General features: G+C 47.3%; 53 protein-coding genes, 5 tRNA genes and 1 rRNA gene. 36 read left to right on the top strand and 23 right to left on the bottom strand.

Translation table 11 applies throughout. The annotated features are described in order from the left end of the window. Positions 1–162 precede the first annotated feature (162 nt). Complete coding sequence (gene sodB / locus M2404_RS00295) at positions 163–747, bottom strand: superoxide dismutase [Fe] (RefSeq protein WP_068232260.1); 585 nt, start codon at positions 745–747, stop codon at positions 163–165. Positions 748–986: 239 nt separating this feature from the next. Between sodB and M2404_RS00290 the strand changes: the two genes are divergently transcribed. Further along, a complete protein-coding gene (locus M2404_RS00290) occupies positions 987–1,328 on the top strand; it encodes a Grx4 family monothiol glutaredoxin (RefSeq protein ID WP_215396409.1) in 342 nt (113 codons plus the stop codon). 85 nt (positions 1,329–1,413) lie between these two features. On the opposite strand, the gene rnt is transcribed toward M2404_RS00290, so the two are convergent. Next, positions 1,414–2,082: a ribonuclease T gene (rnt, locus tag M2404_RS00285; protein WP_259237442.1), complete on the bottom strand. Its 669-nt coding sequence runs from the start codon at positions 2,080–2,082 to the stop codon at positions 1,414–1,416. A gap of 133 nt (positions 2,083–2,215) precedes the next feature. Here rnt and M2404_RS00280 point away from each other — a divergent pair, with 133 nt between their 5' ends. After that, positions 2,216–3,085 carry a flagellar protein MotY gene (locus M2404_RS00280; protein WP_259237440.1) on the top strand — a complete coding sequence of 290 codons (870 nt, stop codon included), beginning with the start codon at positions 2,216–2,218 and terminating at the stop codon, positions 3,083–3,085. 19 nt (positions 3,086–3,104) lie between these two features. On the opposite strand, the gene M2404_RS00275 is transcribed toward M2404_RS00280, so the two are convergent. Both M2404_RS00275 and mnmC read right to left on the bottom strand, forming a co-directional pair. Next, positions 3,105–3,431, bottom strand: coding sequence for a hypothetical protein (locus M2404_RS00275; protein WP_259237439.1), 327 nt, complete (start codon positions 3,429–3,431; stop codon positions 3,105–3,107). Positions 3,432–3,535: 104 nt separating this feature from the next. Then, positions 3,536–5,419 carry a bifunctional tRNA (5-methylaminomethyl-2-thiouridine)(34)-methyltransferase MnmC2/FAD-dependent 5-carboxymethylaminomethyl-2-thiouridine(34) oxidoreductase MnmC1 gene (mnmC, locus tag M2404_RS00270; RefSeq protein ID WP_259237437.1) on the bottom strand — a complete coding sequence of 628 codons (1,884 nt, stop codon included), beginning with the start codon at positions 5,417–5,419 and terminating at the stop codon, positions 3,536–3,538. Positions 5,420–5,594: 175 nt separating this feature from the next. Here mnmC and fabB point away from each other — a divergent pair, with 175 nt between their 5' ends. Further along, on the top strand, positions 5,595–6,809 hold the full coding sequence (gene fabB / locus M2404_RS00265) for a beta-ketoacyl-ACP synthase I (protein WP_259237435.1): 1,215 nt from the start codon (positions 5,595–5,597) through the stop codon (positions 6,807–6,809). Between the two features lie 53 nt (positions 6,810–6,862). On the opposite strand, the gene M2404_RS00260 is transcribed toward fabB, so the two are convergent. Then, positions 6,863–7,057: a PA3496 family putative envelope integrity protein gene (locus M2404_RS00260; protein ID WP_259237434.1), complete on the bottom strand. Its 195-nt coding sequence runs from the start codon at positions 7,055–7,057 to the stop codon at positions 6,863–6,865. A gap of 87 nt (positions 7,058–7,144) precedes the next feature. After that, positions 7,145–8,185, bottom strand: coding sequence for a glutathione synthetase (locus M2404_RS00255; protein ID WP_259237433.1), 1,041 nt, complete (start codon positions 8,183–8,185; stop codon positions 7,145–7,147). Between the two features lie 181 nt (positions 8,186–8,366). Here M2404_RS00255 and M2404_RS00250 point away from each other — a divergent pair, with 181 nt between their 5' ends. Continuing rightward, positions 8,367–8,951 carry a glutathione peroxidase gene (locus M2404_RS00250; protein ID WP_259237431.1) on the top strand — a complete coding sequence of 195 codons (585 nt, stop codon included), beginning with the start codon at positions 8,367–8,369 and terminating at the stop codon, positions 8,949–8,951. 254 nt (positions 8,952–9,205) lie between these two features. On the opposite strand, the gene rnhA is transcribed toward M2404_RS00250, so the two are convergent. Beyond that, positions 9,206–9,682, bottom strand: a complete 477-nt coding sequence (gene rnhA / locus M2404_RS00245; protein ID WP_259237430.1) for a ribonuclease HI — start codon at positions 9,680–9,682, stop codon at positions 9,206–9,208. Positions 9,683–9,747: 65 nt separating this feature from the next. Between rnhA and dnaQ the strand changes: the two genes are divergently transcribed. The 8 genes from dnaQ (at position 9,748) to M2404_RS00205 (ending at position 13,906) form a co-directional block, all read left to right on the top strand. Continuing rightward, positions 9,748–10,449 (top strand): DNA polymerase III subunit epsilon, encoded by a 702-nt coding sequence (gene dnaQ / locus M2404_RS00240; protein ID WP_259237429.1) that lies wholly within the window; start codon positions 9,748–9,750, stop codon positions 10,447–10,449. Further along, a complete protein-coding gene (locus tag M2404_RS00235) occupies positions 10,437–11,897 on the top strand; it encodes a TIGR03503 family protein (RefSeq protein ID WP_259237428.1) in 1,461 nt (486 codons plus the stop codon). Before dnaQ ends, M2404_RS00235 begins: the two co-directional genes overlap by 13 nt. 108 nt (positions 11,898–12,005) lie before the next feature. After that, a tRNA-Asp gene (locus M2404_RS00230) sits at positions 12,006–12,082 on the top strand. A 19-nt stretch (positions 12,083–12,101) separates the two neighbouring features. Next, positions 12,102–12,178: transfer RNA gene (locus tag M2404_RS00225), tRNA-Asp, on the top strand. Positions 12,179–12,206: 28 nt separating this feature from the next. Then, positions 12,207–12,283, top strand: a tRNA-Asp gene (locus M2404_RS00220). A gap of 54 nt (positions 12,284–12,337) precedes the next feature. After that, positions 12,338–12,414: transfer RNA gene (locus M2404_RS00215), tRNA-Asp, on the top strand. Positions 12,415–12,745: 331 nt separating this feature from the next. Next, positions 12,746–13,276: a hypothetical protein gene (locus M2404_RS00210; protein WP_259237427.1), complete on the top strand. Its 531-nt coding sequence runs from the start codon at positions 12,746–12,748 to the stop codon at positions 13,274–13,276. A gap of 51 nt (positions 13,277–13,327) precedes the next feature. Then, the gene (locus M2404_RS00205) at positions 13,328–13,906 is read left to right on the top strand and encodes a dienelactone hydrolase family protein (protein WP_259237426.1); all 579 of its coding nucleotides are present in this window, start codon (positions 13,328–13,330) and stop codon (positions 13,904–13,906) included. A 73-nt stretch (positions 13,907–13,979) separates the two neighbouring features. Here the strand turns inward: M2404_RS00205 and acuI are convergent, their stop codons facing one another. The 4 genes from acuI to M2404_RS00185 form a co-directional block, all read right to left on the bottom strand. After that, the gene (gene acuI / locus M2404_RS00200) at positions 13,980–14,966 is read right to left on the bottom strand and encodes an acrylyl-CoA reductase (NADPH) (RefSeq protein ID WP_259237424.1); all 987 of its coding nucleotides are present in this window, start codon (positions 14,964–14,966) and stop codon (positions 13,980–13,982) included. Between the two features lie 43 nt (positions 14,967–15,009). Beyond that, positions 15,010–15,642: an acrylate utilization transcriptional regulator AcuR gene (gene acuR, locus M2404_RS00195; RefSeq protein ID WP_473091804.1), complete on the bottom strand. Its 633-nt coding sequence runs from the start codon at positions 15,640–15,642 to the stop codon at positions 15,010–15,012. Positions 15,643–15,853: 211 nt separating this feature from the next. Continuing rightward, entirely contained in the window at positions 15,854–16,105 is a 252-nt protein-coding gene (locus M2404_RS00190) for a hypothetical protein (protein ID WP_259237420.1), read from the bottom strand. After that, positions 16,102–16,497, bottom strand: coding sequence for a hypothetical protein (locus M2404_RS00185; protein WP_259237419.1), 396 nt, complete (start codon positions 16,495–16,497; stop codon positions 16,102–16,104). Before M2404_RS00185 ends, M2404_RS00190 begins: the two co-directional genes overlap by 4 nt. Before the next feature lie 399 nt (positions 16,498–16,896). On the opposite strand from M2404_RS00185, the gene M2404_RS00180 reads away from it, so the two are divergent. From M2404_RS00180 to M2404_RS00165, 4 genes are all read left to right on the top strand, one after another. Continuing rightward, on the top strand, positions 16,897–17,055 hold the full coding sequence (locus M2404_RS00180) for a hypothetical protein (RefSeq protein WP_259237417.1): 159 nt from the start codon (positions 16,897–16,899) through the stop codon (positions 17,053–17,055). A gap of 43 nt (positions 17,056–17,098) precedes the next feature. Beyond that, a complete protein-coding gene (locus M2404_RS00175) occupies positions 17,099–18,178 on the top strand; it encodes a nucleoid-associated protein (RefSeq protein WP_259237415.1) in 1,080 nt (359 codons plus the stop codon). After that, positions 18,175–19,140, top strand: coding sequence for a GTP pyrophosphokinase (locus M2404_RS00170; protein ID WP_259237413.1), 966 nt, complete (start codon positions 18,175–18,177; stop codon positions 19,138–19,140). Before M2404_RS00175 ends, M2404_RS00170 begins: the two co-directional genes overlap by 4 nt. Before the next feature lie 236 nt (positions 19,141–19,376). Further along, a complete protein-coding gene (locus M2404_RS00165; protein WP_259237411.1) occupies positions 19,377–19,760 on the top strand; it encodes a nuclear transport factor 2 family protein in 384 nt (127 codons plus the stop codon). A gap of 19 nt (positions 19,761–19,779) precedes the next feature. Here the strand turns inward: M2404_RS00165 and M2404_RS00160 are convergent, their stop codons facing one another. From M2404_RS00160 to M2404_RS00150, 3 genes are all read right to left on the bottom strand, one after another. Continuing rightward, positions 19,780–20,094 carry a helix-turn-helix domain-containing protein gene (locus tag M2404_RS00160; protein ID WP_259237409.1) on the bottom strand — a complete coding sequence of 105 codons (315 nt, stop codon included), beginning with the start codon at positions 20,092–20,094 and terminating at the stop codon, positions 19,780–19,782. Further along, entirely contained in the window at positions 20,081–20,437 is a 357-nt protein-coding gene (locus M2404_RS00155) for a transcriptional regulator (protein WP_259237407.1), read from the bottom strand. Before M2404_RS00155 ends, M2404_RS00160 begins: the two co-directional genes overlap by 14 nt. 171 nt (positions 20,438–20,608) lie before the next feature. Beyond that, entirely contained in the window at positions 20,609–21,508 is a 900-nt protein-coding gene (locus M2404_RS00150) for a TlpA family protein disulfide reductase (protein ID WP_259237405.1), read from the bottom strand. Between the two features lie 162 nt (positions 21,509–21,670). Between M2404_RS00150 and M2404_RS00145 the strand changes: the two genes are divergently transcribed. The 4 genes from M2404_RS00145 to M2404_RS00130 all read left to right on the top strand — a co-directional run bounded on the left by M2404_RS00145 (position 21,671) and on the right by M2404_RS00130 (position 25,999). Continuing rightward, a complete protein-coding gene (locus tag M2404_RS00145; RefSeq protein WP_259237404.1) occupies positions 21,671–23,956 on the top strand; it encodes a S9 family peptidase in 2,286 nt (761 codons plus the stop codon). A 156-nt stretch (positions 23,957–24,112) separates the two neighbouring features. Then, positions 24,113–24,703 (top strand): YiiX family permuted papain-like enzyme, encoded by a 591-nt coding sequence (locus tag M2404_RS00140; RefSeq protein WP_259237403.1) that lies wholly within the window; start codon positions 24,113–24,115, stop codon positions 24,701–24,703. A gap of 202 nt (positions 24,704–24,905) precedes the next feature. Continuing rightward, complete coding sequence (locus M2404_RS00135; protein ID WP_259237402.1) at positions 24,906–25,409, top strand: hypothetical protein; 504 nt, start codon at positions 24,906–24,908, stop codon at positions 25,407–25,409. Next, entirely contained in the window at positions 25,403–25,999 is a 597-nt protein-coding gene (locus M2404_RS00130) for a hypothetical protein (protein ID WP_259237400.1), read from the top strand. The genes M2404_RS00135 and M2404_RS00130 overlap by 7 nt, the downstream gene beginning before the upstream one ends. A gap of 51 nt (positions 26,000–26,050) precedes the next feature. Here the strand turns inward: M2404_RS00130 and M2404_RS00125 are convergent, their stop codons facing one another. Then, a complete protein-coding gene (locus M2404_RS00125) occupies positions 26,051–27,463 on the bottom strand; it encodes an FAD-dependent oxidoreductase (protein ID WP_259237398.1) in 1,413 nt (470 codons plus the stop codon). Between the two features lie 9 nt (positions 27,464–27,472). Beyond that, positions 27,473–31,933, bottom strand: coding sequence for a glutamate synthase large subunit (gene gltB / locus M2404_RS00120; protein WP_259237397.1), 4,461 nt, complete (start codon positions 31,931–31,933; stop codon positions 27,473–27,475). A 581-nt stretch (positions 31,934–32,514) separates the two neighbouring features. On the opposite strand from gltB, the gene M2404_RS00115 reads away from it, so the two are divergent. Both M2404_RS00115 and M2404_RS00110 read left to right on the top strand, forming a co-directional pair. Then, positions 32,515–34,365, top strand: a complete 1,851-nt coding sequence (locus M2404_RS00115) for a cyanophycinase (RefSeq protein ID WP_259237396.1) — start codon at positions 32,515–32,517, stop codon at positions 34,363–34,365. Positions 34,366–34,389: 24 nt separating this feature from the next. Beyond that, positions 34,390–36,681: an ATP-binding protein gene (locus M2404_RS00110; RefSeq protein WP_259237395.1), complete on the top strand. Its 2,292-nt coding sequence runs from the start codon at positions 34,390–34,392 to the stop codon at positions 36,679–36,681. Between the two features lie 4 nt (positions 36,682–36,685). On the opposite strand, the gene arcA is transcribed toward M2404_RS00110, so the two are convergent. Both arcA and M2404_RS00100 read right to left on the bottom strand, forming a co-directional pair. Beyond that, positions 36,686–37,393, bottom strand: a complete 708-nt coding sequence (gene arcA / locus M2404_RS00105) for a two-component system response regulator ArcA (protein WP_259237394.1) — start codon at positions 37,391–37,393, stop codon at positions 36,686–36,688. A gap of 186 nt (positions 37,394–37,579) precedes the next feature. After that, a complete protein-coding gene (locus M2404_RS00100) occupies positions 37,580–39,211 on the bottom strand; it encodes an ATP-binding protein (protein WP_259237393.1) in 1,632 nt (543 codons plus the stop codon). Positions 39,212–39,355: 144 nt separating this feature from the next. On the opposite strand from M2404_RS00100, the gene M2404_RS00095 reads away from it, so the two are divergent. Continuing rightward, positions 39,356–39,754 carry a DUF3293 domain-containing protein gene (locus M2404_RS00095; RefSeq protein ID WP_259237392.1) on the top strand — a complete coding sequence of 133 codons (399 nt, stop codon included), beginning with the start codon at positions 39,356–39,358 and terminating at the stop codon, positions 39,752–39,754. 26 nt (positions 39,755–39,780) lie between these two features. On the opposite strand, the gene M2404_RS00090 is transcribed toward M2404_RS00095, so the two are convergent. Genes M2404_RS00090 through trmB form a run of 3 tightly spaced genes read right to left on the bottom strand, consistent with a single transcriptional unit; the run spans position 39,781 to position 41,848 of the window. Beyond that, the gene (locus M2404_RS00090; RefSeq protein WP_259237391.1) at positions 39,781–40,092 is read right to left on the bottom strand and encodes a hypothetical protein; all 312 of its coding nucleotides are present in this window, start codon (positions 40,090–40,092) and stop codon (positions 39,781–39,783) included. A 16-nt stretch (positions 40,093–40,108) separates the two neighbouring features. Further along, positions 40,109–41,122, bottom strand: a complete 1,014-nt coding sequence (locus M2404_RS00085) for a class I SAM-dependent methyltransferase (protein WP_259237390.1) — start codon at positions 41,120–41,122, stop codon at positions 40,109–40,111. Next, a complete protein-coding gene (gene trmB, locus M2404_RS00080) occupies positions 41,123–41,848 on the bottom strand; it encodes a tRNA (guanosine(46)-N7)-methyltransferase TrmB (RefSeq protein WP_259237389.1) in 726 nt (241 codons plus the stop codon). A gap of 130 nt (positions 41,849–41,978) precedes the next feature. Between trmB and mutY the strand changes: the two genes are divergently transcribed. From mutY to rlmM, 6 genes are all read left to right on the top strand, one after another. Then, entirely contained in the window at positions 41,979–43,064 is a 1,086-nt protein-coding gene (mutY, locus tag M2404_RS00075) for an A/G-specific adenine glycosylase (protein WP_259237388.1), read from the top strand. Further along, on the top strand, positions 43,061–43,333 hold the full coding sequence (locus tag M2404_RS00070) for an oxidative damage protection protein (protein ID WP_259237387.1): 273 nt from the start codon (positions 43,061–43,063) through the stop codon (positions 43,331–43,333). Before mutY ends, M2404_RS00070 begins: the two co-directional genes overlap by 4 nt. 96 nt (positions 43,334–43,429) lie before the next feature. After that, the gene (locus M2404_RS00065; RefSeq protein WP_259237386.1) at positions 43,430–44,365 is read left to right on the top strand and encodes a transcriptional regulator GcvA; all 936 of its coding nucleotides are present in this window, start codon (positions 43,430–43,432) and stop codon (positions 44,363–44,365) included. Then, entirely contained in the window at positions 44,346–44,984 is a 639-nt protein-coding gene (locus tag M2404_RS00060) for an alpha/beta family hydrolase (RefSeq protein ID WP_259237385.1), read from the top strand. The genes M2404_RS00065 and M2404_RS00060 overlap by 20 nt, the downstream gene beginning before the upstream one ends. Further along, entirely contained in the window at positions 44,959–45,333 is a 375-nt protein-coding gene (locus tag M2404_RS00055) for a DUF423 domain-containing protein (RefSeq protein ID WP_259237384.1), read from the top strand. The genes M2404_RS00060 and M2404_RS00055 overlap by 26 nt, the downstream gene beginning before the upstream one ends. 1 nt (position 45,334) lies before the next feature. Further along, positions 45,335–46,417, top strand: a complete 1,083-nt coding sequence (gene rlmM / locus M2404_RS00050) for a 23S rRNA (cytidine(2498)-2'-O)-methyltransferase RlmM (protein WP_259237383.1) — start codon at positions 45,335–45,337, stop codon at positions 46,415–46,417. Positions 46,418–46,474: 57 nt separating this feature from the next. Here the strand turns inward: rlmM and M2404_RS00045 are convergent, their stop codons facing one another. Next, on the bottom strand, positions 46,475–47,662 hold the full coding sequence (locus tag M2404_RS00045; protein WP_259237382.1) for an endonuclease/exonuclease/phosphatase family protein: 1,188 nt from the start codon (positions 47,660–47,662) through the stop codon (positions 46,475–46,477). Between the two features lie 316 nt (positions 47,663–47,978). Here M2404_RS00045 and M2404_RS00040 point away from each other — a divergent pair, with 316 nt between their 5' ends. The 5 genes from M2404_RS00040 (at position 47,979) to M2404_RS00020 (ending at position 54,286) form a co-directional block, all read left to right on the top strand. After that, complete coding sequence (locus M2404_RS00040) at positions 47,979–51,128, top strand: TonB-dependent receptor (protein WP_259237381.1); 3,150 nt, start codon at positions 47,979–47,981, stop codon at positions 51,126–51,128. Positions 51,129–51,253: 125 nt separating this feature from the next. Then, positions 51,254–51,886 (top strand): uridine kinase, encoded by a 633-nt coding sequence (gene udk / locus M2404_RS00035; RefSeq protein WP_259237380.1) that lies wholly within the window; start codon positions 51,254–51,256, stop codon positions 51,884–51,886. A 17-nt stretch (positions 51,887–51,903) separates the two neighbouring features. Further along, positions 51,904–53,112 carry a NupC/NupG family nucleoside CNT transporter gene (locus M2404_RS00030; protein WP_259237378.1) on the top strand — a complete coding sequence of 403 codons (1,209 nt, stop codon included), beginning with the start codon at positions 51,904–51,906 and terminating at the stop codon, positions 53,110–53,112. Positions 53,113–53,127: 15 nt separating this feature from the next. Beyond that, entirely contained in the window at positions 53,128–54,078 is a 951-nt protein-coding gene (locus M2404_RS00025) for an isopenicillin N synthase family dioxygenase (protein ID WP_259237376.1), read from the top strand. A gap of 122 nt (positions 54,079–54,200) precedes the next feature. Beyond that, a tRNA-Leu gene (locus M2404_RS00020) sits at positions 54,201–54,286 on the top strand. Positions 54,287–54,324: 38 nt separating this feature from the next. Here the strand turns inward: M2404_RS00020 and M2404_RS00015 are convergent. Beyond that, positions 54,325–55,791 carry a RimK family protein gene (locus M2404_RS00015; RefSeq protein ID WP_259237375.1) on the bottom strand — a complete coding sequence of 489 codons (1,467 nt, stop codon included), beginning with the start codon at positions 55,789–55,791 and terminating at the stop codon, positions 54,325–54,327. 150 nt (positions 55,792–55,941) lie between these two features. On the opposite strand from M2404_RS00015, the gene M2404_RS00010 reads away from it, so the two are divergent. Further along, positions 55,942–57,084, top strand: coding sequence for a GNAT family N-acetyltransferase/peptidase C39 family protein (locus M2404_RS00010; RefSeq protein ID WP_259237374.1), 1,143 nt, complete (start codon positions 55,942–55,944; stop codon positions 57,082–57,084). Positions 57,085–57,592: 508 nt separating this feature from the next. Then, positions 57,593–57,671: ribosomal RNA gene (locus M2404_RS00005) — 16S ribosomal RNA — on the top strand; the annotation flags it as partial.

The raw sequence follows: 57,671 nt of genomic DNA, 5'->3' as shown, positions 1-57,671 counted from the left end.
TAAAGCGGATTCCCGCCTGACTAATTGACAGAAAAATCTATAAATTTCTTTAGGCTATCGTTGCCGGGCGTAAACAGGTTTAGTTGGCTTATTACATGAAAGTGTAAAGCTGGGCAGACAAAAAACCCGGCATATGCCGGGCTCGTTCAATACAGTTAAGTATTACTTGGCAAAGTTTTCGCTGGCAAATTTCCAGTTAACCAGTGCCCAGAATGCATCCAGATAAGTAGGGCGGGCATTGCGGTAGTCGATGTAGTAGGCGTGTTCCCATAAATCTACAGTCATTACCGGCGTTACGCTGGTATCGGTTAATGGTGTAGCAGCGTTGCTGGTATTAACGATATCCAGGCTGCCGTCAGCTTTTTTCACTAACCAGGTCCAGCTTGAACCAAAGTTGTTCACGGCTTTGTCGTTAAAGGCGGTTTTAAATGCAGCAAAAGAGCCCCATTTGGCATTGATAGCGTCGGCCAGTGCACCTGTTGGCTCGCCACCACCATTTGGTGATAAACAGTGCCAGTAGAAAGTGTGGTTCCATACCTGAGCTGCGTTGTTGAAAATGCCACCTTCAGAGGTACGAACGATATCTTCCAGTGATTTACCGGCAAAAGGCGTGCCTTCAATCAAACCATTTAGTTTTACCACGTAGGTGTTGTGGTGCTTGCCGTAATGGTATTCCAGAGTTTCTGCGGAAATGTGTGGCGCTAACGCGTCTTTTGCATAAGGTAATGCTGGTAATTCAAAGGCCATTGTTGTTCTCCGTTGGCGTTGTTTATGATGTCTGCATGGCGTAGACTACAAAACCTGACTAAAATACTCAAGTTTTACAGTATTGCTTATTGGCTGATCCAGTGTAGTCGGCTGTGATAATCAGCGCTTAAGGTCGTAGCAACAGAGGTGGGGATTTTTTCTCAGATCTCAAGTGCCAGTTACGACAGAACAGCGTAAAATGTCTGCCAATCTGAAAATGCTTATGGTGTGAGGTGTTAATGGAAACGTTAGATAAAATTAAGCAGCAAATTGCTGAGAACCCAATTCTGTTATTTATGAAAGGTTCGCCTAAATTCCCAAGCTGCGGTTTTTCGGCGCAGGCTTCACAGGCACTGATTGCCTGTGGTGAACAATTTGCTTTTGTAGACATTCTGCAAAACCCGGACATCCGTGCTGAACTGCCAAAATATGCCAACTGGCCTACTTTTCCACAGCTGTGGGTAGAGGGTGAGCTGATTGGTGGTTGTGATATCGTGCTGGAGATGTTTCAGCGTGGTGAGCTGCAGCCGCTGATCAAAGAAACGGCCGCTAAACATAAAACCGATACGCCAGCAGAGTAAACTCTTGTGGTAGTAAATATAAAGGCCGCTTCTTATTGCGGCCTTTATATTTTGCTGGCTATGCTGCGCTCTGGCAGCTTAAGATTTACACCTGCTCAGATGTTTCTTCGCTGGCCTCTTCCAGTGCTTGCGCCAGCGGCCAACCGCCCAGCTGTTTCCAACTGTTTACAATATAACAAAATAGCTCGGCAGTACGTTCAGTGTCGTATAAAGCGCTGTGTGCTTCTTTGTTGTTAAATTCAATACCTGCAGCCTGGCAGGCTTTGGCAAGCACCGTTTGTCCCAGGGCTAATGCCGACAAACTGGTGGTGTCGAATGACACAAAAGCATGAAAAGGTGAGCGTTTAAAGTTAAGCCTTTCTACGGCGGCGTTAAAAAAGCTCTGATCAAAGGCGGCGTTGTGCGCCACGATAACACTGCGCTGGCAGTCGGCGTCTTTTTGCGCTTTGCGCACGGCTTTACATATTTCTGTAATAGCTTCACGTTCTGACACTGCGCCACGCAATGGGTTAAACGGATCTATACCGTTAAAGGCCAATGAGCTGGCATCCAGATTAGCGCCTTCGAAGGGTTCAACGTGAAAATGCAGCGTTTGCAGCGGAATTAAATTGCCGTTGTCATCCATATCCAGCAAGGTGGCGGCTATTTCCAGTAAAGCATCTGTTTTTGCATTAAAGCCTGCGGTTTCCACGTCGATAACTACAGGGTAGTAACCGCGGAAGCGTTGTGCCAGCTGTGATCTTGGTTGTGTCATAACATCGCCAGTTTGCCAATCAGCGGCTATTATGCCAAAGAATTGCTTCAGCGTCTTGTTGCGGCATAGTGTTTGCTTAACATAAAGCCAATTTGTCATAAATTGCTTACCGACAGTGGTGGAAAGCCAGAAAATGCGAACTTTATTAGTGATCAGCAGCCTGTTGTGCAGTACCAGCGTATTGGCACAGCCACAACTGCGTCAATATTCTGCCAGTATTGAGCAATCAGTGTGGCAGCTAAGTAAAAACACCCCGCTGGAGTGTCAGCTGCAGCACGAAATTCCGCAGTTTGGCCAGGCGGTATTTCGCAGTGTAGCCAGCAAAGGGCTGAACTTAGATTTTGAGTTACAAATGCTACGTCTGCCTGATAACTACGGCTTAGCTGAGGTGTTGTCAGTACCACCGGCCTGGCGGCCGGGCACGCCGGCTAAAGCAGTGGCCAGTATGAAGTTGTTAAAGCAATACAATGGCGATCTACCGAAAAAAACAGCCTGGACGTTACTGACAGAACTGGAGCAGGGTTTTAGCCCGACGTTTTACTTCAGTGACTGGTACAGCCCTTACGACAAAGTGGTAGCCGCGATGAACCCGGTGCAGTTTCCGGCAAATTACCATCAGTTTAATCAGTGCGTGTCGCGTTTATTGCCGTATGGCTTTGATGATATTGCTTTTACGGTACTGCGATATGAAAGCGGTGGTGACCAGTTAACCCGGGAATCTGAGCGCAGGCTGGCACAAATAGCTGAATACCTGAAGTATGATCAGGATATCGACTATGTTGAAATTCAGGGGTACACCGATAGTTATGGCGGGCGCTGGATGAACGAGCAGTTATCGGTAAAACGGGCAGAGAAAGTAAAAAGCTTTTTTGTTGCCGCCGGGCTAAGCGCAGATAAAGTTCAGGTAGAAGGCTTTGGTGAACGCCGCCACGTCGCACCAAACGATACTGCGCTGGAGCGTAAACAAAACCGCAGGGTAGTGCTGCAGTTGACTAAGCCTTAACCAAGAAGCTTTAACCGGTTTAGTTTTGCACCATCACATCAACCTGGCGCCAGTTATCACGGCTTGAAATCAGCACCCGTACCTGGTTGCCATTCAGGGTAAAGTATAAATGTTCACGGCCATACCGGGTTTGGCTTGAATTGGGCTGCCCCAGTTGCTGAATATAAAAATCGCGCAGTGCGGTGTTGCTTTGCTGGCTGAAGTAACTGAGCACCGCTGGCAATTTATTGTCAAGCCGGGCAAATTCACGGGCATCTTCCGGCAGCGGGATTTGGTAAAAATCTTTAGCGGCAACGCTCTGCCCGTAACTCAATAACGCCAGACATAATAAAACGGCTAGACGCATGTTTTGTCCTTACTTTTATTGACGACCCAGCGCTACCTTAGCAAACTTTTATTGCCTTTGCCCGGTAATATACAGCCCTCTGCTGTAGGGCTGTACGCTGGTGCTTAAGCTGAAAACCGGTCAGAGGCCAGCCGCTTACACAACTGCTGTGTTAGCGGCAGCGGTTCAGCACAAATCTGGCAGGCTAAAAGCTCAGCCAGCAATGGCGACAGCATAATACCTCTGGCACCCATGGCACCAATCAGGTAAAGGTTTTGCTGATTCGCCAGTGGGCCAACCACAGGCAGATGATCCGGCAAAGTGGCACGAAATGCCGCTGTTGCACTGCTTACTTTAGCGTCAGCAAACCAGGCAGGCTGCTGCAGTTGCTGGCGCACCAATTCTACATTTTCGCTGTTATCCTGCTCACTGATAAAAGCCTCTGTTGCGCTGCGGTCAAAGGTAGCGCCAACACTGTGCAGGTTTTGCCACTGCGGCGTAATATAACCTTTGTGGCACAGTACTGTTTTAAGGGGGGCCATTGTACTGGCCTGCACATAACTGACCTGACCACGGATTTTATTCAGTGGCAACTGTGCCGTGGGCGCAAATTCTGCCAGTTTGCTGCCACAGGCCAGCACTAAAATGGCTGAGTGTATATCTCCTGCGCTGCTATCTAACAACCATCCGCTGTTGTATTGCTTTATTGCCTGCACTTTGCAATCAGCGCTAAAGCGAAATAACCTTTGTTGTTGTAAGTATTGCAGTGCCTGTAAACAAAACTGCTGCGGGCTTAGCCAGCCAGCCAACGGTAAATAAATGCCGCTGTGGGGCAGTTCAAGCCCGGCAATAGCAGAGGCTTCGCTGGCATTAACGGCCTGTACCAGTTCAGCCGGCCATAGTGCTTTATCCATTAGCTTGTGCTGGCGCTGTTGCAACTGCGGATTGCTGGCAAGATGCAGCAGGCCGCACCAGTCCATAGCAAAACTCAGCCCTTGTTTTTGCCAGTGCTGATAAAAGCGCCGGGCAAACAAAAAAGCCTGCGCATGTAACTGGCTGTCATCGGTCAGATTGGTATGCAGGTTGGGGTACACAGCACCCTGGCGGTTCTGGGACGCCTGGCGTGCCACCATGTCATCTTCGCAAATAAGATGCACGGCAACACCGCGCTGCGTTAGTGCCAAAGCGGTGCAAAGCGATGCGATGCCGCCGCCGAGAATAGTAACTTCATGCTCTGGCGCTGCAGGTGCTGCTACTGGGGCGGGCGCTGTTACAGGAAGGGCAGCATCCGTTAGCATAGTAGCGGTTAGCATTTCGCGCTTGCGGCCAAAACCTTTAATTTTGCTTACCGTAAAACCAGCTTGCTGCAGGCCACGCTTTACCACCCCGGCAGAGGTAAAGGTTGCTACGGTGCTGCCGTTGCCACTTAGCCTGGCCAGGCCGGTAAACAGCTGCGGCTGCCACATATCCGGGTTTTTACTGGGAGCAAAACCATCCAGGTAAATAGCATCTGCTTTGGCATTAAGCTCTGGCAGCAGCGCATTTACATCACCAAACCACAAATCCAGTATTATGCTGCCGTTATCAAAGCTAAGCCGGTGACAACCGCCAACACACGGCGGATAGGCTTGCAGCAGTTGCCCGCACTGCTGTTTAAGCTCGGTATGTACCGCCAGTGCCTGAGTTAAATCGGCATGGCTTAACGGGAATTTTTCAAAACTGCTGAAATACAGGCGTTGGCAGGGCGCGTCAGGAAACTGCTGGCGGTATTGACGAAAACGCAGCCAGCTCAGCAGAAAGTTAGCACCGGTGCCAAAACCGGTTTCAATAATGTGAAAAGCGGCTGCCGGATGGCTTTGCCAGCGCTGTGGCAAGCCATTTTGTTGCAAAAAAACGTAATCGGTTTCGGCCATGCCACCGTCATTGGAGAAATAAACGTCGTCAAAATCTGACGCCACAGGTGTGCCTTGTTCATTAAAATGTATTTTGGCGTGTGTAAGCTGAGACATAAGTAAGGCGGGTCCACCACAATATTCGGCTTGTAGTTTACCCTAAGCTATCGCAAAATTGAAAACAGAGTACAAGTGTGCGCTGAAAGCTGACCACTTTGCAGAACAAAGTCCGTACAATAGCGCACAGTATTATTTTAACCTTGCCGGCAATTGGCTGGTCGATGGAGAAAGCATGAAAAGAGCGGTAATCACAGGTATTGGTATTGTGTCCAGTATTGGTAATAACAAAGACGAAGTACTGGCCTCGTTACAGGCCGGGCGTTCAGGTATTACCCGGTCAGAAGAATTTGCTGAGCTGGGCCTGCGCTCACAGGTATGGGGTAATATCAAACTGGAACCCAGTGAGCTGATTGACCGTAAAGCTATGCGTTTTATGGGTGATGCCGCAGCCTATGCTTACCTTGCTATGCAGGAAGCCATAACAGACGCCGGTTTTACTGAAGAGCAGATTTCGCATCCGCGTATTGGCCTGGTGGCAGGCTCGGGTGGTGCCTCGTCTAAAGTACAGGTAGAAGCTGCAGACATTCTGCGTGAAAAAGGTGTAAAGCGGGTTGGCCCTTATGCGGTGCCAAAAACTATGTCCAGTACCTGTTCGGCCTGTCTGGCAACACCATTTAAAATTAAAGGCGTTAACTATTCTATCAGCTCGGCCTGTGCCACCAGTGCACACTGTATCGGTCACGCGGTAGAGCTTATTCAACTGGGTAAGCAAGACGTGGTATTTGCCGGTGGCGGTGAGGAAGTGCACTGGACGCTGGCCATGGAGTTTGATGCCATGGGCGCGCTGTCTACCAAGTACAATAACTCTCCTGAGCTGGCATCACGTACTTATGATGCGAACCGCGATGGTTTTGTTATCAGCGGCGGTGGCGGCATGGTAGTGGTTGAAGAGCTGGAGCACGCCTTAGCCCGTGGTGCCACTATTTATGCTGAAGTAACCGGTTATGGCGCAACGTCTGACGGTTATGACATGGTAGCACCAAGCGGTGAGGGCGCTGTGCGTTGTATGCAAATGGCAATGCAAAATGTCACTGCTCAGGTAGACTACGTTAATACCCACGGCACCAGCACGCCGGTAGGTGATGTAAAAGAGCTGGGGGCTATTCAGGAAGTGTTTGCCGGTAAATCACCTGCTATTAGCGCAACCAAAGCGATGACCGGCCATGCACTGGGTGCTGCAGGCGTACATGAGGCCATCTATTCACTGCTGATGATGAAGCACAGCTTTATTGCGCCTTCCATTAATATCGGCGAGCTGGACGAAGCGGCACAAGGGCTGAATATTGTTACTAAAGCCACTCCGGCTGAGCTTAATACCGTGATGTCGAACAGCTTTGGTTTTGGTGGTACTAACGCTACGTTAGTGATGCAAAAGTATCGTGGCTAATAGCCACGACAGCCAATACAAATAGCAGAACGGGCGCCTCAGGCGCCCGTTTTTTATGCTTCGGTATCATCCAGATCCCAGTCATCCAGTAACTGGCGCAAACGCTTTTGCTCCAGCAGATCATCTATACGGCGCCGGGCTTCCAGTTTTTGTTTTGTTTTGCTGTCTTTTGGCGATAAATCTTTGACGATCTCAACGTCATCCGTTAAGTCATCCAGTTCAAAATCGTTGCTTTCTACCTGTGACATAAGCGCACCTCAGATTTTTTTTGCTTATTTACCGAGATTTACCGGTTTTAAACAGTGAATTATTTTTTTACCGACGATAAAAATTTTTCAAATAACAGTTTCCGCTTCGCTCAGCAGTGGCCTGAACACCTGCTTACGTGGCGATAACTGGGTTTTATTGCTTACCATATGCTCAATAAAATCAATTACTTTTTCTTGCAAACGCACGCTATTTAACCGGTTAATACGGGCTATGCCGCCGGGGCTCATTACGTTTACTTCAATCAGTTTGCCGTTAATTACGTCTATGCCGGCAAAAAATAAACCGTCACGGGCAAGCTTAGAGCCTATATGTGCACATAGGCGCTTTTCCTGTTCGGTTAGCTGGTGTTTAACCACAGTGCCTCCGGCATGTACGTTAGATCGCACATCATCTGCAGGCGGAATACGGCGCATAGCGCCTATAGGCTTGCCGTTGAGCATTAAAATACGAATATCGCCCAGTTCAGCGCCTTCAACATATTCCTGCAAAATAACGTAGTTGCCGCGCTCGGTATCGCCAATATAAAAATCCAGTAACGAGCGGGCGCTTTGCGCGGCCGATTTTTCCAGCAAAATAACACCCTTACCACCATAGCCATTCAGGGGTTTTAAAATCATTTTATCGTTGGGTGACTCTGCCAGTACCCGTGCCAGGTAATCCTTGTTTTTCGACACATGGGTTACCGGAATAAACTCGTTGTCCGGGTCATGCAAAGACGCGGTGTACATTTTATTATTGGCAATCCGCACACCGTCTAAATCGTTCATAATAAAGGTGTCTTCGCGTACTGAATCTAAAAAATTCAGTACTATCGGGTCCAGCGGCGGGTTTAAGCGGATAAAAATAGCATCAAAGGCTGCCAGCGGTAATTTCTGCTGGTTAAACTGTGCGTTGCGGTAAAAGCTGGCAATATTGCTGGACACTTTCTGGCCTTTAACAAACACTTTGCAAAATGCCTGGGCGATACTGTCGCGCACGGTTAAATTAGTCGCATGGGTAATAGCTACCGTATGGCCGCGGTTGACCGCTTCGTGGATCATCCGGATGGTGCTGTCGCCTTCGGGGTAAACTTTGTCCCACGGGTACATTAAAAAACAAATGCGCATAGCAATCCTTGTATAAGCCGTTCTGGCTAAGCATACGAGAGCCGCCAAAAAAAGGAAGCGGATGATAGCGGATAGCCAAAAAAACACACGTGAATTTTTATCGCTTTGCGCAAACAGATCGGCTTTAGGTTATGCTGCGTAACAGTTGTTTACTTAAGTAAGAACCCTACAGGAGATAAACATGAAAACATTACTAAGCGCCGTAGCTTTAGCTTGCGGTTTACTGGCCATGCCAGCCATGGCTAACCAATGTGGTGAAATTCTCGGCCATTCTATGCAACAGTTAAATACGCGTGAAAGCGTAGATTTGTGCGACAGCTATAAAGGCAAAACCCTGCTGGTGGTGAATACGGCCAGTAAATGTGGTTTTACCAAGCAGTTTGAAGGCCTTGAGGCGCTGTATCAAAAGTATCAGGACAAAGGGTTAGTGATTCTGGGGTTTCCGTCAGACAGTTTTATGCAGGAATATGACGATGCCGAAAAAACCGCAGAGGTATGTTATTTAACTTACGGCGTAAAATTCCCGATGTTTGCCAGCTCTAAAGTAAAAGGCGATGACGCCAACCCGGTATTTAAAGCGCTGATTGCCAAAACCGGGGAAGCACCGAGCTGGAATTTTAATAAGTATCTGGTAAGCAGCGACGAGCAAACGGTAAAACATTTTGGTAGCCGTACCGCGCCGGATGATAAGGCCTTTATTGCTGAGCTGGAAAAAATGCTGGCGGCTAATGCCGGTGCTGAGCCTGCGGTAAAAGCTGGCGAGTAAGTTGTAGGTCAACTGCTTTTGCGGGTGTAAAAGCTGGCAAGTAAGTCGTAGGTCAACTGCTTTTGCTGCAACACTCGCTTTGGCTTATCACAGCAACTCGCTCACGCTGGCGCGTTCGCTCAGACACTCTGTGATAACCAAATCGAGGTTCCAGCCGCAGTTGACTGCCGTATATCGTTGCAGCGCAAGCAGTTGACGGGGTAGCTGCGACTGCAGTTGATTATCTTAGCAGCCGAAGCAGAATTTCTCTGGTGCTATGCCTTCTGGCTCAACTCAAACGCCGTATCCACAGTAGTGGGTTTTGCCTCTGCTGCGCTGCGGGCTAAAACATCACAACGCTCGTTCTCCGGGTGGCCGGCATGGCCTTTTACCCAGTGCCAATTAATGCTGTGTGCAGCTGCAGCAGCATCTAACCGCTGCCATAAATCCTGGTTTTTCACCGGCTGCTTCTGGCTGGTTTTCCAGTTATTACGCTTCCAGCCTGCCAGCCATTGGGTAATACCTAAGCGCACATACTGGCTGTCGGTGGTTAAATCTACATTGCAGCTGTCTTTTAAACTCTCCAGCGCAATAATTGCAGCTAACAACTCCATCCGGTTATTGGTGGTAAGTTTATAGCCGCCGCTTAACTCTTTGCGATGCTGTTTATAAATCAGTACAGCACCGTAGCCGCCCGGGCCGGGGTTACCCAGGCAGGAGCCATCGGTATAGATCGCAACTGTTTTGCGCATAAAGCCTTTCCTCAAACCAAAACGGCGTATAATCTAACCCAAATGCTGTAAAAAACGAAACTGCCATGGCTAAAAGACAAATTATTCTCGACACTGAAACTACTGGTCTGAACCCTAAAGACGGCCACCGTATTATTGAAATAGGCTGTGTAGAGCTGATTAACCGGCGTTTTACCGGCAATAATTTTCATGTTTATATTAACCCCGAGCGGATTATTGACGCTGAAGCTGTTGCCGTACACGGTATTACTAACGAGCGGTTAAAACACGAGCCCAAATTCCGCGATATCGCCAAAAGCTTTTATGACTATATTCACGGTGCAGAGCTGGTGATCCATAACGCTGCGTTTGACGTTGGTTTTATTAATCATGAATTTGCTATGCTGCACCCGCAACTGCCACCGGTTGCTGACTACTGTGCCATTCTGGATACCTTATTAATGGCGCGGGAACTGCACCCCGGCCAAAAGAACAACCTTGATGCACTGTGCCGCCGGTATGACATTAATAACAGCCACCGCACACTGCACGGCGCTTTACTGGATGCCGAAATTTTAGCCGATGTTTATCTGCTGATGACAGGCGGCCAGGTAAGTTTAAACCTGGCAAATGAGCAAGACGGCGCTAACGGCGACAACGGCCCGGCAGCAATACAACGCAGTGGCAGGCTAAAAGTGCTGCAGGCAACGGCAGAAGAGCTGGCTGCGCATGAAAACCGGCTGGATCTGGTGCAGAAGAAAGGAGGCAGTTGCCTGTGGCGAAACTGATAACCGCTTTAGGTTTATGGCTTTGCAGCCTGCCTTTGGGGGCCTGGCAGGCTACGTCGCTTGATACAGCCGCAACCCCAGCCGCAGAGGTAACAGAAGCTGTTGATGAGAAAACACTGCACGAAAGTGGTTTTACACTATTAAGTGATTTACCGACAAAAAACCAGATTTCGCTGTTTGATAACCGGTTTCGTATTGACGACAAAGTAGACGAAATTACCCTGCTGTTGTTTCGCCGCCGTGGTTCAGCATCGGTAGTGCTGGTAAAGCCGGACGGCAGCAAAATTCATTTTAATACCGCTGAAGCTCAGCAAGTTCGTTGGCATGACGCCAGCAGCTACGATTTAATTCAGATAAAAAATCCGATGCCGGGGCCCTGGCAGGCCATTGGCCGCCTGCTGCCTGAAAGCCGTATTATGCTGCTAAGCGACATTAAACTGAACGTAGAGCCGTTACCTGCCAACCTGATGGTAGGTGAAACCGTTAAGATCACCGCACGTTTAACCAATGGCGATCAGCCGATAACAGCGAAAGACTTTAACGAAGTGCTGGCGCTGGAAGTTATTTTTGTCAGCACCAATAATGCTGACTACGACAACTTTGGCCGTGGTGTAGTGCAGGTAGCCCACTTTCGTGACGATGGTAAAGGCTATGACGAACGGGCCCGTGATGGCATTTTTACCGGCGAGTTTCAGCTAAAGTTTGTTGCCGGTGAATGGACGCCTAAATACATAGTACGCACACCGCTATACACCCGGGAAGTAGAACAGGCCCCGGTGGTATTAAAACCGGCGCCAATAGTGGCAGATATTACTGCAGCGGCTGCACCTGCTGACGACAAGCCACAACAACAGGCTATACCGCATCAGGTACTGTTTCGGGTAACAGATGACAGCGTTAATGCCGCGTCGGTATTACTGCAGGGCAGGGTACGTTACCCTACTGGCGAGATAGAACCTTTTGCTTTGAATGAACCCGGTAATACCCCAAGGGAGCTTAAACTGCATAACCGTGGCCATGGCAGTTATATTTTGGAAGTGGCAGCTTTTGGTGAAATGAAAGATGGCCGCGAATTTATGCTGAATCTGCCTGAAGTGAGTTTTGTGGTTAACCGGCCGGTGCAAGAGGCTCCGGTATTGGCGGATTTACCCCAAAAAGTGAAAGATGAAATAGCCGCCGAGCAAGCCGAACCTGTGCCTGAGTTCCCCTGGGGTTTAGTAATTGGTGCCAATTTATTTATCCTGTTTGGAGGCGGTTTTGCGATCTGGTTTGTTATGACAGACAAGAAATTAGCCGATTTACAGTTCTGGCGTAAAAAAGAAGTGAAGGCCGCGCCTGTTGCGGCAGCAGTAGAAAAAAATAAGTCTGCAGCAGATAAAAACAGCAGCAATGCGCAAAAAAACAACGATATGGATGACATTCTGGATCTGACCTTGCCGGATGATTAAGGATTAGGCAAAAGCGGCAAAAAAGGTGTTGACGGCCTTTCGGCTAATCCGTATCATTCCCGCCGCACTGCAGGATACCCAAATGAAATTCTGCAGCGCAATTGGCGCGGAGCGGTAGTTCAGTCGGTTAGAATACCGGCCTGTCACGCCGGGGGTCGCGGGTTCGAGTCCCGTCCGCTCCGCCAATTTATGTAAAGCTTCTTCGGAGCGGTAGTTCAGTCGGTTAGAATACCGGCCTGTCACGCCGGGGGTCGCGGGTTCGAGTCCCGTCCGCTCCGCCACTAAGCCTTACACTGCTTGTCTGATTCCGGAGCGGTAGTTCAGTCGGTTAGAATACCGGCCTGTCACGCCGGGGGTCGCGGGTTCGAGTCCCGTCCGCTCCGCCAATTCAGAAAGCCACCGAAAGGTAAAAGCCAAAGAGCGTAAGCTCACTCCAGCGCGGAGCGGTAGTTCAGTCGGTTAGAATACCGGCCTGTCACGCCGGGGGTCGCGGGTTCGAGTCCCGTCCGCTCCGCCACTTTAAACCAGCATAATGCTGGTTTTTTGTTTTTTAGCTTAAGCGGTAGTTCAGTCGGTTGCTTTCTATTAGAAGCATGGCCGGCCTGTCACGCCAAAAGCCGCAAAGTGCGCGGGTTCGAGTCCCGTCCGCTCCGCCACTTTAAACCAGCATAATGCTGGTTTTTTGTTTTTTAGCCTGAGCGGTAGTTCAGTCGGTTACTCTCTATTCAAAACTAAATAAGCAGTTGTACAACTGTTGCGACAGGCTTTGACAAAGCACCTTAAAGCCATTTAAATACCTACCGGAATTTTTCCACACATCGCTTATTAACAGTTTGGACGTTATCCCTATGAGCAAATTAAAGTTGGCACTGGTGTTGTTACTTGTGCTTATTGGCGCAGTAATCGCATTTCATCAAAGTATTATTTCTGCAGTTATTCTGCCGCAGTACATCAACTGGGCCAGCGACACAGAGGCTGCCGGTGTGCAACAGGGCGAGCCACTTAATGCAGCACAACTGGAAATTGCAAAGGAGATTGGTATTAAACAGCCAGAGAAAGTGCGGCTGGTATATGTTGATGCAGTGCCGTTTCCGTATCACAACCCTATGCTGAAGTTAGTCGGTGAGGCCACCGGCTTTATTGGTGAAGGGGTTATTAACAACGCCCAGGTATTTGGTTACTCAATTTATGTCAGAAAAGATTATCCGCTAACTACACCCAAGCTGGCGCACGAGTTGGTGCATGTGCTGCAAATTGAACGTGCCAGCTTAAAACAGGTGATAACCCAGCACTTTGCAGATTTACTTAAGTACGGCTACGACAACTCACCACTGGAGCGCGAAGCCTTTGAGGCTAATAAAACCTATGGCAACCGCTAACGCCACAGTCCAATGTTTCGCTAACTGCCGTGCTGCAGTTAGGTTAGTGTTATGAACCAAACCGTTTTACTGCTTACGGATATCTTCGGCCAGTGCGCAGGCTTTAAGCGCCTGCAGGCCGATTTGGTTCATGTTGGCGCCAGGCTGCAAATTGTTGACCCTTATCAGGGCAAACCGCAGCAGTTCGCTAATGAAGAACAAGCTTACGCTGCTTATATTGCTAAGTGCGGCCATAATGCGTATGCAAATATCGCTGCTCAGGCGCTGCAAAGCTGCTCACAGCCGTTTGATCTTGCAATAGGTTTTAGCGCCGGTGCCAACGCGCTATGGCGCGTTTTAGCTGATATTGACAGCAAGCAGGTTAAACAAGCGATACTGTTTTACCCCGGCCAGATCCATCAGCATTTAGCGCTGAAGCCGAAAGTACCCACTCAGGTTATTTTTGGCAACAGCGAGCCGCATTTTGCTGTGGCCGATATCTGCCTGCAGTTACAGCAGCAGGGCGTGAGTGCCATTAGCACGCCGTATGGGCATGGGTTTATGAACCCGGTGTCTAAGGCATTTAATGAAGCGGGGTATCAGCAGCAGCTCAGCCAGTTGCTGCTGATATTAAAGTCGGCAAAGTACTAAGGTTTCGATATTGCCGGTGCAGTACAAATGCACCTTTTGGTTAAGTCATTATCGCCTTTGCTGCATATTCGTTTTAAAGCTGATTAACATTTACCACGATGCGGCCGCGCACTTTGCCGTCGAGTAAATGTTGTGCAGTATCACACACCTGCGCTAAGCCTATCTCGGTGGCGACATCTTCCAGCGTTTTGCTATCAAGTAGCTTAGCCAATCTATCCCAGGCCTCAGTACGGTCTTTTACAGGGCGCATGACACTATCTATGCCGGCCAGGGTAATACCGCGCAAGATAAAGGGGGCTACGCTACCCGGTAGATCCATACCCTGTGCTAAGCCACAAGCGGCTACAATACCACCATACTTAGTGCTGGCACAGGCATTGACCAGTGTATGGCTGCCGACAGAGTCAATCACGCCTGCCCAGCGCTCTTTCGCCAGCGCCCGTCCGGGTTCAGAAAGTGTATGCCGGTCAATAATCTCGCTGGCGCCAAGTGCTTTTAAGTACTCAGCTTCTGCAACCCGGCCGGTGGCTGCGACAACGTTGTAGCCTAGTTTAGCCAAAATCGCGATAGCGTAGCTGCCCACGCCACCATTAGCACCCGTCACCAATATTTCGCCGCAATTGGGCATTACGCCATGTTTTTGCAGCGCCATTATGCACAGCATGGCGGTGTAGCCTGCGGTACCAATTGCCATTGCCTGTTTGGCGGATAACGCTTTGGGAAGTGCGATTAACCAGTCACTATTAAGCTGTGCTTTTTGCGCTAACCCGCCGCAGTGTATTTCGCCGACACCAAAGCCGTTTAGCAGCACCTGATCACCGGCTTTAAATTTACCCGACGTACAGCTGATCACGCTGCCTGCCAAATCGATGCCTGGGATCAGCGGGAATTTACGCACCACGGGGGATTTTCCGGTAATGGCCAGCGCATCTTTATAATTCAGCGTGCTGTATGCCACGCTCACCAGAGTGTCGCCGTCCATCAGCACCGAGTCGTCTAAGTCCTTAACGGTTGCTGTGTAATTTTGTGGGTCTTTTTCAATCAATACGCCTTTAAACATCTTGCCTCCTAAATAGACCGACTGTCTATTAACTGATAAAGAATTACCCGGCTAAGCGCTGAGTAAAGAGTTCTACGTACTTATCCAGGGGCCCGGTGCTTTGCTCCAGCCGTGCACGGCTGACGGCACCTTCCCAGCCAATCCAGAAAAACTCGGCCAACACTTCGCAGTCTGCATTCGCTGGCAGCTCTCCTGTTAATTGCGCTTCGCGTAGGCACTTTGCCACACGCTGCTGCCAGCTTTGGAAGGTGGCAATCAGCATGGGCCGAAAGCTTTCAGGCAATAGGTCTACTTCCTGGCCTAAGTTGCCTACCAAGCAGCCGCGTTTAAATTGATGCCGTGCTATGCCTTGTTTGGCGTCTTCCACAAAATTGCGAATACGCTGCATCGGCGCATAGCTGTTGTCCAGTAAGTGACTATCGAGCTTGTGGGCAAAGTAGCTGGCGTAGCTACTCAGTACAGCATGGCCAAAGGTTTCTTTGCTTTGAAAGTAAAAATAAAACGAGCCCTTAGGCACGCCGACTTTTTTCAGGATTTTATCTAAGCCCGACGCGGTAAAACCTATTTCGGTTAAATGCTCAAGCCCGCTTCTGATCAGCTCAGTGCGGATATCCCGGTTTTGTGCCACCGTTTTAGGCGGCCTGCCTCTGCGAGGCGTGGGGTTTAATATGGTCATGCCGGAATTATAGACCGACCGTCTATATATTCAAATTAGACAAAAGTCGAAACCCAAAATAATATATGCCAGCAGTTACAGCAGCAAGGCGTGAATGCCATTAGCGCGCCGTATGGGCATGGGTTTATGAACCCGGCGTCGAAAGCGTTTAATGAAATGGGGTATCAGCAGCAGCTACATCAGTTGCTCTGACCTTAAAGTCGGCAAAGTACTAAGATTTCTTTTTACTGCTGTTATCTACCACAATTTTTACCCGTTCATGCGGCATATATTCCTCCGGCTCGTCAGGGAAGGCCTCAGCATCGGTATTCGTCATGCTTTCAAAGCTACCGGATAATATGCCGAATTCATCTTCTAAATTCGGTACATTCCCCATCTCTTTAACACGTTTGGCTATCCGCTTGCCCAGCCATTCGTCAAACTCAGGAGTACCCGGTTCAGGTCTGTCAGTTCGTTTTTTCATAGTAAATCCTTCACGCAGTAGTCGCTTTTACCGCCAACGTAGGTAAAGCCCATAGCTTCATAATGAGAACGTACTTTATTGTTTATGGGGTTCATTATTCTGATTTGCTCAGCACCAATAATATCTGCATAAGTTTCCGCGACTAAAACCGTTAACTTTACCGTCTGGCCTGTTAGTGGTGTTTTCTCAGGAGAAGATTTAATCATATCTAACCGCAGTTTACCCGCGTCCCAGGTGGGCCGGCCCAAAGATACACTGCATAACATACTATGAAACCAGATGGCGAGCTCAAACCGCTTAGGATAAATGGCAGCGTAGCGGTTGACCCAATGCTGCCACGACCACATTATCCGGCGATCAGGATGCGCCTCCCAGTGGGATAACTGTGCCATTGTTCTGCCCGAAAGTTATTTCTTATTGAAGCAGGGGTTAACTAACGCCAGAAGAAATATTTGCACAAAAAATAACCAAAATACGGCAATATCAGCATTAAATCAGAAGTTCGTTGGTTTTATTCAGTGCCAGAATAGCAGTATGGCTTTTGTTGCCGTTCGCCGTGGCCAAGTATATCAAAACCATTGAAAGATTTAGCCGATTTAAATGCTTGACGATAATTAAGTTTAAGGCAAAGGTGGCAGATGTTTTGGGGCTTATTTGACAATACAAAGTTCAGGGTAGCGAAAAGTAAGATCTGGCCCCGGAGTTACTGTTGAAAGTTAGCCGCAGTCTTGGCACTGCGGAGATAAATAAGGATTGCTCCAATATAACAAGGAACGTGCGGTAAAAATGATATGACCGTTTCTGAATGGAAGCAAGCACGATTTGCTGTGCAATATCCAAGGTATGACGTTGAGGTTCTTGATGGAGATGGAAGTGTTGTTAAGGGGCAGACTAAACTCGGTATGGTAAGAGATTCATATGATGAAGCTGATGACTGCTCGGCATATTAAGTAAGAATTATTTATAATAAGTATTAGCTTACGGGAGTTTCAAATGGAGCACTTCAAATTCGAAGGACTAACGATACATCGCCTTATTGCACATACAATTTTTGCTAGGGGTAAAGATAAAGCACTTGTTAAACCAAACCTGACTGATAAATTGCTCCCGCTACAAGGTGAAGCTAAAGACCTTATCCAGCTGAGAGTTACCACTGCATTAGGTAGTTCTTCACACGGCTTAGAAGTGCAGATTGTTAAGAATGACACGAATTCTTTTATGCAAAAAGCGGCTTCAAGTATTCATGCTAAAGATGATGAATTTATAGCGCTGTCGAGAGCATTGGCACTTGATTTAGCTGAAGCTCAAACAAACCCCAAGTGGCCTGGTGGGGTTCTGATTGTTTTTAGCGGTAAGGTGGGTGAATCACAGCAGCCGTTTTTGGCAGCGCTAAAAGCAGAAACGGATAAAGGGTTTGATGTTGAGGAAGTTAATGGGGAAATTACATTAAAACTAGTGAAAAAGATGTTGTTGTCGCAAACTCAACGACTTTACAAAATAGGTGTTTTGATAGAGAACCAGTATCAGAAGCCAACTGATGATACAGGGTATTCTCCTGTTAATTACAGATCATTTTTGTTTGATCACCTCCTGACTGCGACTGAAACCAGGCCCGCTGCAGCCTATTTTTATGATACTTTTTTAGGTATGAGTATAACTGGCTCATCTAAGTATCAGACACGTCTATTTTATGAAGAAACAAGAAATTATATCGATGCAATGCCTATTGATGACGGCGATAAGTATGATTTGCGAGAAGCTTTGAGGGCTGAACTAAGAAGCCAAAATGCTACTATTCAATTGAAAGAATTTGCCGAAACGCATTTTGAGCCAGAATTTAGATCTGATTACATTAAAACCCTTACTGAAAAAGGTGCCCCTGATGGTGCTGTCGTGAAAGATATTGACTATATAAAGGCTAAACTGAGACGCCCTCGTAACTTTATGTTCAGCAGTGGTGTAAAAATCCAAGCGCCTGCTGATGTTAGTTTAAATGAGCTTGTTAAAATTGGCGAGCAGAGCGATGGTTTTACGACAGTTCAAATTAAAGGTGGGATACAGGCGCGGGAATGACAATGATAGCTGAGTTTGAGACTTGGTTAAGTGATAATGCTTCTGCTCTAGATGCTTGGGGAAGTTTTGTCGTCAATTCAATGCTTAAGTTAGCTTCGCAGGCTGGTGTAAAGCCTCAAATGTCTTCGTTCCGCTCAAAGGATGTCCATTCGGCAATTGGGAAAATAGCCCGTAAAGGGTATAAAAAACCTATTTCTGAAATGACAGATTTGGTTGGTGCGAGAGTGGTTGTGCTTTTATCCAAAGATTTACGGGCAGTTGCCAATTTGCTAAATGGTAACGATTACTGGGATGTTCAGTTAGCTCGAGATCCTGATGAAGAGGTCGCCAAAAGCCCGGAGAAATTCGATTATCAGTCATTGCATTATGAACTTCGTGCTAAAGCTGACAGTATAATAGATGGAGTGAGCGTTCCTAAAGGACTATGCTGTGAGTTGCAGATTAGAACTTTGATGCAGCATGCTTATGCGGAGGTTGCACATGATAGTATCTACAAAAGTACATGGCCAGCTCCTGTTAAAGCAAGACGTTATATCGCCAGTAGCGCGGCCCTTATTGATACTGCAGATCACCTATTTTGTGAAACCATGGAAATTTTAGCTGAAGAAAATAAAGCGAGAGGCGAACTGCTTGAGCAGTTGTCAGCGCTTTATGATGCGAAAATTTCGCCATCTAAAATTAAAGATCAGAAGCTGAATATGGTCATTCTGGATGAGTTTGAGGATGAGCTACAAGGTCAAAGCACTTTGACAGAGATAAACGATTTTTTAACCAGAAAAACCTACATAGCGGATAGAATAAAAGAGAGGGCTATTACAGATCCTTTCTGGGCTCAGCCGGTTGTAATTCTGGCATATTGGCTGGTGAGTCGTTCTCCATATGAGGTTTTTGATAAATGGCCATTTGCTGGTTCACATGATGCGTTGGATATGGTTTACAGTGATCTTGGTTTAAACCACTGACTTTTCTTAAAACCCTTTAATTTAGCTCAACCCCCTTAACACCTAAGCTGCAGTAACTTACTACTGCAGCTTAGGTGTTTATGCCGGGGCTTCGGGGTCTTACTTTTTGCCATGTGAAAAGGGATCGGAGACAATTAAAGGCATATCTTGATAATCTATTATATTTCAATTGCTTGAATAAGGTTTCGGCTATTGGCTCCGAACCCATTTTCGGCATATTACAGAGAATAAATAAAGTGCATTTTGAAACCATTGAACAGCAATTAATCGAACTGGAGCAATTACTGATACAGTCGGCTACCCGGTTGTCGGTAGAGCTACTGGACAGCTATCTGGCCGATGATTTTTATGAGATTGCTGCGACTGGCCGCTGTTTTGGTAAGGCTGATGTGCTTGAGCGCCTGCCAACTGAAACGCCGCCAGTTATTACCCAGCAAGATTTTAACTGCCGTGTTCTGGCTGACGGGCTGGCGCAGCTAACTTACCGTGCAACCATACAACGCGCAGAAAACGATAACCCAAGTTACTCAGTGCGCAGTTCAATCTGGCGTTTTGATGGTGAAAAATGGCAGATGGTTTTTCATCAAGGTACCGTCTGTGGGCCATTTGGAAATCGCTAGGAAAAAGAGTCCTTGCTAATTAAACAGATGCCAGGCGTTCTATCATATCGGGATATTTTTCAACCAGCTTAATTAAAAGGGCCGCCTGGCCATTGGGCTTAGATTTGCTTTGCTCCCAGTTTTTCAGTGTCTCTGGGTTCAGGCGTAACTTTTGAGCAAAGACTGACTGAGATAAATGCAGTTTTTGCCTTAAGGCAACGATTTGCTCTGCTGTAACCATGGGTACAGGCTTTGCATCCAGAGCTACCTCGCGCAATGTAACCTTGCCCTGGCGTTGCTGTGCCATTTCACTGACACCTTGCATAAGTTCTGCGAATAAATCACGCTTTGCCATCTTGAATACCTCTCGCTTTTAACTCTACTTCAATGGCCTGCTTCAACTGTCTTTCCTGAGCAGATGTCAGGTTCTCCATCTCATCTTTGTCGTAAATGGCAAACATCCAAAATTGCTTATCACGACTCAACCAGTAATAGATAACTCTTAGACCACCGCGCTTACCTTTTCCCCGCCCTTCGTCAGTCCAGCGGAGTTTTCTGAAGCCGCCAGTTCTTGGCATGACATCACCACACTCGGGATTACTCAGCATAAACTGCTGTAATTCCTTGTATTGCTGGTCATTTAAGTAGTGGCTGACCGTTTTTGTAAAAACGGAGGTTTCGAAGAAAATCGCTTTCATTGGGGTAAGTGTAGGCAAGTTGCCTATGTTAATCAACTCTGAGCAAGAATAAAGGCTTTAAGTGGCTATGCTGAACTAACTTCTTAATCGCCACCAACACGCCATTATTACCCATATAAACAAACTGGCCGGGGATAAAATCTCCCACGGCTAATGTTCGACGGCACTTTATTACTTGAAATCGGTAACTGTTGTCAGTACTTTTCCGTCTTTAATCTGCAGCAATACCGGTAAGCTGCGTACATTAAACTGGCGAAACAGTACGCCATGTTCGTCGATACTTATCGGCAGGTTAAGCTGGTACTTATCTTTAAACTCGGCTACTGCTTTATCGTCGGTCCATAAGTGATTAACAATAACCTTAAGCGGCGGCCCTGGTAGTTTTGCGGCCAGCTGGTTTAAACCTTTTTGTGCATCGCTGCACGCTTTAGACATTTCAGGGCGCGAGTCGGCCAGATACCAGTCGCACCAGGTAGCAGTAAAAAACAGCGTATGTTCGCCGGTTAAATACGGCTGTAGCAGTTGCTGCTGCGCCGCTGCGGTTATCACGCTGGTGTTAGCGGCAGGTAGTTGCTGGCCTTTCGCTAAACGCTGTAAAAAGCCATCTAACACCGCATCAGATTCATGGCTGCTATATACTTGTGCACCGTTACTGTTAATAAGCACGGAGTAGGGTGTACCTACCAGGCCCAGGGCTACTGCCAGCTTGCCTTCAACATCCAGCCACACCGGCATGCTTAGCTTAAAGCGCGATATCACCGCTGCTATTTCCTCACTACTTTCATTAATATCAATGTTTACTGCAACAAAGTTCACCTTATCGCCATACTGCTGATACAACGCCTGAAAATGCGGCATTTGCTCCATACAGGGCTTGCACCAACTGGCCCACATTTTTACATACAGCGGTTTATCGGTATCCAGGCTTGCCAACGAAGTAGGGGTAAGCGCCGGGAAGCTGGTTAAGTTAACCTGTTGATAACTAATATTGTTGTTTGCTGCGGCACTGGCTGAATACAGCGGTGCCAGCGCAGCGCATGCCAGTAGCAGGGTAAAATAAAAGTTGCGCATTAAGGGTTCTCCGAAAATGGGTTTAGCAGAGCATAGCCGCTTAACACGGCACTGTATTGTAAATTTGCGACAGTTTGCGCGTTTGATACTGTGCCCTTTTTCTTTACCGTGCTTTTTCTATAGCTTACAGTAACTTCCATTATGGCAAAGGAATTACCCTCTATGAAATTACATGGTTATTGCAGTGGCTTGCTGCTGCTGGCAAACGTAGGTCTGCAGGCTGCAGTTCAGCCGGAACTAATTGAGCAATCATTGTCGTTACGTGATAACTGGATGCACCTTACCCGTGACCTGATGCTGGAGCCGCAATGGGCAGCGCAGGGGCACAGCTTCCATTACAAGCTAAGTGTGGAAGGCGGTTTTATGTTTTTTAAAGACAGCGTTGAAGCGGCCAACCCTGAAGCTGCGTTTGATCATCAGCGCATTAGTGCTGCATTAAGCCAGGCTACCGGCCACACATATAGCGCGCTGCAATTACCCTTTGATAGTTTTAGTTACAGCGAAAACGAACAGCAGATCCGCTTTTTTTATAATGGTGAACGCTGGCAATGTCAGACCGATGGCCAGTTATGTGAAGTTGTCACGTATAATAACCGGCCTAAAGCCTTTGGTGTGGTAAGAGATTTACGGGTTGATGCCTATAACCCTGAACGTAAATCGCCGGATGGCCGTTATACCGTGCAGGTTGTTGAGCATAACCTAATCATTACCGATGCCAGCGGTAAGCTGTATTTTCACACCCGCGATGGTAAAGCAGAGCACTTTTACGACCCTGAATCGGTGCAGTGGGCACCGGATAGTTCTGCGTTGCTGGTAATGAAAGTAATACCGGGTGAAGCACGTTTGATAAATCGTGTACTGGCAGCGCCGGATGATCAGTTAGAACCCAAAACCCTTACCCAGCTTTACCCTAAACCCGGTGATGCAGTAGATATCGACCAGCCGGTACTTGTGCAGCTTGATACCGCCCAAGCCCATATAATCGATAACCAGCTGTTCAGCCAGCCCTATACATTGGACAGAGTAAGCTGGCAGCCAGACAGCAGCGGTTTTGTGTTTCGTTACACTGAGCGCGGGCACCAACTGGCACGGATTATTGCAGTAAATGCCAAAACGGCTAAAGCCAGCGCTTTACTTACAGAGAATACCGAAACCTTTATTAACCAGTGGGGCGCGTTTTTTCAGCCATTACAAGGTACCGACAAAGGTTTTATCTGGTCATCTGAACGCGATGGCTGGGCGCATCTTTACCTGTACGCTGCTGATGGCACACTGAAAAACCAGATCACCAAAGGCGACTGGCGGGTACGCCGGGTAGTGCATATTGATGAAGATAAAAAGCAGCTTTGGTTTGCCGCCAGCGGCATTAATGCCGGGCAAGACCCGTATTTTGAGCATTACTACCGTATCAACTTTGATGGCAGCGGTTTAACCGCACTAACCAGTGCAGATGCACAGCATCAGGTTAGCTTTTCGGCTGATATGCAGTACTACATTGACCTGTATTCCAGAGTAGACTTACCCAGCGTGGCAGAGCTGCGCCGCAGCAGTGACGGCAAGCTGGTACGTAAACTGGCGCAGGCCGATATCCGCCGCCTGAGTAAAGCAGGTTTTAAAACCCCGGAACCTTTTGTTGCCAAAGGCCGTGATGGTAAAACCGATATCTGGGGGCTTATTGTTACACCACGTAACTATGACGCAAAAAAACGTTACCCTGTTATCGAAAATATCTATGCCGGGCCGCATGACAGCTTTGTGCCTAAAAGTTTCTGGCCGTTTGGTTTTCATTCCGGCGGTGATAAAGTTATTGGTATGCAGGCGCTGGCCGATCTTGGTTTTATTGTGGTGCAAATAGATGGCATGGGCACGGCTAACCGCTCTAAGGCGTTTCATGATGTTGCCTGGCAGAACTTGGCTGACTCCGGTTTTCCGGACCGTATTCTGTGGCACAAAGCCGCGGCTAAACGCTTCCCCTGGTATGATATCAGCAATGGTGTCGGCATTTATGGTGCCTCTGCTGGTGGGCAAAGTACCGTGGCGGCATTGCTGTTTCACCCGGAAATATACCGGGTAGGGGTGGCCTTTGCCGGTTGTTACGATAACCGTATGGATAAAATCAGCTGGAATGAACAATGGATGGGCTATCCGGTTGGTGAGCATTATGCCGCATCGTCGGTAACTGAACATGCTGCGTTATTGCAAGGACAATTGCTTATTATTAACGGCGAACAGGACAGTAATGTCGACCCTGCATCAACCATGCAACTGGTTGACGCCCTGATCAAAGCTGATAAAGATTTTGACTTGCTGGTAGTACCCGGCGGCGAACATTCTGTTGGCCGCTCCAGCGGCCCAATCCGCTATGTACAGCGCCGCCAGTTTGACTTTTTCCTGCGCCACCTGCAAAAGCAAGCCACACCAGACTGGAATCAGTTAAACCGTCAATAACGCTTCGCTGCAATATCGGCTTAATTACCCATTTAAGCCGGTATTCAGGTAGTTACGTTTAAGTTATGCCGATAATTTCTTAGAGCCTGTTTACGGTGTTGCAAGCTAAAGTTATGCAAAGCAGCGTGTAAACAGGTTTTTATTTGGGATGATCTTATGCGGCAGCACCTGTATTGGCTGGTATTGTTTGCCAGCTTTTTCGGCTATAGCTATACCCCCGAAGAAGGGGATATTGTTTTTCATACCTCTTTATCCGCTCAAAGCCAGGCAGTACAGGCGGCTACCGGTTCGCAGTATAGCCATATGGGTATTGTGTTGTTCCTCAGCGGACAGCCCTTTGTGTTTGAAGCGGTGCAACCGGTAAAATACACTCCGTTACAACGCTGGCTGGACCGGGGTAAAAACCGGCATTATGTGGTTAAACGTTTAAAATCGCCTTTATCTAAAATGGCTGTTGCCCGCTTGCACAACATGGCAGAACAGTATGAAGGCAAACCTTATGATCTGACATTCGAATGGTCTGACGATAAACTCTATTGTTCTGAACTGGTTTGGAAGCTCTACAAAGCCGCTGCAGATATTGAACTGGCACCGCTGGAGAAGCTGGGCAGTTTTAATCTCGCTCACCCGGCCGTAAAATCGAAACTGGCCGAAAGGTACGGCAACACTGTTCCGGTTAATGAGGCGGTTATTTCACCGGTTGCCATTTTTAATTCTGAATTTCTTCAAACGATTGCTGAACGCTGATTGCATCTTATGTCTGATTAATGCTGTAATATTTAATTAACAATTATGCGGAGGTCAGCCAGGGGATCAGAGTTGCTGAATTTAAAGATTCGGAAGGTAACCGCATAGCACTATATTGCCGTAACCACTGGCTAATTGCCTGTGCAGTTTAAAAAATCAAAACAGGTTACCTGCGTAAGATAATTTGCTAAAAGGATAGAACATGAGTAATGAAGCACTTTTTGCTGCACTGGAACAAGCCGTACCAGGGTTTTCGGCAAAAGAGATTACTGTGCCGGCTGTAGATGAACGGCAGGGGGAGTATAAGCATGTCTATTGGCTGGATGCGTTATTGGGAGAAGATTTCATCTGTTATGTAGAATGGAAAGAGTTTGACCCATGGGGAGTGGATGCATTAAATGCGTTAATTCCGGTTAAACAGACCGGAATTACCTTATCGACAGACAGCCTTTATGATGAACAGGGCTCTCCTGTTCAGGACATTAGCTATGAGGAGTTTATGTATGATGCAGGCGGTTTTTTCCTGCCGGTACTACAGCAACAACTCCAGCCGGTGGGATTAAAGCTACTGGAACTTGGCATACTGCAATATGACGGAAAAATTTATTTGCATGAAAACCCGCGTTTTATCTGTACCACAACTGATAACGCTAAAATTGAACAACTGAATCTGCTGCTGCAGCAACGGGGGCTGGTGCTTTGCTAAAGCCGTTATATTTAACCACCGGCACTGCTGGCCGGTTAGTTGTTTGCCTGATGGTGTTGTTGGTTGTTAGTGGCTGCTCCCGGCAAGTACGCTGGATGCACCCGACGCCATCAAAGGAACTACTGCTAAAAGCGATGACAGATTTGCATGGCTTTCATGTTTACAGCGGTGTAGATACGCGCGATAACAGCTTGTTAAGCCGTGAGGATGCGCAAAAAATGCTGGCAGACAACAGCCTGATTAACAGCGACACACCAAACTTTATGTTTGTTAGTTTTAGTGGCAACGAAGTCAGTATTGTTGGTTATAACCAATACTTCCGGCCAGAAACACAAGACTACCGTAGCCCAATGATTTATCGCTATCGTGGCCAGTTAAAGCGAGCTGTGTATTCTTTGCCCCATATGGCGCCGGTATCAGGTGATTTAACGGTAACATCAAAGCCAATTGAAAATGTACAGCTGTGGCTGATTAATGAACAGAAAACGGCCTATCCGGATTTTAATGGCACACTGAAGTTTCAGGCCTGGAGTGGTGAGTATTTTGATATCAACGCCTATACCACCAAAAGCTGGGACTATATTTTTTAACCGCAAAATAGTTTTTAAAGCAGCAGGCCAATAACCTGCTGCTTTAACGTCTTACACCTGTAAATAGTCCAGTATACCCTCGGCAGCCTTACGGCCCTGGGCAATGGCGGTTACTACGAGGTCTGAGCCTAATACCATATCGCCGCCAGCGAAGATTTTCTGCTGGTTGGTTTGCATAGCATAGGTACTTTGCTCGCTGGCGATAACGCGGCCTTTGTTGTCCAGCTCTACACCCATATCCACTAACCACTGCGGCGGGCTGGGCTGAAAGCCAAAAGCGATAACCACGGCATCGGCTGGCAGTATCTGCTCGGATCCTGCTACCGGCTGTGGGCTTCTGCGGCCTTTGGCATCGGGTGCGCCCATCTCGGTAGTTACTACTTTAACGCCACAGACCTTGCCGTTGCTGTCTACTTCAATGCCTAGCGGTTGTAAGTTAAACAAAAACTCCACGCCTTCTTCGCGCGCGTTTTGTACTTCTTTACGCGAGCCAGGCATATTAGCTTCGTCGCGCCGGTAAGCACAGCTCACCCTGGTTGCGCCCTGACGGATAGAGGTGCGTACGCAGTCCATCGCTGTGTCGCCACCGCCTAATACCACCACGGTTTTATCTTTTAAGCTCACAAAAGGGTGCTCGGTTTGCCAGCCCATCAGGTTATTGATATTGCCAATTAAAAACGGCAGGGCCTCAAAAACGCCGGGCGCGTCTTCATTTACCAGGCCGCCTTTCATTGGCGTATAAGTACCCAGTGCTAAAAACACGGCGTCGTATTCGTTTAACAGGCTGTCGAAGCTAACGTCAACACCTACATTGGTGTTTAAGCGAAACTCGATACCCATTTCACTGAAGATTTGCCGGCGCAGTTTTAGTACGTCTTTTTCCAGCTTAAACGGCGGAATACCAAAGGTAAGTAGGCCGCCGATTTCCGGGTAACGGTCAAACACCACCGGCGTTACGCCGTTACGTACCAGCACATCGGCACAGGCTAAACCGGCCGGGCCTGCGCCTATTACTGCCACGCGGCGTTCGGTTTTTACCACGGCAGAAAGATCCGGCCGCCAGCCCATCTCAAAGGCTTTATCAGTAATATATTTTTCAATACTGCCGATGGTAACGGCACCAAAACCCTCGTTCAGCGTACAGGCACCTTCGCATAAACGATCCTGCGGGCACACCCGGCCGCATACTTCCGGCAGGCTATTGGTTTTATGTGACAGCTCCGCTGCTTCAATGATCTTGCCTTCGTTGGCGAGCTTTAACCACTGTGGAATATAGTTGTGCACCGGGCACTTCCATTCGCAGTAGGGGTTGCCGCAATCGAGGCAGCGATCAGCCTGGCCTTCTACCTGGGTATTGGTCATTGGCTGGTAAATTTCGACGAACTCTATAGTGCGTTCGTGGTGTGAGCGTTTTGGCGGATCAATCCGTTTTACGTCAATAAACTGGTATACATTCTGTGCCATAACGCCTCCTTACATCGCCTGAACCCGCAGCTCGGCTGACGAGCGTGCGCGGTGTCCCAGCAAGGTGTTTACATCGCTGGTTTTTGGTTTTACCAGCTTAAATTGGCTTAAATAACGGTTAAAGTTGTTTAAGATCTTCTGTGCTTTTTCGCTGCCGGTTTCTTCTACATGCTGGTGTAACAGGCTGCGCAGGTGCTCCTGCAGTATTGGCGTGCTTACCTCCAGCGCTTCTACCAGCTCGGGGTTTAACCTGAGTTCCAAGTCGTTTTGCTCATCAAGTAAATAAGCAAAGCCGCCTGTCATACCGGCACCAAAGTTCACCCCGGTGCAGCCCAGCACCACTACCACGCCGCCTGTCATATACTCGCAGCAGTTATCGCCGGTGCCTTCAACCACAGCTAAAGCGCCGGAGTTACGCACGGCAAAACGCTCACCTACCTGACCAGCGGCATACAGCCGGCCGCCGGTGGCGCCGTATAAACAGGTATTACCGGCAATGGTAAAGCCGTTTTTGGCAAAGCTGGCACCCTTGGCCGGGAAAATAGCCAGCATACCGCCGGTCATGCCTTTACCAACATAGTCGTTGGCATCGCCTTGCAGTGACATATGCAGGCCTCCGGCGTTCCATACACCAAAGCTTTGGCCGGCGGTGCCGCTAAAGCGGATGCGGATAGGGTCTGTTGCCATACCCTGGTTGCCGTGCTGGCGGGCAATAAAGCCTGATAGTGCCGCACCGACAGAGCGGTCAGTATTGCGGATCGGCAGGTTTAACTGGCCGCCGCTTTTATGCTGTACCATTTGTTCGCAACGTTTTACCAGTTCCTGGTTTAACCTGCCTTCATCAAACGGCGTGTTGTTTTGCACACAAAACAGTGCCTTGCCTGATTTAACACCGCTAGCCTGCAGTATTGGTGTTAAATCCAGGCGTGCCTGTTTTTGCGTTTCGCTGTCTTTTATGGCCAGTAAATCAGTGCGGCCAATCAGTTGGGTCAGTTCAGTTACACCCAGCTGAGCCATCAGTTCGCGCACTTCATAGGCTAAAAATTTAAAGTAATTCATTACCATTTCCGGCAAGCCGGTAAAGTGATCACGGCGCAGTGTGGCATCTTGCGTAGCAACGCCGGTGGCACAGTTGTTTAAATGGCAAATACGTAAAAACTTACAACCCAGCGCCACCATAGGGCCGGTGCCAAAGCCAAAGCTCTCGGCGCCTAAAATCGCGGCTTTAATAACATCCAAACCGGTTTTTAAACCGCCGTCTACCTGTAGCCGCACCCTGTCACGCAGGCCGTTTTCTACCAAAGCCTGATGCACTTCGGCTAAACCTAACTCCCATGGGCTACCGGCATATTTTACCGAAGTAAGCGGGCTTGCACCGGTGCCGCCGTCGTAGCCGGATACGGTGATAAGGTCGGCATAGGCTTTGGCCACGCCAGCGGCAATAGTACCAATGCCGGGCTCAGACACTAATTTCACTGAAATCAGTGCTTGCGGGTTCACCTGTTTTAAATCGAAAATCAGCTGGGCTAAATCTTCAATTGAGTAAATATCATGGTGCGGCGGTGGCGATATCAGTGTTACACCCGGCACCGAGTAGCGCAGCCTGGCTATTTCTGCGGTGACTTTTTCACCGGGTAACTGGCCACCTTCACCGGGTTTGGCACCCTGAGCGACTTTGATTTGAATAACTTCAGCATTCACCAGGTAATGTGGTGTTACGCCAAAGCGGCCAGAGGCAACCTGCTTAATCTTTGAGTTTTTCTCGGTACCAAAGCGGCGCGGATCTTCACCGCCTTCACCTGAGTTTGAGCGCCCTCCTAAGCGGTTCATCGCTATGGCTAAGGCTTCATGCGCTTCGGGGCTTAGGGCTCCGATAGACATCGCGGCGCTGTCAAAACGCGGGTACAGTGCTTGCTCGCTTTCTACCTGCTCCAGAGGCACCGGTGTACTGTCGGCCAGTTTAAATAAATCACGCAAATGCGCTACCGGGCGCTGGTTTACAATATTGCTGTATTGCTGATAATCTTCATACTTGCCCGAGCGCACGGCTTTTTGCAGCGTTTGTACTACATCCGGGTTGTAAGCGTGGTATTCGCCGTCGTGCACATACTTTAATAAACCACCGTGGTTTAACGGTTTACGTTTTAACCAGGCCACTTTGGCCAGTTGCTGTACGTCTTGTTCAAAGTCGGTAAAGCCGGCACCGCCCAAACGTGATGGTATATCGGCAAAACAGAGCTGCATTACGGTTTTATCTATGCCTACGGCTTCAAACAGGTTAGAGCAGCGATAGCTGGCTACCGTTGAAATACCCATTTTCGACATAATTTTGTACAGGCCTTTATTAATGCCTTTACGGTAGTTCAGCACCGCCTGGCGGGCTGTTAAGTTAATTACGCCTTTTTCTACCAGTTGCTCTACTGTCTCATACGCCAAAAACGGGTAAATGCCGGTGGCGCCTAAACCAATTAACACCGCAAAATGATGCGAGTCACGCACGGAAGCGGTTTCAACAATAATGTTAGAGTCACAGCGCAGCTGGGCATTTACCAGTGCATGTTGCACTGCTCCTACCGCCATCGCTGCCGGTATTGGCAGTTTGCCTTGCTCAATACGCCGGTCTGTCAGTATCACCAGTACCACATTGTTATCGCGTACAGCGCTGACTACATTGGCGCACAGTTGCTCTACCGCTTGTTGCAGGTTTACGGTTGCCGGATCAAAGTTCAGCGAAAATATCTGGTGTTTGTAGTACTTGTCGTCAGCTTGCTTTAACTGCTTTAAGTCGGAGTACATCATTACCGGCGACTCAAACTGAATACGGCGGGCGTAACCGGCGGTTTCTTTAAACACGTTATGCTCACGGCCAATACTGGTGGCCAGCGACATAACATGCGCTTCGCGCAACGGGTCAATCGGTGGGTTAGTTACCTGGGCAAACTGCTGGCGGAAGTAATCAAACAAGGTGCGGGGCTTGCGCGATAATACTGCCATTGGCGTATCATCGCCCATAGAGCCAACTGCTTCCTGGCCGTCTTTGGCCAGTACTGTCATTACCTGATCAATTTCTTCATAGCTGTAGTTAAACAGCTTGTGGTACACCAGCATGTCATCGTCAGAAAATACCCGCTTGCCGATTAAATCGGTTTCGTATTTCTCGTACGGCACCAACCGTTGTACGTTGGCATTTAGCCAGTCACGATAGGTATGGCGCGCCATTAAATCGCTGTCTATTTCGTTGGAGCGCCAGATTTTGCCGGTAGTGGTATCTACTGCCAGCATTTCGCCGGGGCCAACGCGGCCTTTTTCTACTACTTCATCCGGGGTGTAATCCCAAATACCCACTTCAGAGGCCAGTGTTATGAGTTTATCGCGGGTAATAACAAAGCGGGCCGGGCGCAGGCCGTTGCGATCCAGGTTACAGGCTACGTGCTGGCCATTGGTCATTACGATACCGGCCGGGCCGTCCCACGGCTCCATATGCATGGAGTTAAATTCGTAAAACGCTTTTAAGTTGTCATCCATTACGCGGTTACCCTGCCAGGCTGGCGGCACTAACAAACGCATAGCGCGGAATAAGTCCATACCGCCGGCTAATAACAGCTCCAGCATATTGTCCAGTGAGCTGGAGTCGGAGCCGCTCTGGCTGACAAAGGGCGCGGCATCCTGTAAATCACTTAACAGCGGCGAGGCAAACTTATACTGCCGTGCGCGGGCCCACTGGCGGTTACCGGTAATGGTATTGATTTCACCGTTATGGGCTAAAAAGCGAAACGGCTGCGCCAATTGCCAGCGCGGCATGGTATTGGTAGAAAAACGCTGGTGGAATACACAAATAGCGGTTTCCATGCGGATATCGGCTAAATCCAGATAATAGCGCGGTAAGTCTGCCGGCATCATCAGGCCTTTAAATACGGTAACCAGCGACGAAAAGCTGGGGATGTAAAAATCGGCATCGTCGTTTAGTTGTTTTTCAATACGGCGGCGCAGCATATATAGCCGGCGCTCTAAGTCATGATCGCCCCAGCCGTGCGGTGCATTAACAATAACCTGCTCAATACCAGGCATAGAGCTTAGTGCTAACGGGCCCAGTACGCTGCTGTCTACCGGCACGGTGCGCCAGGCTACCAGGGTCAGGGTTTCACGGGCAATTTCCTGCTCAATAATTTTTTTTGCTAAAGCGGCTTTTACCGGGTCCTGGCTGAAAAAAATCATGCCGACGCCGTATTTCTTTGCCAGATTCCAGCCGTTTTCTTCGGCAACAGCACGGAAAAAACTGTCCGGCTTTTGCATTAATAAACCACAACCATCACCGGTTTTACCGTCGGCAGAAATACCGCCGCGGTGCTGCATACGGTCAAGGCCGTTTATTGCGGTTCTGACGATCCGGTGGCTGGCCGCGCCCTCCAGATGTGCGATCAGACCGAAGCCACAGTTCTCTCTTGCCTGACTGTGCTGATACAACGCCATGACTAACCTCCACACTTGTCCTGATATTTAAATAAATATTTATTATTTTTGAATTATTATTCTTGTTTTTGGTTTTTGCTGCTGCTGAAAGAAAATAACGGTTACTCTTTCAGAGGTCAATGCGTTGTAGTGTATTTGCTCTAAAAATGTTTAGCCATCTAAACGTGTAAAGCGGCTACAGGTATACCGTGAAATATGGCAAATTGCAAGTTAACTTTGTAGTGCCAGGCTGGCTGTCCAACGCAGAAAGTCAGCTTGTAAAACTGAAAATTAATTACATGAATTGGCGATATTTTTGCCACTTATATCTGCCAGTGGTGAGGAAATAGCAGTGTCAGGCCTGTTTTTCTTGCAAGTTTTACCTGTAAAGACACCATATTTATGCGGCTTTGGTTGTGTTTTCCAGGTAGCAAAAAATGCATACAGCTGTGAATAAAAAGAACCAATGGCGGTATGGCTAATTGGCAAAGAAGTCAATAAAGGATAATCTATGTTAAGCCAGATTTATAACTCATAAAGCCTGATTCTGGTTACTGCCCCGGCAGCTTAAAACCTCTGCGTTTAATATAAGAAAGAGAATAATGAAATCACTTGGTTTTTATCTATCGGCCACTTTGCTGGCTTGCTCAGTATCGGCAGCAAGCACGGGGCGCGAAACCAGCTTGCCGGAATATTCCATGTTGCTCATAGGTGGCGGGTTGCAAGCTTGCAGTTCTGCCAATACGCGGTATTGTTCTGCTGCTGACACTTTTTCTGCAACAGCAAAATCAGCTGATTTGTTTGTACTGTCGGCAGAAAATATCGCAAACATTGCCGATGCCGGGTTTTGGGGAGCTGAACGGGTTATTGAACAACAACGTACACTTGCATTGCTTGAATTTATCCGCAGCCGCCTTGACAACGAACTGATATCAGAACGTGAACTGGCGCGGTTATGGCGCTCTGCTGAAACCGAAATGGACGGTATTTGGGTGTCTGGCCGGGTTAATTACAATGAACTTACCGAGCGCGAGCTTAATTTTGTGCATGATCAGTTACAGGTAATGGTAACGGCAGAGCAGCTAAAAAATAGCAGGCGTAGCGGTACCCGGTTAAAAGAGTTTGCCAATCTGGCGAAAGCCAAAGATGAGTTCAGCGTAGAAATTTACCGCAAAATCGTTGAGCTGGCGCAGCAGGTTGCAGGTAGCCACCGTAAACCCCGGCTGCTTGTTGTTACAGCGTCGGCAAGAGACCCGTTTGCTGAGGTAGATCTTTACATTAATTTGTTTACAGAGGCTGGTGCTGAGGTGAGCTGGCTGCCGGTTAATGCGGCATACCAGAGTGCTCAGCAGGTTAAAAGCGGTAATAAATCTTCGTGTGATGCTTTACCGCAATATTTAGTTACAGAGCATCGCACTTATCAGCGCAGCCGTGTATACCCGGATTTAATGCAGCAGTTACAGCGTTTTTGTCAGGCAGGCACTGCTGCCGCTGTTGAGCAGATCCGCAAAGCGGATGCTATTTTCTTTAATGGTGACGAGCAAAACCTGATGTTAAAAGCTTTCCGGCTTGAAGATGGCTCTGCATCTGAAGAGTTAAAACAAATTGAGCGGATGCTATCGGCAGGGCAGATCATTGTTGCCGGCACCGGAGCTGCAGCTGCCGCAATGGCCGGAGGCAGCTTTTTGGGCAAACGTATTCCAATGATCTTAACTGGCGACAGTTACAGCGCTATGCAGTTTGGCGCTTTTGATTTACCTGCACCTCAACCGGGTTGTGACAAAGATCAAAGCTGCAGTAATGGCCTGGCAGAAAAACATCTTACTTTTAGCGCTAAAGGTGGCTTAGGTTTATTTAACTGGGGCACTATTGATACGCATCTTTCAGAGCTGGGGCGGCAGGGGCGGTTAATCCGTTTACTGAACGATACCCAAACCCGTTTTGGTTTTGGCATTGACGAAGCTACAGCATTACTGGTTGGTTTTGCTGATGCTGAAAATGCGCCGCAGGTGAAAATGTCGGTGCTGGGAGCTGCAGGTGTTTATGTTGTGGATACTCAAGCTTTGCAAAGCACCGGTGAGGGTAAAGCGACAGTGATAAAGCAAGTTAGTACACATTATTTGACCAGAGGCGATGCGATTGAGATAAAAGACGGCGTTTTACGCACCCGTTTTGCCGCCTGGAAGTTTGCACCAAGTAATATGCAAGCGCCTATGCTGGCATCCGGCGATTTATTTGAGCGTGACAACTATAAACAACTGGCGCATTTACTGTGCTTAACCCAAAGCCGTCAGGCTGAAGGTAAAGCGGTAAAGGTTGGCCAGGGTCAGCATATTAGCCTGTATAAAGATCAGTTGTCATACGCCCGGCAGGGCATTTACCCGATGCAGGGTAAAGAAGTGCAATACTGTTCGTATCGCAATTTCAGGGTTGATATTCAACCTGTGCAGTAACATATCATATGAGGTAACAACCTGATGCAAGGTCCGGTTCATCCACACGTCAGGATTATTGCTGCCTGGAGCCGTAAATGGGGTAAGCTGCAACTGGCATTATTTTGCCAGTTACTACTGCTTATCCTTGCGGGGTTATTTAGTATTTGCCTTGAGCTGGTACTGCATAATCAAATAGATTTTACCCTGTTAAATGGCGCTCTGTTATTTACCTTAGCGTTGGGGCCGGTGTTTATCAGTTTTATTTTTTATCTGGTACTACACCTTGATGCAGCCCTGTCTTATCTGATTGATTCTGCCCATCAGGAACGTTTACTCAATGAAGGGATGCAGGATAATATCCGCCAACTGAATTTTGAGATTGAAGAACGTAAAAAAGCCTTTCAGGCTAAGCGCCGCGCAATTGATGAGCTGCGTAAAGAAATTGCTGAACGCAAAAAAGCCCAGATAGAGCTGGAGGAGCAAAGCCTGCTGATCCGCTCTATTGTTGACAGCTCCCCCGACTTATTCTACTACCGCGATGAAACCGGCCGTTTTGCCAGTTGCAATAAAATGTTTGAAGCTATTATGGGCAAAACAGCCAGTGAGCTTATTGGCCGTTCGCCAGCAGAAATATACACAGATGACAGTGCTCATGCCGCTATTCTTACAGAGCATGAGGGCCAGATGGTGCAACCATCTGAACTGACGTTAGATGTCGAATTTGTAAAAGACGATAGCCAGGTGCTGTGGTTTGAAATGCGCAAAGTGCCGTTTTATGACCGCTATGGCCGTTATATCGGCTTGCTGGGGTTTGGCCGGGATATTACCTCACGTAAGCTGGCCGAGCAGGCGCTGGAAAAAGCCTATCTTGATAAGGGCAAGTTTATTGCTACTTTAAGCCATGAACTCAGAACGCCGCTAAACGGTATTGTAGGTTTAAGCCGGCGCTTGCTGGAAAGCAAACTCAGCAAGCAGCAACATGGCTGGGCCAACACCATTTTCAGCAGTGCGGAAACACTGGGTAATATTTTTAACGATATTATCGATCTGGATAAAATTGACCGGCAGGATCTCGACATTGTTTACCACAGCGTATCGTTACGCCAGTTTATCAATGACATTGCAAATTTTGCCGAGCTGTTGTGCCAGCAAAAAGGGCTGCAGTTCAACCTAAGTTGTGAAGGCGAGCTGGATGTTTATTTAAGGATTGATCCAACCCGGTTGCGTCAGGTGTTATGGAATCTGCTTAATAATGCAGTGAAATTTACTGCTACGGGCTATGTAAGCCTGTATTGCAAACTCGACGCGTTAAGTAACCGGTTGTATTTTACTGTTGAAGATACGGGTATTGGTATCGCTGCTCAGGAGCAGGAGCGCATCTTTGATATGTATTACAAATCTAACGATGGCCGCCGCCTGAGTATTATTGGTTCTGGCATCGGCCTGTCTGTTTCGCGTGCCCTGGTTGAGGCAATGCAGGGTAATATCAGTGTTAGCAGCGAAGTAGGTAAAGGCAGCAGTTTTGCCGTGCTATTACCTACAGAGCTGTTGCAGCAAGAGCAACAACAGGCAATAAGCTGCCCCGAGCTAACCATATTGCTTATAGAAGATGTACCGCTGAATGCCGAAATTGCGATAGGGCTGCTGGAGCAGCGCGGCCATAGCGTTATTCATGCTGAAACCGGTGAGGATGCGATTGCCTTGCTGGAAACCGAAGATGATATTGATTTGGTATTGCTGGATATGCAACTGCCCGATATGGGCGGTGAACAAATAGCCCGCTATATCCGCGATGAAGAACATTTATCAGCCTTGCCTATAGTGGTGTTAAGTGCCAATGTGCGTAAAGCTGAGCAACAGCTGGATGGCGTACAGGTAGATGGTGCACTGGCCAAACCTATCAACACCGAAAAGCTGGATTCAATGTTGGCGCGGCTGTTTTCGCCCAGTGCAGTGCGGTTACAACAGGTAAAACCGGTAAGCGTAAGTAGTGAAAACCAGATGCTGGATGTTGGCACACTGAATGATTACATTCAGTCGCTGGGCAAAGATGCCATGAAACGCAGTGCCCAGCTATTTGCCCAACTGTTACCCGGTTATATGAATAAACTGATGGAAACCGCAGTGCAGCGGCAGGAAAAAGATTTTCAGGAAGCGGCACACAAGTTAAAAGGCGCAGCGGCATCGGTTGGTTTGTTATGGGTGCAGCAACAGGCAAAACGGATGGAACAGGAACACATTAACTGGCAGGGGCTAGAGCGGCAACTGGTAGACTTTCACCTAAAAACAGAGCAGCACCTGGCTGCTCTGTCTGAGTATATTGAAAACGCTTAGCGGCTTACTTTTCCAGTTTGCCAACGAAGCGGTAGCCTTCACCGTGGATGGTGCTGATTAACTCAGGGCTTTCAATATCAGATTCGAAATGCTTACGGATACGGCGGATGGTTACATCTACAGTACGGTCATTCGGGCGTAAATCACGGCCTGTCATATGGCGGATTAACTGCTCGCGGGTAAAAATTTTACCCGGTGTATCCAGCATTAAACGCAGTGCACGGTATTCGCCTTTTGGCAAACGGCGGGCAACGCCTTTTGGTGATGTCAGGTTGCGGCTGTTTTCGTCCAGAGTCCAACCATTGAATTTAACGATGCTTTTATGCTCTTCAACTACCGGCTGAGCCACAGTGCGGTTTAACAGGTTACGGGCACGGATAGTTAGCTCACGCGGGTTAAATGGCTTGGTCAGGTAATCGTCTGCACCAATTTCAAGGCCCAGAATGCGATCTACTTCGCTGTCTCGGCCGGTCAGGAAAATTAAACCGATGTTTTCGCGCTGACGCAGTTCGCGGGCCAGGATCAGACCATTTTTACCTGGCAGGTTAATGTCCATGACGACCAGATTTACCTGATTTTCAGTAAGCTTCTGGTTCATCTCCTCGCCATTTACCGCCTCGATAACATCATAGCCTTCTCCCTGAAACAGGCTAACCAGATTTAAGCGGGTTACTTCTTCGTCTTCAACTATGAGAATCACAGGTGTTTGCATTGGAGTTAAACCTTATGTGAATTTTGTGAAATTTATAATACCTAAGCGTGTTATAGATGACGTCGATTTGTCAAATAATACGCAATTATAACCATCTGTCCAATTGTTAACAAGTTCTTTTGTTAACAATTAGTCGCAGCTAATGTTCCATTCGACCAAAGTAGCATCAGTTATTATTGTTTATTCTTACGCCGGGTGTGCACTTTTTATGATCACAGGGAAGTTTATCTGAATTTGAATACCGGCACCCAGGGTGCTTTCTAACTGAATTTTGCCGTTAAGCGCCTGGGTAACCAAATTATAAACCAGGTGCAAACCCAGCCCACTGCCACCTTCGCCGCGTTTGGTGGTGACAAAGGGATCGAAAATGCGCTTTTTAATTGATTCGGGCACGCCAGCACCATTATCACTGTAGTTGAGAAAACAACGGTTATCTTTTACCTGAACCGTAATATGCATTTCGCCTTGCTCTATATGCTCGAATGCATGGATCAGGCTGTTCATAATCAGGTTAATCAGGATTTGATTAATCGGGCCGGGTTTGCTGTCCAGTTCGAGTTCTGGCGGGCAATCTACCAGCACCTGATGTTGTGTTTTTTTCAGATTTGGCCGCAGTGACAGCAATACTTCATTAATAAGTTGCAGCATATTGAACTGGCGGCGGTTTTCGTTGGACTGATCGACAGCAACACGTTTAAAGCTGGAGATCAGGCTGGCTGCCCGCTCCATATTGCGGTAAATAATACCCAGGTTTTCTTTGCTTTCAGATAAAAACCTGGCCAGTTGTGATGAGGTAAGCTTTTTTTCATCAAAGGCTTTTTGAATATCGGTCAGCTTGTCCTGCAACAGGGTTGATGCTGTAACACCCAAACCAATGGGAGTATTTACTTCATGCGCAACGCCTGCCACCATCTGGCCAAGGCTGGCCATTTTTTCGGTTTCAACAATCTGGTTCTGATACTGATGCAATGTTGCCAGAGTATTGAGCAGTTCCTGGTTCGATGTTTTTAATGCTTCGGTACGCTGGCCGATTTTTTGCTCCAGGCTTAGTGTCAACTGGCGGTTTTCCTGTTCAGCCTGCTGCAGTTTGCTGATTTGCTGTTCAATTCTGTCCAGCATGGTATTAAAGGCTCGGCTGAGCATATTGTATTCTTTGATGGGGGCCACCGGCGCACGGATCTGATAGTTTTTCTCTTTGGCTACTTTTTGTACCACGCTGAGTAAGGTTTCTATCGGCGTGGTAAAGCGGCGCTGTAAGCGGGAGCTGATAAAAAAGGCACTGATCAGGGCTGCAAGTGCGATCAGAATATCAAGCAAAATACGGGTTTGAATATAGGAGCTGAGTTCTTCCTGGCCGGCCCGGATATAAACATAGCCAAGCAGATTGCCTTGATGGCTGATTGGTTTGGTTATTTCTATATAGTTGCTGCTGATCACCGGTGTTAAAAACTGTTGTATGCGCTCAAATTGCACCGGGTAAGGGCCTATATCGCGCCGGTTGTAGCTGGCAAAAAAACTGAGCGCATTACTGCCGGGCTGTTTTTTATAAATATGCACATTGTGCAACATATTAACTGCAGCAAAAGAACTTAAGCGGTTTTCTTCAATATCCGCATTGTCCTGCAAAATACTGCTACTGGCATTAAACGCAATAATGCTGATATAACCTTCCAACTGCGATACCAGTTTTTTGCGCTGTAATTTTACATCCTGAGTGGCAGAGATAATCATGGCCAGACATAGCGTAAGACTGCAAATCAGCATAATGACCCAAATCAATGCATTTTTAATTGAAGTGGTTTTATCTATTGCAATCATTTAGTTATCTCGATCAATTTGTTGTTAGCTTGCCGAACTGTGCCTGTATTGATGTTATGCACATTAACGGAATTTAGCAAACTGCGCTGGTAAATTTAGTAAAGCCGTTTATAGTAGAAGCACTTGTTACTTTTAGGTCTGGTTATGAGCCTGTGGGAAAGTTATAAAACGAGTATTTTTCTGTGCCATCAGGCACTGAAATGTGATGTTGATTTCGCTATTATCAGCGCACAGAACCCCGCCGGAAACACTGAGCATCCTTATCTTAATTTACGCCGCGACAAAGAGTTACAAGCCTGTCTGAACTTGCAACGTTTACCCTATCGCTCTGTAATAGGCAGCGCACCTGATTTAAGTTTTCAGGAAAAAAGCTGGATAGTGTTATGCGACAAAAGCACTGCATTACAACTGGCACTGCAGTTTGAGCAAAATGCAATTTACTGGGTAGAGCAGGGGGAGTTATTTCTGGTGCCGGTGTTAATGCCGCAGCATGAAGAAAGCCTGGGTGCTTTTATTGAGCGTTTAGTGCTGTTACCTGATTAGTAATACCTGAATTAGTAATTTACTGCCTAGTTATTACGCCGCTGCAATATATCCAGTACAGCTTGCAGCTTGTCGCCGTGTATTACCTCCATTTGGCGCCTGGTCATATTCTGCTTTACTTTTTCTGTATCGTCGCCGGGTTGCTGCAACAGCGGTGCAAAGTCTGTTGCGCATATACATACCACCGCAGGTGCAGACATCTGCGGTAATTGCGCTACACGGTACAACAGATTAGGGCAGGCTTTTACCCGGTTCGGGTTTTGAATACAGGGCACACTGGCTGCCGCTATTGTCGGTGTTAACCAGACCAGTAATAACACAGCAGCCAGTTTGCACATAAGACATCCTCTAACTTTAATTCGTTGCCCGGTACACCGCAAAACCGTTGGCTTTGGCTTTTAGCGTAACCTTTTTAAACGCTTGTTGCAGTAATTCCATATACGCCAGATGGCTGTTAGCCACTATTGTCAGGCTGCCATTGCTGCTAAGCCTGGCTGAGCTTTGGCGGATAAAGGTATCCACAATACTGTAGTCGGTTTTAATGCCGGTATGAAACGGTGGATTACTGACAATACAATCGAACTGCTTTGGTGTTTCAGGCAAACCGTCAGCAGCTATCACTGTGCCGCCAAGCTTATTTGCTGCCAGTGTCAGCTCTGTTGCTTTAACAGCTAAGCTACTGATGTCAGAGCTGAACAGCTCAATTGCCGGATGCTTGCGCTTTAACATTGCACCAATAACGCCACAACCACAGGCAAAATCGAGCACCTTGCCCTGGCTTACGTCTGGTAGGTTATCCAGTAATAAGGCAGTGCCAATATCCAGTTTACCGTGGTTAAATACGCCTGGCAGCGAGTGCAGTGTAAGGGCTTCACCGGCAGCGTTAATGGTAAAACTATGGTCTGTTACGGCGGCTAAGCTGCTGAAATCACCAAATAGTGAAAACCATAAACAGTGTTTGGCATTGTCCAGTTTATTGGCACCCAGCCCCAGTTTTTGGGCATGGCTGGCCAGGCTTTTAATGCCGCCTTTGTTGTCGCCGCAAACAAAAATTTCGGTATTGTTACTGATAACGCTTTTTAGCTGAGCCAGTGTAAAAGCCAGCTGTTCTTTGCTTTTCGGGTAAAACAGTACAATTGTATCAAAAGTGCCGCTAAACCGGGGGCTGACGTCGGTATAAAGCGTTACATAGTCATGAGCCCAACAGGCAGCGGCTGCCGCATCGGTGCTGTAGCAGCTTAACTCAAGCTCTGGCGACAGGTAGCGTAGCTCAGTTGCCAGGCTGTCGGCCATGGGTTCAACTATTAATACCTTGCCCTTAAGATCACTGACGTTACGTAATACCAGTTGACTGGCTGTTGCTAGCATTTAGCTTTCCTTTTTAAACATCAGATCCCATACTCCATGGCCCAAACGTTGGCCACGTTGTTCAAACTTTGTCAGCGGGCGCTGTTCTGGCCGCTCAACATAGCTATTATCGGCAGATAGATTAGTAAAGCCTTTTGCTGCCAGCATAACTTCAAGCATATGCTCAGCATAGTTTTCCCAATCGGTGGCCATATGAAATACGCCGCCTGGTTTTAATTTACGCCGCAGCAGTTGCACAAAATCGCTTTGCACTATACGGCGTTTGTGGTGGCGTTTTTTATGCCAGGGATCAGGGAAAAACAGTTGCACCGTGTCCAGGCTGTTATCGGCAATACTGTGCTCCAGCACTTCTACTGCATCGTGTTCAAATACTTTAAGGTTTTTAACCTGTTGTGCTACGGCTTCAGATAAACAGGCGCCAACGCCGGGACGGTGTACTTCAATGCCGATAAAATCTTTTTGTGGTGCTTCTTTTGCCATCTGCACCAGCGATTTACCCATACCAAAGCCAATTTCCAGCACCTTGTGGTTATCGCGGCCAAATATTTCTGCCAAAGGCAGTGGGGCTGGCTGATAGCTTAAACCGTAATCTGCCCAGTAGGTATCCAGCGCATGCTGTTGGCCCTTGGTCAGCCGGCCTTCACGCAAAACAAAGGAGCGGATTTTGCGCATGTAGGTGGTGTTTTCGGCCTGATCGTCTTGCTGCTGGCCGGTACTGTCTGTCATCTGTTGCTCCGCATAATCATTAACGGCGCGTATTATCCTTGTATTAGTGGCTTTGCTCAACCGTGATTATGGTTGGCAAGGCAAACAGGGCTGCTTATACTGCGCGCAATCTTCAACACAGGGGGGCTTTATGTTAGCGCAACAGGATGCAGTTTGGTTTTCAAATCAGCTGGTTAGCTGGTATCAGCAGCACGGGCGCAAAACATTACCGTGGCAGCTTAATAAAAGCCCGTATAAAACCTGGCTTAGTGAAGTTATGTTGCAGCAAACCCAGGTGGCTACTGTCATTCCTTATTTTCAGCGTTTTACCGCACGCTTTGCTGATATTAATGCCCTGGCACAGGCGCCGCTTGATGAAGTACTGCATTTATGGACCGGGCTGGGTTATTACGCCAGAGCGCGTAACCTGCATAAAGCCGCGCAAATAGTTGCCACGCAGCATGGCGGACAATTTCCGGCAGAGTTTGCACAGGTGCTGGCATTGCCTGGCGTAGGGCGCTCAACAGCCGGGGCGGTGTTGTCTTTAGCTTTGGGGCAGCACCATGCTATTTTAGATGGCAACTGCAAGCGGGTGCTGGCGCGTTTTTCCGCTATATCAGGCTGGCCCGGAGATAAAAAGGTTGAGCAGCAGCTATGGCAACTGGCCGAGCAGCTAACGCCGGAAGACACAGTAGCGGAGTTTAATCAGGCAATGATGGATCTTGGTGCTACTTTGTGCAGCCGCAGCAAGCCGCGCTGTGTAGAGTGCCCGCTTAAATTAAAATGCAAAGCTGCACTGGCCGGTGAGCAGGCTTTGTACCCCGGCAAAAAAGCCAAAAAAGCGTTGCCGGAAAAACAGAGTTTCTGGTTGCTATTGCAGCACGACGATAAGGTGTTGCTGTCGCAGCGCCCGGCGTCCGGCCTTTGGGGCGGCTTGTTTGGTTTTATTGAGTTTGCATCTGCAGCAGAACGCGAGCAATACCTGCTGCTAAACGCACTGGCTGTTGCAAGCAGGGAGGAGCTGGCAGGCTTTCGTCATACTTTCAGCCATTTTCATTTATGGATCCAGCCACTGCGGGTAAAACTAAAACATGCTCCCGCTGCGGTGCAGGAGCAATCTGCACCGACTTGGTTTACAATACATGCCATTCCGCAGGTTGGCTTGTCGGCACCGGCAAAACAACTATTTCAGCAGTTATTAGCTGCAAATCCGGACAAAAAGGACAAACTACTATGAGCCGTACCGTATTTTGTGAGTATTTAAACAAAGATGCACCCGGGCTGGATTTTCAGCTGTATCCCGGCGATTTGGGTAAGAAAATTTTTAACAGTATCAGCAAAGAAGCTTTTGCACTGTGGCAGGCAAAGCAAATTATGCTTATTAATGAAAAAAAGCTGAATATGATGAACCCGGAACATCGCCAGTTTTTGGAAGCACAAATGGAAGCTTTCCTGTTTAAAGGCGAAGACGTTGAAATTGAAGGCTACAAACCGGTAGAGAAGTGAACTTAGCTTGGCAGCCTGCTGGCGTCGTGGCGACGACAGCGTTATAATTCGGATTAGAAATTTTAATCATCAGATATTAATAATCTAAGAGATATTATGGCGCGTCGCCTGCCCCCGCTTAACGCATTAAAAGCCTTTGAAACTGCCGCCAGGCACTTAAGTTTTACAAAGGCTGCAGAAGAGATGTACGTTACCCAGGCTGCTATCAGCCATCAGATTAAAGCACTGGAAGATCATCTGGGCTTAAAGTTGTTTATGCGAAAAAACCGCTCTTTACTGCTGACGGAAGAAGGCCAGAGTTATTTTCTGGATATTAAAGAAATTTTTTTGCAGCTGCATGAATCTACTGAAAAACTGCTGGCGCGCGGGGCCAAAGGCTCGTTAACTGTAAGCCTGCAGCCGAGTTTTGCTATTCAGTGGTTAGTGCCAAGGTTAAACCAGTTTAGTGAACAGCATCCGGATATAGATGTACGCATTAAAGCTGTTGATCTGGACGAAGGCTCACTGACTGATGATGTTGATGTGGCGATATATTATGGCCGGGGCACCTGGCGTAATTTGCATGCAGATAAACTGCACACCGAATATTTACTGCCGGTGTGTTCACCGCTGCTGTTAAACAGCCCTAAGCCATTATCAGAGCCCACGGATTTACAATATCACAATTTATTGCATGACGGCTCACGCCGTGCATGGAAGGCCTGGTTTACCACACAGGGCTTTAAGCATTTTAATGTTAATCAGGGGCCTATATTCAGCCACTCATCAATGGTATTGCAAGCCGCCATTCATGGCCAGGGCGTAGCGCTGGCGCATAACGTGTTAGCACGGCCAGATATAAACTCTGGCCGCTTAATTGTGCCGTTTAACCATGTGCTGATCTCCAAAGATGCCTATTATTTAGTGTGCCGGGAAAGCCAGACAGAGCTGGGTAAAATTACCGCTTTTCGCCAATGGATGGTGTCGATGGTAGAAGCAGAACAAGCCGCTTTTGCTGAGCAGCAATTCACAAATGCCGTTGCCCTTGACTAAGGTGCTAATTAACACCGCTGCTGCGGTTAAAGCCCGCTTGTTGCTGGCTCATGGTGCCGGTGCTGGTGCAGACAGCTGCTTTATGCAACAGCTGGCACAGCAACTGGCAGAACGTAATATAGAAGTATGGCGCTTTAATTTCGCTTATATGCAGCGCTTTATCGACACCGGTAAACGCAGCTTACCGCCGAAAATGCCATTATTACAGACAGAATTCAGCCAGCAGATAAATAATAGCCCTGCTGATTTACCGCTATTTGTTGGCGGTAAATCGATGGGGGGCCGTGTGGCCAGTATGCTAAGTCAGCATAGTAACGTAAAGGCGGTATTTGCTTTTGGCTACCCGTTTCATGCGCCGAAAAAGCTTAACTGGCGTACTGAGCACTTTGCTACTCTGGCCAGCCTGTTATTTATTGCCCAGGGCGAGCGGGACTCTTTTGGTACAAGAGACGAGCTGGCTGCCATGCAATGGTCTGATGTGACCATGCACTGGCTGACAGATGGCGATCATGATTTTAAACCCAGAGTAAAAAGCGGCCTGACGCAGCAACAACTCATTGCTGCAGCCGCGCAATTTTGTAGCAGGAGCATTGATGAAATACTTTTGGCAGCTAAGTAACAGCGTCAGCGGTTTGTATGGCGGCGCAGTAGTAGGCTTAAGTGCTGTGCTGATGCATTTATGGCAAGGGCAGTTAACTGCTGAGGCTATCGCCAGAGTAATAAGCGCTTTGGCTATGCTGGCGTTTCATGCCTTAGCGCTACTGGCGCTGGGGCTGCAGCGCACTGATGCCAAACTGGTAAAGCTGGTTGCTGTGGTCTGGCATCTGGGATTGTGGTTTTTTGTCTGGACTATACTGGCAGGGGTGTTTGCTCTGCCGTTTTATTATTCACAGCTGGCGCCCATTGGTGGCCAGTTGCTTATTGCTGCCTGGCTGTTATTTGCTGTAAGTGCCTGGCGGCGGAGTTAACATGAAACAACTATTACTGTACTGCCGCGCTGGTTTCGAAAAAGAGTGCGCAGTTGAAATTCAGCATACAGCCGCTTTGCATAATGTATTTGGTTACTGCAAGTTAACTGCAGACAGCGCCTATGTTATTTTTGAGGCCTATGAAGCGGACAGCTTAGCGCAGTTTTATCGTGATTATCCGTTTGAACAGTTTATCTTTATCCGCCAGTGGAGCCTGCTGCTTGCTGACTTGCTTGAGCTGCCGCCGGCAGATCGGATAGCGCCGGTAGTAGCTGTCGCACTTAGTGCTGAATTAAGTGGTTGTGGTGAAATAAGAGTAGAGTATCCGGAAACAAATGACGGAAAAACATTATCTACCCTGGCGCGTAAACTAACGGTGCCACTGCGCCAGTCATTGCGCCAGGCCGGGGTGTTATTACCTAAAGAGCTAAAACGTGCACCCGTGCTGCACTTGTTTTTATTAACCGGTCAGCAGGGATATGTCGGTTTGTCGTATCCGGAAAACAACAGCCCGCTGGAAAATGGCATTATGCGGCTGAAGTTCCCCAACGAAGCACCAAGCCGCAGTACGTTAAAACTTGAAGAAGCTTTTATTCAGTTTATTCCCAAACATGAGTGGGACAAGCGCTTGTCGGGTGGTATGAATGCGGTAGATCTTGGTGCCAGCCCCGGTGGCTGGACTTATCAGTTGGTTAAACGCAGCATGATGGTAACCGCAATTGATAACGGCCCTATGGCTGAGTCGTTAATGGAAACCGGCCAGGTGCGACATTTAACGGTAGACGGTTTTAAATACGAGCCACAGAAAAAGAATAACCACTGGCTGGTGTGCGACATGATAGAGCAACCACAAAGGGTGGCAGAGCGCATTGCCGACTGGTTGATCAATGGCTGGTGTCAGGAAACCATTTTTAACCTTAAACTGCCAATGAAAAAGCGCTATGAAACGGTAACAGACATTTTGCAGCAACTTGAACAGCGGTTGGTAGAAGCCGGCATCAAATACCGGCTGCAGGTGAAACACTTATACCATGACAGGGAAGAAGTTACCGTGCACATACAAAATCTGGTGCAGCGCTTCTGAGCCGACTGCACGCCGGATTTTACCGTGTCGTGCAGAATACAAATACACAGCGCTGAATTAGTCAGCGCTTAATTCTACTGTTACCCATACCAGCCGATGGTCTGAACTGGCACCGCGTGAACCAATAAGCGGGTAAAGCGGGTCTGCTTTTACCGGCCAGAATACACCGCTGTTTTTTAACACAAAACCGGCTTTGGAAGGCAATACATAGTCGGCCCGCATCCGCCAATCGGCAGTGTGATAGGTCGCTTTGGGGTTATTTGGCGTATGGTCTGCACCGCCTTTGCTGGCTGGTGGCATACTATTGTTGATCCGCGGGTGGCTATATAGCATGTTAATTCCGCTATTTAAGGCATGGCCTTCGTTATCGGCAGAAGCGTTTTGATCGCCCAGCAGCACAAAGCTGGCATTTGCTGCTAACCCTCCTTTTTTGCCGTTGTCATCGTAAATATAGCCCGCTTTTTCTGGTGTTAAGTAATCTGCCCATAAACGGATTTCGTCATGGTTACGAACGCCATTGCGATTTTCTTCACCGTCAAATACCGGTGGTGTTGGATGGCTGGCTAATATATGCACCGTTTTGCCATTTATATTAAGCGGAATGTCCCAGTGGCTTTTAGAAGAAAGTGGAAACTCTGCCCAGGCTTCTTTACTATACCAGGGGCTGCCATCGGCTTTTTTTGTTGGCATAAAACCCGGCATATCTTTCCATTTAAACTGCTGAAAAGTACGGACCCTGTCAGTATCTATCGGGTATTTTGACAACAGCACCATACCGTACTGACCAGGATAAAAACCATAACCCCAGGCGTCTGCACCCAGGCCGGTAGCTTTGCCATCGTTGTCTAAATCAAAAGGGCTGGGTTGGCCGGTATTTACTGTGTTGTAGTAAAAGTAGGGGTAGTTAATTGCCTCAGCTGTGCCTTGCGGTTTGTTTAGGTAGTTTTTGATAAAAGCTTTTATGCCTTTATTACTCTCGGCGATATAGTCAAATTCATTCAGTAACAGCACGTCCGGGCGCACCAACTGGATAATGTTAGCAATATTACGAATTTGCGGCTGGCTATCGGTTTGCAATAATTCTGCCAATACAGCCGGGCCGCCATTCTGGCCTTTGGGCAGGTAATTCTGCGCTTCCATACTGACATTAAAAGTAGCGAAGGTAACTTCGGTGGCGTGCATATTTAACGACACTCCAAGGCTGATTGCGGCACTAAAGCCGAGAGCAGATAAACATTTTTTCATTAGATGCAGGTGAGTAAATCAGACAGGCTGATAGCATAAAGTGCTGGCGCAACAAAAACCAGTAAATGGATGAAAACACTGGGCAAGTCGGTTTTTTAGCCATTTTCGGCCAGCATAGTGCGCAACTCAGAGCAGCTATGTTACACTTATATGGCAACCGCCTAAGACAACGAGAGGAGCTAAAAGTTCCCATAAATCGGATTGGCGTAAGAAAAGTGTAATATGGTTTAGTTACCATTGTCTCCCAAATTGAACGCAGCATCTGTATTCAAATGGATTTAGATAAATACCTACAACTACCAGGTGAAAAAACGATATGAAAATTAAAAGTCTAGCTCTTGCGGTAACGCTCGCTCTTGGCGTAAGCAATATCGCCATTGCACAGGAAACCTCATCAGCAGTGCGCGGTGTTGTCACCACAGAAGCTGGTTCTACAGTTTCAAATGCAACAGTAACGGTAACAGATAAAAGAAATGGCACTAGCCGTACTTTAACTACAAATGCCACAGGTACCTTCTCGGCTCGTGGTTTACAAGTTGGCGGCCCATACCTGTTAACTGTTACTGGACCAGAAGGGCGCACAGAAACAATTGACAATGTTTTCCTGACATTAGGTGAGACGCAAAATCTTAGCGTTGTTATTCAACAACCAAGTGTAGAACGTATTGCGGTAACTGGTTCAGCTATAACTAATTCAAATTACGGTAGCAAAAGTCCTGTAGCAAACTTTAGCTTATCAGACTTGCAAACTATCCCGAATATTAACCGTGATTTAGCCGACACTGTTGCTGCTGACCCGCGTATTTATATCGATGCTGGCTTTGCCCGTGGTATTCAGTGTAATGGTGCTAGCCCACGCTTTAACAGTTTGACGGTTGACGGCGTGCGCATGAATGATAACTTTGGTTTGAATGACAATGGTTATCCAACCGAGCGTATGCCTTTCTCTTACGATGCGTTGCAGCAGGTAGCAGTTGAGTTTGCTCCGTTTGATGTAAAATACGGTGGTTTTACTGCTTGTAATATTAATGCTGTAACTAAATCTGGTACTAATGAGGTTAAAGGTTCTGTATTCTTCGATTACACCAATGACTCATTACGTGGTGATAAGTTAGAAGGGACTTCACTGAGTACTGATCCATTTAACGAAAAGCGGTACGGCTTTAACGTTGGTGGAGCGTTAGTTCAAGATAAACTGTTTTTCTTTGCGGCTTATGAGAAGTACGAAGGTGCCAGTAACTTTACCCGTGGCCCTGCTGATTCTAACGCGGGCACCCCTGTAGCAGGTGTGACTCAATCGCAGTTAGACGAAATAGCTCAAATTGCTCGAGATGTTTATGGCTATGAAGTTGGTGCGCCAATCAGTTCAGTTCCTGTTGAAGATAAAAAATATTTACTGAAACTAGACTGGTATATCAACGATCAACACCGTACAGCTTTCACTTACAATTACAATGACGGTGGTTCAGTTCGGGAGTCTGACTCTAGTTCGAACCAGTACGAGTTTTCAGATCATTATTATGCTCGCAGTGCTGAGTTCAGCTCTTATGTTGGTCAATTATTTTCTGACTGGACTGATAACTTCTCCACAGAGGTTCGTCTAGGCTACTCTGAGCTGACCAATACTCAGGCCAACATTGGTCCTGGTGGCATGCCTGAAGTGTGGGTAACAACCACTAATGGTGCAGCTGAATCAACGGTATATTTCGGCGTCGATGATTCTCGCCAATCAAACGATCTGAATTATGATACAACGTTCTTCAAATTGGCCGGTACTTACAACTATGGTGATCATATTATCACCGGTGGTTTTGAGCTCGAAGAATACAATGTATTTAACATGTTTGTTCAGCACTCAATCGGCGAATATCGTTTCAACTCTATTGATGCATTCAGAGCTGGTACTCCTGCTACTATTTATTATGGTAATGCTGCCGGCACTCATAACCCAAGGGAAGCTGCTGCTGAATTTGGTTATGCTATCAATACTGCGTATATTCAGGATGAGTACTATGTTGCTGATGCTGATTTAACGCTGACTTTTGGTTTACGTTATGACTGGTACACCAGTGACGACGTGCCGCGTGAGAATGCTAATTTTGTAAGGCGTTATGGTTTCTCTAATACCAACACTTTTGATGGCGAAAGCTTATTACAACCACGTTTCGGCTTTAACTGGAATGCTACCGATAATCTGGAAGTACGAGGCGGTGTTGGTCTGTATACTGGCGGCAACCCGAATGTTTGGATTGCTAACAGTTATCAGAACGACGGTATTACTCAAATTCAGATCACTGACCGTAGTGGTATCAATGTTCTTACTGCGCCATTATCGGGCGCTGGCCGCCCGCTGTATGACATTCCACAAAGCATTTATGACCGTGTAACAAATGCAAGCGGCGATAGCGCTGTAAACGCATTAGATCAAGACTTCAAAATGCCGAAAGATTGGAAATACGCCATCGGTGGTACTTACAGCTTCGACAGCGGTTATGTTGTAATGGCTGACTTGATGTATACCCGTAGCCAGGACCAAGCAATTATTCGTGATATTGCTATGGTTCAAACAGGTACTGCAGCAGATGGCCGCCCTATTTATGGCTCACGCGAAGGCTCTCGCCGTGAAGACTTAGTGGTTACCAATGCGAGTTCAGATGCAAAACAGATATCTTTCAGTACGTCTATTAGCAAGCGTCATGACTTCGGTTTAGACTGGAGCTTGGCGTATGCTCATATTCAGGCTGAAGACTCTAACCCTATGACGAGTTCGGTTGCGTATTCTAACCTTAACAACTTTGCCCGCAGTGATTTCTATGATCCGAAGCCGGCAACATCTAACTACGAAACGCCACACCGTTTCACTGCACGTTTAACCTATACTGCTGAGTTGTTTGAAGGTTATAAAACCACAGTTAGTCTGATCGGCTCGCATAATAAAGGTCGTCCATACAGCTATACTTTCAGCGGTTCTGGTATAGCAGGTGATTACTTCACTGGTCGTCAGTTAGTGTATGTGCCAACAGGTGTAGATGATCCAAATGTGGTTTGGGGTGGTGTGACGGATCAAAATACCGGTGTGTATACTCCATTTGACACAGATGCATTCTTTGACTACGTAAACAGCAGCGGCCTGAGTAAATATTCTGGCGGCATTGCAGAGCGTAATGGTTTTGAAAGCGATTGGTGGACTAAGGTTGACTTGCGTATTGAGCAGGAACTGCCTGGTTTTGCACAAGGCCATAGAACCAAAGCCTTCTTTGTTATTGATAACCTGACTAACCTGCTAAATGACGACTGGGGTGTGCTGTATGAAGCTCGCTTCCCGCAAACTGCAGCGGTGGTTGACGGAAGTTTAAATGCTGACGGTACTTATACTTATAACCGCTTTATTCAACCATCTCCTCAGGCTCGCGTAGCTACGCCGTCTCTGTGGAAAATGACAGTGGGTATTAAGTACGAGTTCTAATTTTTATTAAGACATCAGTATCTACTGAAATCCTGCCAGGCTAGCCTTGGCAGGATTTTTTTATTTCATATTCAGTAGTAATTAGCGATAATTAGCAGCTTATTTATGTAAAAGTGAACGTGTCAGTGGGAAAAAATACTATTATCGCAATTGCCGGTGCTTCTGCATCAGGTAAAAGCCTTTTTGCTTCAACGGTATACCAGGAACTAGTGGCTGAACTTGGCGGTGAGCGTATCGCTATTTTGTCGGAAGATGCGTATTACCGTGATCAGAGCCATTTGTCGTTTGAACAGCGCACGTTAACGAATTATGACCACCCTGCAGCTTTTGAGCATGAATTACTGGCTGCACATTTACGTGCGCTACGTGCCGGTAAAGCCATACAAATGCCGCAATACAGCTATAAAAACCATACCCGTACTGAAGAAACTATAGCCGTGCAACCTGCAAAAGTGATTTTAGTTGAAGGTATTTTGCTGCTGACTGATGAGCAGTTAAGAGAGCAGTTTGATATTACGGTATTTATGGATACGCCGCTGGATGTTTGCTTGTTACGGCGTATAAAACGTGATTTAGAAGACCGGGGCCGCAGTTTGAGTTCGGTAACTGAGCAATATGAAAACTCTGTGCGACCGGCGTTCTTCGAATTTATTGCGCCTTCCAAGCAGCATGCCGATTTGGTGGTTACCCGCGGCGGTAAAAACCAGATTGCTATCGATATAATAAAAGCAAAAATCCGCCAGTTGCTGGCTGAATAATAATCAGGGAATAACGTATGATGGGATTAGTGGGTATTGTTGCCCTGTTATTGGTGGCGTATGCGGCTTCAGCCAATCGTAACCGTATTAACTGGCGCACCGTGGGTGGCGCTTTTGCTATTCAGTTGGCAATAGGGGCTTTTGTGTTGTACGTGCCCTTTGGGCAGGATGTGCTGTACAGCATTTCACAGGTAGTAGCTAATGTGATTGGTTATGCCAACGCCGGTATCCTGTTTCTATTCGGTGATTTAGGCCGGTTCTCGCAAGGTTTTATTTTCGCTATCCATGTACTGACTATCATTATCTTCTTCTCATCATTAATTGCGGTGTTGTACCACATAGGCATTATGACTTGGGTTATTCGCATTATCGGTGGCGGTTTACAAAAGTTGCTGGGTACCAGCAGGCCGGAGTCTATGTCGGCGGCAGCTAATATCTTTGTTGGCCAAACTGAGGCGCCATTAATAGTACGGCCTTTTATTCCTACTATGACCCGCTCTGAACTCTTTGCCGTAATGGTTGGTGGTTTAGCGTCTGTTGCGGGCTCTGTACTGGCAGGTTATGCCGGTTTAGGTATTGAATTGAAGTATCTGATTGCAGCCAGCTTTATGGCTGCACCGGGCGGGTTTTTAATGGCGAAGTTAATTTTGCCTGAAACCGAGCAACCTAAAAATGAGTTAACTGAAATCAGTGCTGACAAGCCGCACACGAATGTTATTGATGCTGCCGCTGCAGGTGCCTCCAGTGGGATGCAACTGGCACTGAATGTTGGTGCTATGTTGCTGGCCTTTGTTGGTTTAATTGCATTGGTTAACGGCATAGTAGGTGGCATTGGTGGTTGGTTTGGTAAAGATGATTTAACACTGCAGCTGATTTTCGGTTATGTATTCCAGCCTCTGGCATTTATTCTTGGCGTGTCCTGGGATGAAGCTCGGCTTGCCGGCAGTTTTATCGGTCAGAAGCTGGTAATTAATGAATTTGTCGCATACCTCGACTTTGTGCAGGTGAAAGAGCAGTTAAGCGCTCATACGCAGGTGATAGTAACTATTGCCCTGTGTGGTTTTGCTAACTTTTCTTCAATTGCTATTTTATTAGGTGGCCTGGGCGGTATGGCTCCGGGGCGCCGGGCTGATATTGCTGAACTGGGTTTAAAAGCCCTGCTTGCAGCAACATTAGCTAACTTAATGAGCGCTGCTATTGCAGGGTTCTTTTTTTCCTTAGGCTAAAAACAGGTCTTTTATATGACACAGCAAGTTCCAACGTTAGATATAAGACGGTTTGCCACCGACAAAGATAACTTTGTTGCCGAAATTGGCAAGGCCTACACTGAGTTTGGATTCTGCGGCATTAGCGGCCATGGTATTTCAGATGAAGTGGTAGCAAATACTTACAAAGCGATTAAGCAATTTTTCGCTTTACCAAATGAGGTTAAAGCGAAATACCATAAACCTGGCCAGGGCGGTGCGCGTGGTTACACTGGTTTTGGTGTTGAAAAAGCCAAAGACTCTAATCACCCGGATTTAAAAGAGTTCTGGCATGTTGGCCGTGAGCTGAATGGCCCGGCGCCACATCCGAGTTTGTATCCTAATGTCTGGCCAATCGAAGTGCTGGGTTTTCAGCAGGCCACTTATGCGCTTTATGCTGAGCTGGAAAAGCTGGGCAATCGTGTGCTGGAAGCGTTAGCCCTGTTTCTGGGGCAGGAGCAAAGTTACTTTGCCGATAAGGTGAATTACGGCAACTCTATTTTGCGGCCAATTCATTATCCGCCGATTAAAGATACCAGCACTCAGTCTATTCGTGCCGGCCAGCACGAAGATATTAACCTTATCACTTTGCTGGTGGGGTCAAATGAAGCAGGGCTGGAGATTTTGCGTCGTGATGGCAGCTGGCTGCCGGTTACTACGATTGAAGGTACTATAGTGGTGAATATCGGCGATATGCTGCAACGCCTGACTAACCATGTGTTGCCATCTACTACGCACAGGGTAGTTAATCCGGCAGGTGCGGCTGCAGGTGAGCCACGGTATTCCATTCCGTTTTTTATGCACCCGAACCCGGATTATGTAATAAAAACTCTGGATAGCTGCATCAGCGCCGACAGGCCTAATCGCTACCCGGAGCCGATTAACTCTAACGACTACTTAATGCAGCGTTTAGAAGAGATTGGTTTGCTGAAAAAGGCGAAATACTAGGCATCTTGCTTAGTATTTGCCCGAGCGATGCAAAACGATAGAAATTGTGCGTTTTCATAGTTGACTGGTTTGATAAAGTCGCTATACTGCACGCCATGTTAACGCAGTAGCGAAGACATAACGCAGATGTGGTGGAATTGGTAGACACGCAAGCTTCAGGTGTTTGTGCCCACAAGGCGTGAGAGTTCGAGTCTCTCCATCTGCACCAAATCAACCGGCTGAGGCCGGTTTTTTTGCATCTGAAACTCACCGTTTTAGTTCGATACGGCGGATAAAGTCTTCTACCAGCATATCGTATAGTTTATTGCCCAGATATAAATCTTCCACACCGTCATCTATATTCGGGTTATCGTTTACTTCTATAACGTATACTTTGTCGCCATCTTGTTTTATATCTACACCATATAAACTATCACCGATCGGCGCGCAGGCACGGATGGCGGTATCCAGCACATGCGCAGGCACTTCTGTAATAGCGCAGGTACTAAAGCCACCACTTTCCGTTTTGGCTTTACCATGTTTATAGATTTGCCAGTGGTTGCGTGCCATAAAATATTTACAGGCAAAAATAGGTGTACCGTTTAGTATTCCTATACGCCAATCGTACTCGGTAAAGGTATAACGCTGAGCCAGAATAATTGCGCTTTGTTCAAACAGGGCAGTAAGCTGCGAACGCAGTTCGGTCAGGGTTTTTACTTTCACCACACCACGGGAAAAACTGCCATCAGGAATTTTCAGTACCAATGGTAAACCCAAAGTATCGGCTGCACGCTCTAAGTTATCTTCATCTTGTTTAAACAACATAATGCCATCGGGCATAGGCACCTTATGCTGCTCGAACAATGTTTGTAAATAAACTTTATTACCGCAGCGCAATATAGAGTTAGGGTCGTCAATTACTGCCAAGCCTTCGCGTTCGGCTTTTAATGCCATATGAAAGGTATGATGGTTAACGCCTGTTGTTTCACGGATAAACAAACCATCAAATTCCGCCAGCCGGTGAATATCTCTGACGCCAATTTGCTCGGTGTCCATAGCAGCTCTTTTGGCCGCCTTATTAAACAACTCCAGGGATTTAGGTGTGCAGGGCGGGAACTTCTCTTTGGGGTCAACTAACACTGCCAAGTCATATTTATACTTACGATTCGTCGGTTCTACCCGCCAGATCTTATGGCTATAGCGCTCTAATGTATTGCCAAACAAGCTTTGTTCATGCTCGTTCAACTTATGCACACTGCCTATCTTCAGTGTTTTTACCTGCCAGCTAACTTTCTTTTGTAGTTCAACACGCAATATCGGCACCGAAAAGGCGTCAAACAGATAGCTGGCTACTTTTTTCAGGGCTTTATGCTCCGTTTCCCCAAAGTAAATATTAAAAATAAGCTGCGTGTTTGTTTCATCAACTAAGGCTTTGTTTAGCTGTGTCAAAATAGTACCGGGAATTTCTTCTGCTATATCGGCAATTTCATGGCGGTTAAATTTATTAAAAGCTCTTACCGAAGGCACAACATGATGGCCACGTGCTTCTGCCAGCAACGAACAGTAATAGCCACTTCCCAGATATTGCGACTGACGGCATAAATTAATCACCCGGGTACGTTGCTTATTTTTGGCCGACCATTTCAGATAGGCCGGTAGCGTCATTACGCCATCATACTGATGAAAAGGTGCCCAGTCCTGAGCTTTGTCTACTACGATAATCAGTTTGGCCATTGCCACTCCTATAGTTTGTCAAAGCATGTTGCGATGCCAGATAAAAGACAGTGAAGAAAATTGCACCACAACAGTTAAATTTCTTGTTTGCTTTTCATTTGTTTAGCTGTTGTTATCCTAAACTTAGTTAAAAATTGGCGAAAGGCAATAATGACTTTAACAAGCGTATTAAACAGCACCTCATCCGGTCTGACCTGCAGAAATGCAACTGCCGGAGATATTTCAGCATTAATGACATTAGAGCAGAAGTGCTTTACAACTGACCGTATTAGTTTACGCAGTTTTAAGCGTTTTATCGCTGATAGCCGCAATGACTTACTGGTAGCCGAACAGGCTGGCGAGCTAGCGGGTTACTTTCTGCTTATATATAGAAGAGGCACCAGCCTGGCGCGGCTTTATTCTCTGGCGGTAGATCCTGCTTATCGTAAGCAGGGAGTGGCTGAGTTCCTTATGCTAAATGCTGAAAAAACCGCAGCAGCCAGATGCTGTGTATTACTGCGTTTAGAGGTGCGCTACGATAATACTGCTGCAATTAAGCTGTACCAGAAACTGAATTATCATGAATTTGCTATTAAGCATGACTTCTATGAAGACCATTCTGACGCTATCTGTATGCAAAAACAGATTATTCAGTTTAATAGTGCCTCTTTAAACCGGCAAGTACCCTATATCCCGCAAACCACCCCTTTTACTTGCGGCCCGGCTTGCCTGTTAATGGCTTTTAACTACTTTCAACCCGGTAAGTTCGATCCTGCTGCGCTGGAAATAGATATCTGGCGTGAGGCTACAACTATTTTTATGACATCAGGCCATGGTGGGTGTGGACCGAGGGGCTTGGCTTTAGCTGCCCATAACCGGGGATTCGCGGTGGAGATTTTCCTAAACAAAGAGGGGCCTTTATTTACCGACACTGTGCGCAGTGAAGTAAAGAAAGCGATTTTGCAGCGGGTACATGATTCCTACCGGCAAAAGGTTGAGCAAAGTGGCATAGTGCTACATCGCTCTGAACCCGGTATCAGCAAGATAAAACAGTTACTGCAGGAGGGGGCTTTGTTGGTTGTATTAATAAGTACCTGGCAGTTTGATAAAAGCAAAGCACCGCATTGGGTGGTGGTGTGTGCGGTAGATGAACACTTTGTCTATATTAATGATCCTGATACTGAAGATATCCCCTGGTTGTCTGCAGCAGAACGGCAGTACATTCCGGTAGAACACAGCGTGTTTATGAAAGCTTTTAGTTATGGCAAAAACCGGCTTAAGGCTGCTGTAGTTATCCGGGATGCTAAAAAGTAGCGTGTTTTGTTTGCCTTTTTGCCACTTTGTGCAATTTTTCTGCGAACGATCTTAAAAACACAAGTTTTCTCAAATAACCGCTTGCAGGTCTCCTAAAAGGCCCTATAATGCGCGCCATGCCACGGGGTGCTGCGGTTTGGGTGCTTCAGGTGAGTCAAAACGGGTCGCAAAAATCTTTTAAAAAGACGCTTGACAGACTGGTTTAAATCACTAAAATGGCGCCCTCGCTTCACGGTGGTGGTTAACACGGTGAAATGCGATAAAAAGTCTGGTGTGACGATGTGTTTTTGTATTAAGAATCATCGTCACGCTTGACTTAAAAACTGGGAAGGGTAATATACGCCTCCCGCTTTGAGAGTTCAAAGCACGCTCTTTAACAATAAGCAATCAATCATCTGTGTGGGCACTTATGATGGATTTCACAAAAATGAAATTTATCGGTTGAGTGGCTACTACAGAAATGTTTTAAGTCAGTAAGACTGAGCAGCCTTATGGCAGCAAACACTTTTAATTGAAGAGTTTGATCATGGCTCAGATTGAACGCTGGCGGCAGGCCTAACACATGCAAGTCGAGCGGGGTTTTCGGA

It is taken from the genome of Rheinheimera pacifica (assembly GCF_024809855.1).
Taxonomy (GTDB): Bacteria; Pseudomonadota; Gammaproteobacteria; order Enterobacterales; family Alteromonadaceae; genus Alishewanella; species Alishewanella pacifica_A.
This window is presented reverse-complemented; position numbering and strand designations above follow the sequence as displayed.

Excerpts from the sequence above, each read along its gene's own strand:
- sodB (WP_068232260.1), bottom strand. The coding sequence starts at position 747 with ATGGCCTTTGAATTACCAGCATTACCTTATGCAAAAGACGCGTTAGCG.
- M2404_RS00290 (WP_215396409.1), top strand. The coding sequence starts at position 987 with ATGGAAACGTTAGATAAAATTAAGCAGCAAATTGCTGAGAACCCAATT.
- rnt (WP_259237442.1), bottom strand. The coding sequence starts at position 2,082 with ATGACACAACCAAGATCACAGCTGGCACAACGCTTCCGCGGTTACTAC.
- M2404_RS00280 (WP_259237440.1), top strand. The coding sequence starts at position 2,216 with ATGCGAACTTTATTAGTGATCAGCAGCCTGTTGTGCAGTACCAGCGTA.
- M2404_RS00275 (WP_259237439.1), bottom strand. The coding sequence starts at position 3,431 with ATGCGTCTAGCCGTTTTATTATGTCTGGCGTTATTGAGTTACGGGCAG.
- mnmC (WP_259237437.1), bottom strand. The coding sequence starts at position 5,419 with ATGTCTCAGCTTACACACGCCAAAATACATTTTAATGAACAAGGCACA.
- fabB (WP_259237435.1), top strand. The coding sequence starts at position 5,595 with ATGAAAAGAGCGGTAATCACAGGTATTGGTATTGTGTCCAGTATTGGT.
- M2404_RS00260 (WP_259237434.1), bottom strand. The coding sequence starts at position 7,057 with ATGTCACAGGTAGAAAGCAACGATTTTGAACTGGATGACTTAACGGAT.
- M2404_RS00255 (WP_259237433.1), bottom strand. The coding sequence starts at position 8,185 with ATGCGCATTTGTTTTTTAATGTACCCGTGGGACAAAGTTTACCCCGAA.
- M2404_RS00250 (WP_259237431.1), top strand. The coding sequence starts at position 8,367 with ATGAAAACATTACTAAGCGCCGTAGCTTTAGCTTGCGGTTTACTGGCC.
- rnhA (WP_259237430.1), bottom strand. The coding sequence starts at position 9,682 with ATGCGCAAAACAGTTGCGATCTATACCGATGGCTCCTGCCTGGGTAAC.
- dnaQ (WP_259237429.1), top strand. The coding sequence starts at position 9,748 with ATGGCTAAAAGACAAATTATTCTCGACACTGAAACTACTGGTCTGAAC.
- M2404_RS00210 (WP_259237427.1), top strand. The coding sequence starts at position 12,746 with ATGAGCAAATTAAAGTTGGCACTGGTGTTGTTACTTGTGCTTATTGGC.
- M2404_RS00205 (WP_259237426.1), top strand. The coding sequence starts at position 13,328 with ATGAACCAAACCGTTTTACTGCTTACGGATATCTTCGGCCAGTGCGCA.
- acuI (WP_259237424.1), bottom strand. The coding sequence starts at position 14,966 with ATGTTTAAAGGCGTATTGATTGAAAAAGACCCACAAAATTACACAGCA.
- acuR (WP_473091804.1), bottom strand. The coding sequence starts at position 15,642 with ATGACCATATTAAACCCCACGCCTCGCAGAGGCAGGCCGCCTAAAACG.
- M2404_RS00190 (WP_259237420.1), bottom strand. The coding sequence starts at position 16,105 with ATGAAAAAACGAACTGACAGACCTGAACCGGGTACTCCTGAGTTTGAC.
- M2404_RS00185 (WP_259237419.1), bottom strand. The coding sequence starts at position 16,497 with ATGGCACAGTTATCCCACTGGGAGGCGCATCCTGATCGCCGGATAATG.
- M2404_RS00180 (WP_259237417.1), top strand. The coding sequence starts at position 16,897 with ATGACCGTTTCTGAATGGAAGCAAGCACGATTTGCTGTGCAATATCCA.
- M2404_RS00175 (WP_259237415.1), top strand. The coding sequence starts at position 17,099 with ATGGAGCACTTCAAATTCGAAGGACTAACGATACATCGCCTTATTGCA.
- M2404_RS00170 (WP_259237413.1), top strand. The coding sequence starts at position 18,175 with ATGACAATGATAGCTGAGTTTGAGACTTGGTTAAGTGATAATGCTTCT.
- M2404_RS00160 (WP_259237409.1), bottom strand. The coding sequence starts at position 20,094 with ATGGCAAAGCGTGATTTATTCGCAGAACTTATGCAAGGTGTCAGTGAA.
- M2404_RS00155 (WP_259237407.1), bottom strand. The coding sequence starts at position 20,437 with ATGAAAGCGATTTTCTTCGAAACCTCCGTTTTTACAAAAACGGTCAGC.
- M2404_RS00150 (WP_259237405.1), bottom strand. The coding sequence starts at position 21,508 with ATGCGCAACTTTTATTTTACCCTGCTACTGGCATGCGCTGCGCTGGCA.
- M2404_RS00145 (WP_259237404.1), top strand. The coding sequence starts at position 21,671 with ATGAAATTACATGGTTATTGCAGTGGCTTGCTGCTGCTGGCAAACGTA.
- M2404_RS00140 (WP_259237403.1), top strand. The coding sequence starts at position 24,113 with ATGCGGCAGCACCTGTATTGGCTGGTATTGTTTGCCAGCTTTTTCGGC.
- M2404_RS00135 (WP_259237402.1), top strand. The coding sequence starts at position 24,906 with ATGAGTAATGAAGCACTTTTTGCTGCACTGGAACAAGCCGTACCAGGG.
- M2404_RS00125 (WP_259237398.1), bottom strand. The coding sequence starts at position 27,463 with ATGGCACAGAATGTATACCAGTTTATTGACGTAAAACGGATTGATCCG.
- gltB (WP_259237397.1), bottom strand. The coding sequence starts at position 31,933 with ATGGCGTTGTATCAGCACAGTCAGGCAAGAGAGAACTGTGGCTTCGGT.
- M2404_RS00115 (WP_259237396.1), top strand. The coding sequence starts at position 32,515 with ATGAAATCACTTGGTTTTTATCTATCGGCCACTTTGCTGGCTTGCTCA.
- M2404_RS00110 (WP_259237395.1), top strand. The coding sequence starts at position 34,390 with ATGCAAGGTCCGGTTCATCCACACGTCAGGATTATTGCTGCCTGGAGC.
- arcA (WP_259237394.1), bottom strand. The coding sequence starts at position 37,393 with ATGCAAACACCTGTGATTCTCATAGTTGAAGACGAAGAAGTAACCCGC.
- M2404_RS00100 (WP_259237393.1), bottom strand. The coding sequence starts at position 39,211 with ATGATTGCAATAGATAAAACCACTTCAATTAAAAATGCATTGATTTGG.
- M2404_RS00095 (WP_259237392.1), top strand. The coding sequence starts at position 39,356 with ATGAGCCTGTGGGAAAGTTATAAAACGAGTATTTTTCTGTGCCATCAG.
- M2404_RS00090 (WP_259237391.1), bottom strand. The coding sequence starts at position 40,092 with ATGTGCAAACTGGCTGCTGTGTTATTACTGGTCTGGTTAACACCGACA.
- M2404_RS00085 (WP_259237390.1), bottom strand. The coding sequence starts at position 41,122 with ATGCTAGCAACAGCCAGTCAACTGGTATTACGTAACGTCAGTGATCTT.
- trmB (WP_259237389.1), bottom strand. The coding sequence starts at position 41,848 with ATGACAGACAGTACCGGCCAGCAGCAAGACGATCAGGCCGAAAACACC.
- mutY (WP_259237388.1), top strand. The coding sequence starts at position 41,979 with ATGTTAGCGCAACAGGATGCAGTTTGGTTTTCAAATCAGCTGGTTAGC.
- M2404_RS00070 (WP_259237387.1), top strand. The coding sequence starts at position 43,061 with ATGAGCCGTACCGTATTTTGTGAGTATTTAAACAAAGATGCACCCGGG.
- M2404_RS00065 (WP_259237386.1), top strand. The coding sequence starts at position 43,430 with ATGGCGCGTCGCCTGCCCCCGCTTAACGCATTAAAAGCCTTTGAAACT.
- M2404_RS00060 (WP_259237385.1), top strand. The coding sequence starts at position 44,346 with ATGCCGTTGCCCTTGACTAAGGTGCTAATTAACACCGCTGCTGCGGTT.
- M2404_RS00055 (WP_259237384.1), top strand. The coding sequence starts at position 44,959 with ATGAAATACTTTTGGCAGCTAAGTAACAGCGTCAGCGGTTTGTATGGC.
- rlmM (WP_259237383.1), top strand. The coding sequence starts at position 45,335 with ATGAAACAACTATTACTGTACTGCCGCGCTGGTTTCGAAAAAGAGTGC.
- M2404_RS00045 (WP_259237382.1), bottom strand. The coding sequence starts at position 47,662 with ATGAAAAAATGTTTATCTGCTCTCGGCTTTAGTGCCGCAATCAGCCTT.
- M2404_RS00040 (WP_259237381.1), top strand. The coding sequence starts at position 47,979 with ATGAAAATTAAAAGTCTAGCTCTTGCGGTAACGCTCGCTCTTGGCGTA.
- M2404_RS00030 (WP_259237378.1), top strand. The coding sequence starts at position 51,904 with ATGATGGGATTAGTGGGTATTGTTGCCCTGTTATTGGTGGCGTATGCG.
- M2404_RS00025 (WP_259237376.1), top strand. The coding sequence starts at position 53,128 with ATGACACAGCAAGTTCCAACGTTAGATATAAGACGGTTTGCCACCGAC.
- M2404_RS00015 (WP_259237375.1), bottom strand. The coding sequence starts at position 55,791 with ATGGCCAAACTGATTATCGTAGTAGACAAAGCTCAGGACTGGGCACCT.
- M2404_RS00010 (WP_259237374.1), top strand. The coding sequence starts at position 55,942 with ATGACTTTAACAAGCGTATTAAACAGCACCTCATCCGGTCTGACCTGC.